The 51,046-nt window shown below is 50.3% G+C and carries 49 protein-coding genes and 1 tRNA gene; 12 read left to right on the top strand and 38 right to left on the bottom strand.

The annotated features are described in order from the left end of the window. Nucleotides 1-94: 94 nt before the first annotated feature. The 7 genes from LQZ19_RS13075 to LQZ19_RS13045 form a co-directional block, all read right to left on the bottom strand. Entirely contained in the window at nucleotides 95-1,444 is a 1,350-nt protein-coding gene (locus LQZ19_RS13075; RefSeq protein WP_411048116.1) for a tetratricopeptide repeat protein, read from the bottom strand. An 87-nt stretch (nucleotides 1,445-1,531) separates the two neighbouring features. Continuing rightward, nucleotides 1,532-3,034: a DHH family phosphoesterase gene (locus tag LQZ19_RS13070; RefSeq protein WP_411048115.1), complete on the bottom strand. Its 1,503-nt coding sequence runs from the start codon at nucleotides 3,032-3,034 to the stop codon at nucleotides 1,532-1,534. 30 nt (nucleotides 3,035-3,064) lie between these two features. Then, nucleotides 3,065-4,384, bottom strand: a complete 1,320-nt coding sequence (locus LQZ19_RS13065; protein ID WP_411048114.1) for a TIR domain-containing protein — start codon at nucleotides 4,382-4,384, stop codon at nucleotides 3,065-3,067. Between the two features lie 94 nt (nucleotides 4,385-4,478). Next, nucleotides 4,479-4,551, bottom strand: a tRNA-Lys gene (locus LQZ19_RS13060). 36 nt (nucleotides 4,552-4,587) lie between these two features. Beyond that, a complete protein-coding gene (gene mtaB / locus LQZ19_RS13055) occupies nucleotides 4,588-5,946 on the bottom strand; it encodes a tRNA (N(6)-L-threonylcarbamoyladenosine(37)-C(2))-methylthiotransferase MtaB (RefSeq protein ID WP_411048113.1) in 1,359 nt (452 codons plus the stop codon). 5 nt (nucleotides 5,947-5,951) lie between these two features. After that, nucleotides 5,952-6,614 carry a tetratricopeptide repeat protein gene (locus LQZ19_RS13050; protein ID WP_411048112.1) on the bottom strand — a complete coding sequence of 221 codons (663 nt, stop codon included), beginning with the start codon at nucleotides 6,612-6,614 and terminating at the stop codon, nucleotides 5,952-5,954. 2 nt (nucleotides 6,615-6,616) lie between these two features. Then, nucleotides 6,617-6,982: a bactofilin family protein gene (locus LQZ19_RS13045; RefSeq protein ID WP_411048111.1), complete on the bottom strand. Its 366-nt coding sequence runs from the start codon at nucleotides 6,980-6,982 to the stop codon at nucleotides 6,617-6,619. A gap of 153 nt (nucleotides 6,983-7,135) precedes the next feature. Between LQZ19_RS13045 and pta the strand changes: the two genes are divergently transcribed. Beyond that, nucleotides 7,136-8,134, top strand: a complete 999-nt coding sequence (gene pta, locus LQZ19_RS13040; RefSeq protein WP_411048110.1) for a phosphate acetyltransferase — start codon at nucleotides 7,136-7,138, stop codon at nucleotides 8,132-8,134. 463 nt (nucleotides 8,135-8,597) lie between these two features. Then, on the top strand, nucleotides 8,598-9,062 hold the full coding sequence (locus LQZ19_RS13035) for a hypothetical protein (RefSeq protein ID WP_411048109.1): 465 nt from the start codon (nucleotides 8,598-8,600) through the stop codon (nucleotides 9,060-9,062). Between the two features lie 13 nt (nucleotides 9,063-9,075). Here the strand turns inward: LQZ19_RS13035 and LQZ19_RS13030 are convergent, their stop codons facing one another. From LQZ19_RS13030 to LQZ19_RS13020, 3 genes are read right to left on the bottom strand one after another with little or no spacing between them, the layout of a single operon-like run. Beyond that, complete coding sequence (locus LQZ19_RS13030; protein WP_411048108.1) at nucleotides 9,076-9,435, bottom strand: FMN-binding protein; 360 nt, start codon at nucleotides 9,433-9,435, stop codon at nucleotides 9,076-9,078. 11 nt (nucleotides 9,436-9,446) lie between these two features. Then, the gene (locus tag LQZ19_RS13025; RefSeq protein WP_411048107.1) at nucleotides 9,447-11,150 is read right to left on the bottom strand and encodes a putative PEP-binding protein; all 1,704 of its coding nucleotides are present in this window, start codon (nucleotides 11,148-11,150) and stop codon (nucleotides 9,447-9,449) included. Between the two features lie 14 nt (nucleotides 11,151-11,164). Further along, nucleotides 11,165-12,076, bottom strand: coding sequence for a hypothetical protein (locus LQZ19_RS13020; protein ID WP_411048106.1), 912 nt, complete (start codon nucleotides 12,074-12,076; stop codon nucleotides 11,165-11,167). Between the two features lie 113 nt (nucleotides 12,077-12,189). Between LQZ19_RS13020 and LQZ19_RS13015 the strand changes: the two genes are divergently transcribed. The 3 genes from LQZ19_RS13015 (at nucleotide 12,190) to LQZ19_RS13005 (ending at nucleotide 14,990) form a co-directional block, all read left to right on the top strand. Further along, the gene (locus tag LQZ19_RS13015; protein ID WP_411048105.1) at nucleotides 12,190-13,197 is read left to right on the top strand and encodes a DHH family phosphoesterase; all 1,008 of its coding nucleotides are present in this window, start codon (nucleotides 12,190-12,192) and stop codon (nucleotides 13,195-13,197) included. Further along, nucleotides 13,194-14,702 (top strand): pallilysin-related adhesin, encoded by a 1,509-nt coding sequence (locus LQZ19_RS13010; protein WP_411048104.1) that lies wholly within the window; start codon nucleotides 13,194-13,196, stop codon nucleotides 14,700-14,702. The genes LQZ19_RS13015 and LQZ19_RS13010 overlap by 4 nt, the downstream gene beginning before the upstream one ends. A 126-nt stretch (nucleotides 14,703-14,828) precedes the next feature. Beyond that, nucleotides 14,829-14,990 (top strand): hypothetical protein, encoded by a 162-nt coding sequence (locus LQZ19_RS13005; protein WP_411048103.1) that lies wholly within the window; start codon nucleotides 14,829-14,831, stop codon nucleotides 14,988-14,990. Between the two features lie 177 nt (nucleotides 14,991-15,167). Here the strand turns inward: LQZ19_RS13005 and LQZ19_RS13000 are convergent, their stop codons facing one another. The 15 genes from LQZ19_RS13000 to LQZ19_RS12930 form a co-directional block, all read right to left on the bottom strand. Next, the gene (locus LQZ19_RS13000; RefSeq protein WP_411048102.1) at nucleotides 15,168-15,698 is read right to left on the bottom strand and encodes a hypothetical protein; all 531 of its coding nucleotides are present in this window, start codon (nucleotides 15,696-15,698) and stop codon (nucleotides 15,168-15,170) included. Between the two features lie 311 nt (nucleotides 15,699-16,009). Beyond that, nucleotides 16,010-17,113, bottom strand: a complete 1,104-nt coding sequence (locus LQZ19_RS12995) for an InlB B-repeat-containing protein (protein WP_411048101.1) — start codon at nucleotides 17,111-17,113, stop codon at nucleotides 16,010-16,012. Between the two features lie 465 nt (nucleotides 17,114-17,578). Then, nucleotides 17,579-18,232 (bottom strand): hypothetical protein, encoded by a 654-nt coding sequence (locus LQZ19_RS12990; RefSeq protein WP_411048100.1) that lies wholly within the window; start codon nucleotides 18,230-18,232, stop codon nucleotides 17,579-17,581. Nucleotides 18,233-18,554: 322 nt separating this feature from the next. Then, a complete protein-coding gene (locus LQZ19_RS12985) occupies nucleotides 18,555-20,459 on the bottom strand; it encodes an alpha-amylase/4-alpha-glucanotransferase domain-containing protein (protein WP_411048099.1) in 1,905 nt (634 codons plus the stop codon). Nucleotides 20,460-20,504: 45 nt separating this feature from the next. After that, entirely contained in the window at nucleotides 20,505-21,191 is a 687-nt protein-coding gene (locus LQZ19_RS12980) for a hypothetical protein (protein ID WP_411048098.1), read from the bottom strand. After that, nucleotides 21,188-21,823 carry a hypothetical protein gene (locus LQZ19_RS12975; RefSeq protein WP_411048097.1) on the bottom strand — a complete coding sequence of 212 codons (636 nt, stop codon included), beginning with the start codon at nucleotides 21,821-21,823 and terminating at the stop codon, nucleotides 21,188-21,190. Before LQZ19_RS12975 ends, LQZ19_RS12980 begins: the two co-directional genes overlap by 4 nt. After that, the gene (locus tag LQZ19_RS12970) at nucleotides 21,820-22,302 is read right to left on the bottom strand and encodes a hypothetical protein (protein WP_411048096.1); all 483 of its coding nucleotides are present in this window, start codon (nucleotides 22,300-22,302) and stop codon (nucleotides 21,820-21,822) included. The genes LQZ19_RS12975 and LQZ19_RS12970 overlap by 4 nt, the downstream gene beginning before the upstream one ends. After that, entirely contained in the window at nucleotides 22,289-23,419 is a 1,131-nt protein-coding gene (locus tag LQZ19_RS12965; protein ID WP_411048118.1) for an RnfABCDGE type electron transport complex subunit D, read from the bottom strand. The genes LQZ19_RS12970 and LQZ19_RS12965 overlap by 14 nt, the downstream gene beginning before the upstream one ends. A gap of 7 nt (nucleotides 23,420-23,426) precedes the next feature. After that, entirely contained in the window at nucleotides 23,427-24,770 is a 1,344-nt protein-coding gene (locus tag LQZ19_RS12960; protein ID WP_411048095.1) for a 4Fe-4S dicluster domain-containing protein, read from the bottom strand. A gap of 21 nt (nucleotides 24,771-24,791) precedes the next feature. Continuing rightward, nucleotides 24,792-26,234: a hypothetical protein gene (locus LQZ19_RS12955; RefSeq protein ID WP_411048094.1), complete on the bottom strand. Its 1,443-nt coding sequence runs from the start codon at nucleotides 26,232-26,234 to the stop codon at nucleotides 24,792-24,794. Between the two features lie 13 nt (nucleotides 26,235-26,247). Then, nucleotides 26,248-26,724, bottom strand: coding sequence for a divergent PAP2 family protein (locus tag LQZ19_RS12950; protein ID WP_411048093.1), 477 nt, complete (start codon nucleotides 26,722-26,724; stop codon nucleotides 26,248-26,250). A gap of 83 nt (nucleotides 26,725-26,807) precedes the next feature. Beyond that, entirely contained in the window at nucleotides 26,808-27,989 is a 1,182-nt protein-coding gene (gene mmsB, locus LQZ19_RS12945; protein WP_411048092.1) for a multiple monosaccharide ABC transporter permease, read from the bottom strand. 17 nt (nucleotides 27,990-28,006) lie between these two features. Further along, entirely contained in the window at nucleotides 28,007-29,569 is a 1,563-nt protein-coding gene (locus LQZ19_RS12940; RefSeq protein ID WP_411048091.1) for an ATP-binding cassette domain-containing protein, read from the bottom strand. A gap of 120 nt (nucleotides 29,570-29,689) precedes the next feature. Then, a complete protein-coding gene (locus LQZ19_RS12935) occupies nucleotides 29,690-30,793 on the bottom strand; it encodes a substrate-binding domain-containing protein (RefSeq protein ID WP_411048090.1) in 1,104 nt (367 codons plus the stop codon). Nucleotides 30,794-30,900: 107 nt separating this feature from the next. Further along, the gene (locus LQZ19_RS12930; RefSeq protein WP_411048089.1) at nucleotides 30,901-31,926 is read right to left on the bottom strand and encodes a LacI family DNA-binding transcriptional regulator; all 1,026 of its coding nucleotides are present in this window, start codon (nucleotides 31,924-31,926) and stop codon (nucleotides 30,901-30,903) included. A 290-nt stretch (nucleotides 31,927-32,216) separates the two neighbouring features. Here LQZ19_RS12930 and LQZ19_RS12925 point away from each other — a divergent pair, with 290 nt between their 5' ends. From LQZ19_RS12925 to LQZ19_RS12915, 3 genes are all read left to right on the top strand, one after another. Further along, on the top strand, nucleotides 32,217-33,236 hold the full coding sequence (locus LQZ19_RS12925) for an RluA family pseudouridine synthase (protein ID WP_411048088.1): 1,020 nt from the start codon (nucleotides 32,217-32,219) through the stop codon (nucleotides 33,234-33,236). Between the two features lie 238 nt (nucleotides 33,237-33,474). Continuing rightward, complete coding sequence (locus tag LQZ19_RS12920; protein ID WP_411048087.1) at nucleotides 33,475-33,870, top strand: hypothetical protein; 396 nt, start codon at nucleotides 33,475-33,477, stop codon at nucleotides 33,868-33,870. Continuing rightward, on the top strand, nucleotides 33,863-35,425 hold the full coding sequence (locus LQZ19_RS12915; RefSeq protein WP_411048086.1) for a LeuA family protein: 1,563 nt from the start codon (nucleotides 33,863-33,865) through the stop codon (nucleotides 35,423-35,425). The genes LQZ19_RS12920 and LQZ19_RS12915 overlap by 8 nt, the downstream gene beginning before the upstream one ends. 22 nt (nucleotides 35,426-35,447) lie before the next feature. On the opposite strand, the gene LQZ19_RS12910 is transcribed toward LQZ19_RS12915, so the two are convergent. Genes LQZ19_RS12910 through nifH form a run of 9 tightly spaced genes read right to left on the bottom strand, consistent with a single transcriptional unit; the run spans nucleotide 35,448 to nucleotide 44,544 of the window. Continuing rightward, nucleotides 35,448-35,756: a (2Fe-2S) ferredoxin domain-containing protein gene (locus LQZ19_RS12910; RefSeq protein WP_411048085.1), complete on the bottom strand. Its 309-nt coding sequence runs from the start codon at nucleotides 35,754-35,756 to the stop codon at nucleotides 35,448-35,450. A gap of 22 nt (nucleotides 35,757-35,778) precedes the next feature. Next, the gene (locus tag LQZ19_RS12905) at nucleotides 35,779-37,062 is read right to left on the bottom strand and encodes a radical SAM protein (protein ID WP_411048084.1); all 1,284 of its coding nucleotides are present in this window, start codon (nucleotides 37,060-37,062) and stop codon (nucleotides 35,779-35,781) included. Next, the gene (locus LQZ19_RS12900; protein WP_411048083.1) at nucleotides 37,059-38,495 is read right to left on the bottom strand and encodes a nitrogenase component 1; all 1,437 of its coding nucleotides are present in this window, start codon (nucleotides 38,493-38,495) and stop codon (nucleotides 37,059-37,061) included. Before LQZ19_RS12900 ends, LQZ19_RS12905 begins: the two co-directional genes overlap by 4 nt. Then, nucleotides 38,492-39,877: a nitrogenase iron-molybdenum cofactor biosynthesis protein NifE gene (nifE, locus tag LQZ19_RS12895; protein ID WP_411048082.1), complete on the bottom strand. Its 1,386-nt coding sequence runs from the start codon at nucleotides 39,875-39,877 to the stop codon at nucleotides 38,492-38,494. The genes LQZ19_RS12900 and nifE overlap by 4 nt, the downstream gene beginning before the upstream one ends. Nucleotides 39,878-39,898: 21 nt before the next feature. Further along, the gene (nifK, locus tag LQZ19_RS12890) at nucleotides 39,899-41,275 is read right to left on the bottom strand and encodes a nitrogenase molybdenum-iron protein subunit beta (protein WP_411048081.1); all 1,377 of its coding nucleotides are present in this window, start codon (nucleotides 41,273-41,275) and stop codon (nucleotides 39,899-39,901) included. A 12-nt stretch (nucleotides 41,276-41,287) separates the two neighbouring features. Then, nucleotides 41,288-42,928 carry a nitrogenase component I subunit alpha gene (locus LQZ19_RS12885; protein WP_411048080.1) on the bottom strand — a complete coding sequence of 547 codons (1,641 nt, stop codon included), beginning with the start codon at nucleotides 42,926-42,928 and terminating at the stop codon, nucleotides 41,288-41,290. Between the two features lie 14 nt (nucleotides 42,929-42,942). Beyond that, complete coding sequence (locus tag LQZ19_RS12880; RefSeq protein ID WP_411048079.1) at nucleotides 42,943-43,323, bottom strand: P-II family nitrogen regulator; 381 nt, start codon at nucleotides 43,321-43,323, stop codon at nucleotides 42,943-42,945. After that, complete coding sequence (locus LQZ19_RS12875) at nucleotides 43,320-43,694, bottom strand: P-II family nitrogen regulator (RefSeq protein WP_411048078.1); 375 nt, start codon at nucleotides 43,692-43,694, stop codon at nucleotides 43,320-43,322. Before LQZ19_RS12875 ends, LQZ19_RS12880 begins: the two co-directional genes overlap by 4 nt. A 25-nt stretch (nucleotides 43,695-43,719) precedes the next feature. After that, complete coding sequence (nifH, locus tag LQZ19_RS12870) at nucleotides 43,720-44,544, bottom strand: nitrogenase iron protein (protein ID WP_411048117.1); 825 nt, start codon at nucleotides 44,542-44,544, stop codon at nucleotides 43,720-43,722. A 345-nt stretch (nucleotides 44,545-44,889) separates the two neighbouring features. On the opposite strand from nifH, the gene LQZ19_RS12865 reads away from it, so the two are divergent. The 3 genes from LQZ19_RS12865 (at nucleotide 44,890) to LQZ19_RS12855 (ending at nucleotide 47,816) form a co-directional block, all read left to right on the top strand. Continuing rightward, on the top strand, nucleotides 44,890-46,461 hold the full coding sequence (locus LQZ19_RS12865) for a sigma 54-interacting transcriptional regulator (RefSeq protein ID WP_411048077.1): 1,572 nt from the start codon (nucleotides 44,890-44,892) through the stop codon (nucleotides 46,459-46,461). Beyond that, complete coding sequence (locus LQZ19_RS12860) at nucleotides 46,448-46,702, top strand: Nif11-like leader peptide family natural product precursor (RefSeq protein ID WP_411048076.1); 255 nt, start codon at nucleotides 46,448-46,450, stop codon at nucleotides 46,700-46,702. The genes LQZ19_RS12865 and LQZ19_RS12860 overlap by 14 nt, the downstream gene beginning before the upstream one ends. Before the next feature lie 115 nt (nucleotides 46,703-46,817). After that, nucleotides 46,818-47,816: a substrate-binding domain-containing protein gene (locus LQZ19_RS12855; protein WP_411048075.1), complete on the top strand. Its 999-nt coding sequence runs from the start codon at nucleotides 46,818-46,820 to the stop codon at nucleotides 47,814-47,816. Nucleotides 47,817-47,917: 101 nt separating this feature from the next. Here LQZ19_RS12855 and LQZ19_RS12850 read toward each other — a convergent pair whose 3' ends face one another. Genes LQZ19_RS12850 through LQZ19_RS12835 form a run of 4 tightly spaced genes read right to left on the bottom strand, consistent with a single transcriptional unit; the run spans nucleotide 47,918 to nucleotide 50,083 of the window. Beyond that, nucleotides 47,918-49,300, bottom strand: a complete 1,383-nt coding sequence (locus LQZ19_RS12850; protein WP_411048074.1) for an RNA-binding domain-containing protein — start codon at nucleotides 49,298-49,300, stop codon at nucleotides 47,918-47,920. After that, nucleotides 49,293-49,625: a nucleotidyltransferase domain-containing protein gene (locus LQZ19_RS12845; protein ID WP_411048073.1), complete on the bottom strand. Its 333-nt coding sequence runs from the start codon at nucleotides 49,623-49,625 to the stop codon at nucleotides 49,293-49,295. The genes LQZ19_RS12850 and LQZ19_RS12845 overlap by 8 nt, the downstream gene beginning before the upstream one ends. Continuing rightward, nucleotides 49,618-49,755 (bottom strand): hypothetical protein, encoded by a 138-nt coding sequence (locus tag LQZ19_RS12840; RefSeq protein WP_411048072.1) that lies wholly within the window; start codon nucleotides 49,753-49,755, stop codon nucleotides 49,618-49,620. The genes LQZ19_RS12845 and LQZ19_RS12840 overlap by 8 nt, the downstream gene beginning before the upstream one ends. Continuing rightward, nucleotides 49,748-50,083, bottom strand: a complete 336-nt coding sequence (locus LQZ19_RS12835; RefSeq protein ID WP_411048071.1) for a nucleotidyltransferase family protein — start codon at nucleotides 50,081-50,083, stop codon at nucleotides 49,748-49,750. Before LQZ19_RS12835 ends, LQZ19_RS12840 begins: the two co-directional genes overlap by 8 nt. A gap of 245 nt (nucleotides 50,084-50,328) precedes the next feature. Between LQZ19_RS12835 and LQZ19_RS12830 the strand changes: the two genes are divergently transcribed. Then, on the top strand, nucleotides 50,329-50,928 hold the full coding sequence (locus LQZ19_RS12830; RefSeq protein ID WP_411048070.1) for a master DNA invertase Mpi family serine-type recombinase: 600 nt from the start codon (nucleotides 50,329-50,331) through the stop codon (nucleotides 50,926-50,928). Nucleotides 50,929-51,046 lie beyond the last annotated feature (118 nt).

The raw sequence follows: 51,046 nt of genomic DNA, 5'->3' as shown, positions 1-51,046 counted from the left end.
TGAATACGCGGATTTGGCGTTCTTCAATTGGGTCTGGTTTTTGTTTATCGCTCATCGGCTTAATCTCCTTTCGCAGGCAGGGTTTCTGTATGCATTACTTTCCTTCCACATTGACATTCCTGAAATGCCAGGCGGATTTGCTTGTGTCCTTGCCTTCGATAAGGTCGAAGCTGCGGCTTTTAAGGGGTTCAAAAACAAGATCCACCCCGGAGGCATCATCGTAGTCCTGTAAGCGCATTTCCTTAAGCGGCCAGGTTTCCCCGCTCTCCTTATCCTGTACATAAAAACTGTTGGCCTCGCCCGGAGATGCGATGGATACGGCTTTGTGGGAACCTGTGGTGCGGATAAGGCGTATTACGGTTTCGTCTTTCCCAAAGATCACGTTGAAAATTTTCGCCGCGCCGTTTTCACTTTGCACGTCCAGGGTATATACTATTTCAACCGGTTCTTTGGGCTTGCTTGCACCAAAAAATTGTTTACGTACGGCTTCAAAGGGATTCTGTAACACAATTGAAACAGGATTTCCGGCCTTACGGCCTTTTACGTAGTGAACGCTCGTTCCTATGCCGATCGGAATGAGGATAATAAAGAGTATCCAAAAAATTATACCGAAGATCACTAAGCGTTTAGGTTTGATGACTGCCATAATACCGGATAAAATTCCAAGGGGGATACATAAAAGCGAAAAGATGTTATAAATAATTGCGAAGGAACGCAGCCAGCCTATGTTAAGACCCGTGGTAATGTAACTCACCGCAGCCATAAGAATGATGGAATATAGGATCTGGTGCTTTCCCGCCGTTCTTTTAATCGCATTGATGGGCACTACGGTGTCAAAATTCTCAGCCCCGGTTTGAATGAGTAATTCCACCTGGGGAAGCACCTGTTTCGCATCCGCATGGCCTTGGTCGGCGGCCTTCTGAAACCAGAAAACAGCCTGCTTACCATCGACCTCCGTTCCATAGCCCCTTAAATAGGCGAAACCCAAACTGTACTGGAATTTTGCGTCCCCCCTTTGTGCCCCGTCAAAAAGTTCCTTAAAATTCCGGGAAGGCAGCAGGACTTCTGCAAGTATTAGCGCGCCTTTAGCCTGGAATTTAGCCGCGGCGTTGCCCCGGGCAGCAGCCTTCTTGAACCAAGCCACTGCCTGCTGATAATCAACCTCGGTTCCAATGCCCTGTAAATAGGCGGCGCCCACGGCATTCAGTAAGTCGATGTTGCCGTTCTCCGCCTCAGAAAGCCATATCCTGAACATCTCTGCCAGTGACTCTTTCGCCTCCACACTCCCGGCGGCCGCAGCTTTCCTCAGCCATAGCAACATCTGTTCCCCGTCTACAGCCGTGCCTGTACCCTGACCGTAGGCCATTCCCACTGCGGCCATTGCCTCGGCATTGCCGTTCTCTGCCTCCGCGAGCAGATTTTTAAATTCCTCCGCGTCACTCATATCTTACTCCTTTATGTGTTTATCCCAAAAGGGGACATAATGGCAACGGGATGTGGCCTGCTCTTATCAGTCCGGTCGGATGATAGTTCAGGCCTCTTCTGTGTAGCTTTTGCGAAAAATGTCTTTGGTGATCACATAGCAGTCGTTGAAATCATTTTCGGTCACTACAAAAAAATCTCCGGCGCGTCCTAAAAAGTATTTTTCGTTATCCCAGGAACTAAAAACTTTCGTGTCCTTCCGCAGTTCGCGGGCGCGAACAAATTTTTCCTCGCGGGGCAGACAATTTTCGGCAAACGGGATCAGGGGTAATTTTTTGCCGGTTCGTTGATCGGTTACGGTGGGCGAATATTCCAGCGTCGTCTCGCATTTGGTATTTAAACGGATATAACTCTGCTCGAATCTTTCGCGCCGAATCGGATAAACTTCTCCCTGAATGCCGATCATAAGGTAAATATCCTCAGCGACCGTAATATCAATATCGCCTTCCAAAGTACGGATCGTTATTTTCGCAGCTTTCCTGTTCGCAGTCAGCGGGAAAATATCCGTTGAACGCGCAAATCCGGCGCGGATCGGAAGTTTGCGATACCGGCGCATGGTCGAAAAATCATCACAATTATTCTCAGCATAAATCAATTCAAAATTCGTTAAATACGCTTTTATGCGGTTGGTCAAAAAAGCCGCCGGGCCCGCAAGACATTCCTTTGCGTTGATGGCTCCGCCTGCCTTTTCGAGATTGCCGCCACCGCTCCCAACACCGGCGCACAAAAATGCGGCAAACTCATTTGCCATAATTTCCCGGGTGCAACACCGAATCGAGAGTTTGATACTCGATGGTTGGACGCAATAAGCGACACAGCAGTCCAGCCCATCAATTTGTTGGGCAATGCTGCTGGTAAAACCGAGCAGATTTTGGTCACACGGACTTGCCTGAAACAGCCCGACACGATTAAATACCTGATAATTTTTTAGTGCGTTACTCACGATGGTCAGTTCATCTAAGGTGATCGCCGAGTTTTTTAGTTTACGTACCAAGGCTGCGTCGTAGGGCAAGTCGGAGAGGTCGCGGTCCAGGGGATGACGCATTTCTGACAGCTCGTTAGTGTCGGTAAACAGCCCGTAATAAAGGGCGTTGCAGACGCTATAATTTTTATCAATTTCAAAATTTTCGTTCCGCAGTAAATCCCAAACCAGGGTGGCGCAGCTTGCCAAGGAAGGGCGGATCAGTACGTTGTCACCATCGGCGATTTCGGCGCGATGATGGTCGATGACCGCTACCGCAGGCGCAGCAAATTTTTGGACATTGCTTGCACCGTATTGACAATCAACAGTAAGCAGTAAGTCGGTTTCAGCAGGCAAGGCGGAAACTTTTAGGAGGTCAATTTTTAACGCACTGATCAGCATCCGTAGGTTGGGCTTGGATATTTCATTCTGTCCGCCGTAAATCAATTTGGCCGAAACCCCGAGAGATTTCAAGTAACACTGCAAGGCGTATCCGGAGCCGATGGCATCCGCATCCGGCGCATCGTGGCACTGTATCACGACATTTTTGTAGGTTGCGATTTTATTTAGATAATTTTCTTTTTCAAGCATAAATTATTCCTTTAAATCTCCCTACGGGGGTCATTTATTATTTATCTCGTCGCATTTTTTCCTTAATTGTTCCAGTACCGTATATTGTTTTACCGATTCTTTTTCCAGCCGCTGTAAAAACGAGTTTATCGTTCTTTTTATCTCAATAGCCTCAATTTTATCTTCTGAAAAATTCACCTGATCTATCAGTGCCAAATAATATTCCTGTGCAAAGCTTTTAATTAAGACAGCGTCCTGGGGATAAGTTTGTTTATAAGCCAGATAAAAGCTTTTTCGGGCTTCTACGGCTTTTTTCAAATATTCTTTTGCGGCATTACGATCATCGGCCTCTAGTTTTACAATATATATGTCTCTGTAAAGATAACCTTCATATAATTTTACATACGAAGCGTCGTGTGGAAATTTAATCCGAATAAGGTTAAGGCTCTCAAGCGCCTTTTCGCAATATGCCAGGGATTTTTCAAGATAAAGTTGTTTTTCATCTTCCAGTAATTCAGGATTTATCGCTATTGTTCGATAAACTAATGAAAGCCTGATTGCGCAAAAATATTTGAACCAATCATTCAAATTATCATCCTGCACAGAAAAATCAAATTGGCTTTCAAAAATTGATTTTAAATCGTCAAATTTGTCAAAGGATAATGGAGTTAGCAGATTGTTCGTTTCTGTAAATAGGGCAAAGTTACCTTTCATAATTTGAATTGCAAATCCTAAAATCGGTGAAGATGGATTTAGCTTTTGTAATAATGATTCTGTATATTCTTCTTCCATGTTATAATAACAAGGCTCTATACTATGAAGCAAATAATTTGCCATATCACATTCTGAACATTCGGGAGTACCGCGAATATGCGCATCAAGCATCCGTTTTATATTTTCCCAGGAATGAAAAATTTCAAGTTTGTTCATTTGTGAGGGCTTTGAAGCATTTATATTAAATATTCCTGCGATTTCTACCGCCAGTTCTTCTTTTGATATGCTTTTTCCATCCACCTCAGTTGCCCAGGAACCGGAAAGATCACTGGGTAGATTCCGCACAGACATATTAATTAAAAATACATGTATTTTATTTGGCTGTAATTTTGCAGTGAGATACCCCCACTCAAACATTAAATTATCGTTGAATTTGAAGGACCCTCCATCCCCGGCGCCGGAGCCTTCTACTAAAATTATTGCCTGAGTACATTGTTTGATCTGGGAGAAAACTTGTGTACCGATAAACGTATCGGTTGGGGCGCCGCCGCCAACAACACTGATATATCCATGCTTTTGTACCTCTTGGCCCACTAATTTTGCAAGAGGTTGATTACCGCCCCATGCGATAAAAATGTTTTCTTTTACCACATTCACGTCTTCCTACTCCTATTGTTTACGGCGGCGGTTATCTGTAACCAAACTCCTCAAAAAAGGCGGAATCCAATCTTACCTTATAATACATCAATTTTGAGCCGCGCCTGATTCGAACAGGCGACCCACGCCTTAAAAGGGCGTTGCTCTACCTACTGAGCTAGCGGCCCGGGTCAAATTATTTTATCCGATTACACAAGTAAAAGTCAAGACTTGAACTCCGCAATTGCATCAAAATGGGGTTCCGCCGGTTTCGGGAGCCCCAGGACCCTGCATTGGAGGACGGTTCCCGGCGGCGGAAGGGGTTGTCCCGGCTGCGGGGAGAGGCACAGCTTGAGGTAATTTTCCGATAGGGCGATCATCGCGGCGCCTTGCCTGCCATCTTCGGCTATGGCCTCCACGGTTTTCCCAGACCAGCGGCCGATATAGGCGGCCCTCCCCTGCCGGGCCAGGTTTATGAGGGATTCCACCCGGCTCACCGCTTCCCGTTCTGGAACGCTTTCCGTAAAGTTCCAGGCCTCGGTCCCGGGGCGCCGGGAATAGGGGAAGGCGTGGATCCAGGCGAAACCGGCCTGGCGGCAGAGTTCGTGGGTCTTGGCAAACTCGCCGGGGGTTTCGCCGGGGAAACCGGTGATGATATCACAGGCCAGGAACGGGTCTTCCCGCAGGGTCCGCAGGCGGCGGACGGCGTTTTCCACCGTCGCCGGACCATAACTGCGGCGCATCCGCTCCAGGATTTGCGGGCTGCCGGACTGAATCGACAGGTGAAAATGGGGGCGGATACGCCGGTTGGACAGGATCCGGAGAAAAGGCTCGGTCATACCGTCCGGTTCAAGGGAAGAGAGCCGCAGGGCTATGGTTTGGGTATTTGCCAGGAGATATTCAAGGATGCCTCCCAGATCCAGGCCGGCGGAACAGTACTGGTTGAGATTTACCCCGGTGAGTACCGCTTCCCCGTGGCCGGCGTCCTCCAGCGCCCGCAGCCGGGATAGGAGGGTTTCCGCATCCAAACTTACGCTGGGGCCGCGTGCCAGGCTTACCCGGCAGTAGGAGCAGGCATGGTTACAGCCATCCTGAATTTTCATGAAGGGCCGGGAGTGGAAGGAAAAGTCCGTTACGTTAAACCGAAAGGGATCCAACGGATCCCTGGGAGCTTCCGCCCTACCCTGCTCCAGAAACCGTTCCAGGGCTTGGGACAGGCCAGTGTCAAGCGTATCCCGTAAATACCGTGGTAAGTCCAGGAGGAAGGTCTTATGGTCACCGGTAAGCACAAAGAGACGCCGGGGCTCCCCTTCCGCCAAAGCGGCGATACCATCGGCTTCCAGCTGGGCATAACAGCCGGTGACGATAATACAGGAACCGGGGTTATCCTTTAAAGCTTTGCGGATGAGCCGCCGGGCCTTTTGCTCCGACTTGGAGGTAACCGTACAGGTATTGATCACCAGTATGTCCGCGAAATCCCCGGCGCTTACGGAAAAACCCTCGCGGCTAAAGGCTTCGGCTATGGATTCACCTTCGATCTGATTTAATTTACAGCCCAGGGTCCGGATAGAGGCGGATACCATGGCTTCTAGCGGATCGTTATGGCTGCCAAGGCCTGCCGGGTACGTTCCAACCCCCGGCGGGCATCGGAATACTGGGCATTCAGTAAAAGGGCCCGCTCATAGGCGCGGATCGCTTCCTGCAGTTCCCGGGCATTTTCCCGGCCGGCGTTTTCCCGGGCATAGGCCAAACGGGTCCACCAGGCGGCGTTTCCCGGCATATAGTGCACCGCCGTTGACAGGGCAATATCCGCATGCCGAAAACGGCCCATGCGGATGAAGATCTCCCCGATAAAATAGTAGACCATATCAATACGGCCTCCCTCGGGGGCAAGGTTAACATACTCCTGGAAATACTCAAGGGCATCCCTGTTGCTGCCCTGGTAATAGCTGATTTCCCCCAGAATTTCGATGATCCTTGGGTCGTAACGGCTAAGATTCCGGCCCTGTCGGGCATAATTCAGGGCTTCCTCGTACCGGCCAAGGCTGATAAGGCTCCAGCAGAGCACCACATGAGACTCTAGATTGTTAGGATTCACCCGTAATTCGCTTTTGCAGATAGTAACGGCGGATTCATACTTGCGATCCCGATATTCAGCCAAAGCATCGAGCTGATTTTGAGCAAAACCGTGCCACAAGGGGAACATGAGAAACAGAACCATCCCCCCTGAGAAAAGAAAACCCTTCTTCATTCCTATTCCGTATTATCCTGTTTTTCCATGGTACACCGACCATTAAACACACAACCGGTATCCATAAAAATATCCGGGGCAGTAACATTGCCGTTCAGTCTGCCGGTTACCGAGACTTCCACCTTTTCCGAAGCGGTGATATCCCCGGTTACAGACCCGCGGATTACCACCCTGGGGGCGTTGATATTCGCCTCCACCACCGCGCCCTCATCAACCACCAAAAGGCCCTGGGCTTCTATATTTCCGGAAAGTTTCCCCCGGATCAGAAAGGGTTTTTCAAAGTTGAGGGTACCGGAAAAATCGATATCCTCGGATAAAATCGTATCAAAATCCTCATCTTCCAGCACATCGTTGTGAACATCGGTCATTAATAAGCTCCAATGTTAATAATTACCGTTGATCGCCTTCCCGTCAATAGGCTTGGAAAGGAATCAGAGGGAACCGTCCCCTTGCGTGTTCCCCGTATTCAAGCTATGCTAAATGCAGCGTTTTTAAATTAATGTAACCTAAAGGAGAAAAATATGGATTTTGTAAACGACATGCGGCAGAAGGCAAAGGCCCTGCAAAAACGGCTGGTATTGGCCGAAGGAACCGAACCCCGGACAATCCGGGCGGCCCGGGTCATCCTGGATGAAAAGCTGGCCGCTTCGGTAACCCTGGTGGGTAAGGAATCGGAGATTCAGACCGTGGCCGAAAAGGAAGGGGTCAATTTAGGGGGTATTAACATCATCAATCCCCAGGTTTCACCCCTGGCGGGAAAATACGCCCATGAATATTACGAACTGCGGAAGCACAAGGGCATGACCGAAGAGCAGGCTAAGAAGGATATGATCCACTTCCTGCGCTGGGGGGCCATGATGGTTCACCTGGGGGATGCGGACGCCATGGTTGCGGGCGCCGAAAGCGCTACCGCGGATGTGCTCCGGGCGGGGCTTGCCATTATCGGTACCATTCCCGGTTCAAAGACCGCCTCTTCCTGCTTTGTGGTACAAACCACGGACAAGGTCTGGGGGGTTGACGGTACCCTGATCTTCTCGGATTGCGCCGTGGTCCCTGATCCCACTGCAGACCAGTTGTCGGATATCGCCATCAGCGCATCCCAATCCTGTAAGGAATTCCTCGGGGTTGACGCGGTGATAGCCCTGTTATCCTTCTCCACCAAGGGCTCCGGGGGGGATCACCCCAACGTACTCAAGGTGCGGGAAGCCCTGGAAAAGGTAAAAGCCAAGGCCCCGGGCCTGATAATCGACGGCGAGATCCAGGCCGATGCAGCCCTGGTCCCATCGGTAACCGATAAAAAGGCCCCGGGCAGCCCCATCAAGGGCAAGGTCAACACCCTGGTATTCCCCGATCTGGGGTCGGGCAACATCGGCTACAAACTGGTACAGCGCCTGGGTAAGGGCGAAGCCTTCGGCCCCTTCCTCCAGGGTTTCGCCAAACCGATCAGCGACCTTTCACGGGGCGCCTCGGTGGAGGACATTGTGGTAACATCGGCGGTTACATTGGCACGTGCGAAGTAATTAGAATGGGTACGAAGAGGAATAAAAACCGCAAAGGCACAGAAGGCGAATAAAGGAAGAGAAATTTAAGAAGAGCCGGCTTGGACTGATGTCCGGGTCGGCTTTTTTTCGGAGACCGGGCTATATTAAGAGGAATGTGATGAAGAACCAATTAGCATTTTTTCTTTTTTTATTTTTGCCTTTTATGGTGTGCGCACAGGTAGACTTTGATTCGGTAATAAAATCAGAAGAATATATTCCGGATTATATAAAAGAATATGTAGAAAAAAATTATCCTAAGACAAAGGCTATTTACAATTTTTATTATAATAGGAATGGCGATGCAGTTTTATCATGGGGATTTGGAAATACCATGACCTGGGATGGGGGCAATAGAACCTTATCGCGGAATTTTTCCGGCGACCGGTTTTATTGGCCCACTAAACGGCAGCAAACTTTAAATCAACTAGCCTGGAGAGAGCGGATGAAGGACCCGGCATTCGCCGCCATTGAAGCAGTTATTTATCAAATAGGATTGGACTTCGATTATGATTGGAATAATTATTCCGGAAATCCTTATGGAAGAGTAAGTTATGAAAATCCCAATACGACAAAAGGCGTCTGTTCCGATTTTGCCGCCGAGACCGTAAAACGACTGGAAGGTAATGAATATATTTCATCCATTGAAAGTTGGTCCGGCAAAAGCCACGCCTGGAATGTCTTCGTGTTGAAAGACGGAAGAAGATTGTACTGCGATACCACATGGTACGAAGGCAATAATGTCAAAAACAGAAAAGTCCCCTATGGCTGTCAACAGGATCCTTCCCAGTTAACCTTTGATGAAGAAGAATTTAATTCACATGGCTTTTGCACCGTTCCCGGCGGCGGATACTTAAAAATTCACAATAACTGGCCGGCCGCAAACCTTAATTCAGTAACCACATGGTAGCTCCGTTTGCTGCTTATTCCAGGGCGTTCTCTATGGCTTTGAGAATAGCTTTGCTGCTCCCCGTGGCGCCGCTTATGGCGTCTACCGTCAGGCTTTGTTTTGCCAGAACCGTTTCGGTGATTTTTTCAGCTTTTTTCCCAAGGCCGTTAAAATGTTTAATAATGGTTATGTTCGTTAAGGTTTTATCCTTTACTTCCACGTCCAGGACAACCGATACCGGGCGTATTTTATACTGCCCTCGGTATATACCATCCTCTTTCCACTGCAAATCCGGCATAACGGCCTGTATTTTATCAAACCTGCTGGCACATCCGCTTAGGGACACAACTAACAACACAAAAATCACGCCCACGGTTCCTGTCAATTTCTTCATAATATTCCTCCTTATTTCTTTTCCGCCAGAATTTGTGCCGCCGCCACTATAGCTGCGGGTACTGCGTATGGCGAGCATGACACATAGTTTATCCCCGTGTCTATACAAAACCGGATCGCCGCCGGGTCGGCGCCCTGCTCGCCGCAGAGTCCGCAGACCAGGTCCGGCCGGGTAAGACGGCCCCGGTCCACCGCCAGGGCGATAAGCTCCTTAACCCTTTCGTCCAACACACTAAAGGGATTACCCTCCAGAAGATCGTAGTGGGAATAGGCGGGCAAAAATCCGGCGGCATCGTCCCGGGAAAGGCCCAGGGTGGTTTGGGTCAGGTCGTTGGTACCAAAGCTGAAAAACTGCGCGTACCTGGCTATGTCTCCGGCCCCCAGCGCGGCGGCAGGCAGCTCGATCATGGCGCCGATAGGACAGTTCAGGAATTCTTCAACACCGGCAATTCCCGCATAGCTTGCCCCCTCCGCCCGCTTGCCGTAGGCGATGAGCTTTAGCTCCGCTGCGTTCATCACCAGGGGGACCATGATCTCCGGCTGGACATCCAGCTTTTCATCATGCATTTTATGGACCGCCTCAACGATGGCCCGGACCTGCATGGCGTAGATTTCCGGATAGCTTACGGCGATACGGCAGCCCCGACGACCAAGCATGGGGTTATATTCCCGCAGCGTTTCTATCCGCGCCAGGACTTCATCCCCGGATAGCGCTGTTTCTTTGGAAGCTGAGATGTGGTCCATATACGATGCCAGATCAGCATCACTGCGGGGCATAAATTCGTGGAGGGGGGCATCCAGGAGCCGGATGGTGACATGCTTCCCCGCCATGATCTTGAAGATGCGGTAAAAATCATCACACTGCATTTCCCGGAGTTTTTCCAGGGCTTTATTACGCGCCTCGCCGGATTCGGAGAGGATTAGCTCACGGAAGGGGTTGATCCGTTCGGGTTTGAAAAACATATGTTCCGTACGGCAGAGGCCGATACCCTCGGCGCCAAGGGACAGCGCCTTTTCCGCGTCTTCGGGGGTTTCCGCGTTTACCCGGATTTGGAAATTCTTTATCAGCCCCTTAGCCAGGGTGATAAAATCAAGGAGGGCAGATCCGGTGATATCCGGTTCGGAAATTTCCGCAATCCCCTGGTACACCGATGGAATTCCGAAACCGGGGACGTCCAGGGTGATGGGATCGCCTTCGCTGAAACTCAGGCCGCCCAGAACCGCGGTTTTATCAGTAATACTAAGCTCCGGCGCCACCAGGGACACCGTACCGTACTGGCGGGCCACCACCGATGCGTGGGCTGCATAACCGCCCTGAGCGGTGAGAACACCGGCGGCGGCCTTGATGGCCTTTACATCCCCCGCAAAGGCGGCCGGCAGGACCAGGATACACCGGGTATCCTCACCCCGCTGCCGGGCGAGCGCTTTGGCTTCCAGGAGGGCATCGGCGCTGAAATAGACCCTGCCCGCCGCCGCACCGGGCGCGCCGGAAATACCGCCGGTCCATTTCGGCAGCCCTTCTGCGCGGGAAACTTCGTTGCAAGTTGCGCCGGGGGCGTTGATACGCGGGTGGAGAATTTCGTTTAACCGCGAAAGGTCCAGGGCTTTAACCGCGCCGGCCGCATCCAAGGTTCCCCGTTTCACCTCATCCAGCAGGAACTTTATTTCATCCTCCGCTGTTTGCGGCGCCGACTTTAGTCGGAGAGTTTCCCGCATAGATTTTCTGCTATTTAGAATAATTTTAAGGCCCCCTTCTCCGGACTTTCCAGAAAGGGCTCAAATTTGCTGCTCGACCCCTGGGCTAAATAGCGCTGCAGCTTTGCCACATCCCGGATATCACTTCCGGATACGGCAAATTGGATTGAACCGCCATGCTTAACCTTACCCCAGGTAAACAGGGAATTGATATCCAGGATAGCTTCGTCCCCATAATAGACATGCACCTTGAGCATGGGGTATTTGGCGTTGTAACTCTGTATAATTCTCTTCCAGGCCTCCACATTGCCGTTGTGGAAAAGCTCATTGGTAACCGTCACGGAATAGAGGGGGGTCGTCTTTACCGGAGGTGATCCCCGGCTTGCGGGCTTGGCGGTTGCAACCTTTTTTGCAAGGCTCCCGCCGGCTATATACAATTCCGGGGCTATATCCGGCCGGCCGCCGCTGAAAAGGGCAATAGCCGTCTCTGCCGCCACCCGGCAAATCTCTTGGGGGACATCCCGGATAGCATTGCCCACGTAGACCGTAAGAAGTTCTCTGGGGCGGACCTTTCCCAGAGAGGCAAGCTGCTCAGCGTTTTTGGGATTGGCTGTCAGAAGAAAAGGGGGATCGTGGAAGGCGGCCACCAAATCCACGGCCTCCCATTGGGCGAATTCAACGGCCAGGGCCGGGAAATCCGCAGCTATGGAAGCGGGGTTTTCAGAAAGGGCTTGGTATCCCAGTTTATCAATAAGAAGGGAACGAAAAAGCGGCAGGGCATTGACGCCGGAAAAATCTCTATGCTCCGGCCTCCGGAGTATATCGGAGAGGTTTTCTCCGGTTTCCAGGGTTTCCAAAATCCCGACTGTCTTTTTGATATGCCGTACCGCAGAATTAAACCCGGATCTGGTGGATAAAAGTCCCAGGCCGGTTTTTTCGTATACCATCCCTAAAAGTTCCTACGAATGAGCAAAAAAGTAAAGCCTTTTTCAACTTTTCCTCTTCCTTTACTGCATATAATTTTGTAGTATGATAAAATGACGGCAAGGGAGGATTTTTCGTGCTGGATTCCCGGCAAAAAATAATAGATTTTATTACCCAAAACACTCATTTTGTTCTTACCACCCATGATCCGGCGGATGCGGACGGTATTGGGGCGGAGATTGCCATGATCCATATCTTGCAAAAACTCCGGAAGGAAGTACAGGCGCTTAATGCATCGGCTGTTCCGGAGCGGTTCAGCTTTATGGATATCCGGAACCTTGTCGGGGTCTGGAAAAGCGAGAAACACCAGGACCTGCCGGGAAAATCGGCGCTGATCATCCTGGATACCTCCGATGAATTCCATACCGGGGCAATGAAGGAAATTATTCCCCAATTTCAAGCGGTCATGGCCATTGATCACCATGAGTTAAACCCCCACTCTACCCTGGACGGGTACATCGACCCTACCGCCGCCGCCACCTGCGAAATGATCATGCAAATCGCCGGGGATCTGAATATAAGCTTGGACAGGGAAACCGCCAGGGCGGTCTATGCCGGGCTCAATTTTGATTCAGGGTCCTTTGCCTATTCAAAAACCACCGCCAGGACCTTTAAGGCGGCCCAGTTACTGGTTGAAGCCGGCGCCATGCCCTATGAGATATACGGCGAGTTGAACGAAAGCGCCTCCACTGCTTCCCTGCTTTTGCAGAGTCAGGTATTGGCCAGCCTGACTCTTTATTGCGGAGGCCGGGTGGCGGTACAAATACTTCGGCAGGGAGACCTTGCTTCCACCGGCGCCGCATTTGAGGATGCCGAATCCTTTATTAATATCCCTTTGAAAAGTAAGGAAATCCTGGTATCAATATTGGTTAAGGAAACCAGCGAAGGCAAGATCCGCTGTTCCCTGCGTTCCAAGGGACTGGTTAATGTTTCTCAAATAGCCCAGCAGTTTTCCGGGGGAGGCCATGCTTTGGCAGCAGGGTTCCGCAGCGATCTTACCCTGGAAGAAACCCTGTCCCGGGTTTTAGAAAAGGTAAAAGCCGCCTTAGAACTTCCATCAAAGTTGAACACAGATAAACTATGACCAGCAAAATTATAAAAATTCTAACCCCCCTGATTTTTTTGCTTACCGCCGCGGGTATCGGTTTCCTGTATTTTATGCCCATACAGCGATCCAACGTACCGGGAAAGAAACAGCTGCAGACCAGGGTTGTAATTCCCCAGAATCCGGACACCGCCGACTATGGAGGAAGCAGTGATGTGGAACGGATGGTCTATGAGGATACCATGAACGCCAAGGTTACCCTGGATGCGGGTGAATCTATTGTGGCAGTCTTCACCCAGGATCTGAACGGGGATATGGTGGATGATCAGATCCTGGCATACCGTAATCTTTTGGAAATGGACGGCCCTATTTTTATCACCTATATTATTTTTGATGATGCGGTGGGAGGATACCGGCGGCTGTGGAGCGCCTCAACCGGAGTTACCCGTCCGGGGACCGTCTCGATTTATACCCAGGACCTTATCGGAGACCGCAGTCTTTGTATTCTGATAAGCGGCATGAATAATACCGGGGAACATACCCTGACCGTTTTTCGTGAAAGGACGGAGGAAAAACGGGAGCCCAATGAAATACATTTCGGAAAAATAGCGGATCTGCGTATAGATGGTTCAATTCAAGTTCAGGAAGCGGAACGTACCCAGGCCTATCAGATGGGTCTTGCCAAAGGGCAGAGTTTTACCCTTGCCGCTTATGGCCGGGACTTTGACTCGACAAACATTCTGGATCAGGTGGAGCTTATCTATACCTACAACACCCGTAACGGACTCTACGAGCAGAGCCGGATTACCCGGATTCCGGGTTCCCAGATTGAACAACGCCGGGTACGGGAATTGCTGAACGGGGGTCGGGAGGAATTTGAAAAATTCATCACCGGCCTTTGGTACTATGTGAGCCCCCAGGGGACCCTGGATAACCGGCAGTATATCTATTTTGATCCCCCCAATAGGGAGATCATCTTTTACGGCGAAGAGATCCAGCAGGTTTTTACCTGGCAGAATTCCAGCGCCACCCGACACGGCCTCTATGTCTCCAGCCAGAATATTTCGGTAACCACCCTCAGACGTTTCATTGATATAGAACTGGAATCCATGGACAGCATACGAATGAAGGTCTTTGAGGATGTCCGTCTTAAGATCTATGTTTCCGCCCCCTGGGATGGGTCCTACCGGAAAGCCGGCGCAACGGGCGCCGCCAACGGGATTAACTCTAAACCTGCGGTACTCCCCTATATAGACGCATCCTATGATGGTTCCATCGGAAGACTGGTTTTATCCGCCGACGGAAATTACGAACTCTATTCCGCCGGTACCCTGCAAGCCTGGGGAAAATACGCCTTTTTCATGCTGGACAACCAGGAACTGCTCGAATTGCGTCCCAGAAATAATGCCGACCCTCCCCACGAAACCTACCGTGTAGAACGTACAAATCCTGATATCCTTATCCTGGTGCGCATCCGCCTGGGAACCCGGGGTGTACAGGAGCTGCACGAGACCGCCATTACTTTGGCGCGTATCCCCCGATGAGGCTGCGGAACATTGATTGACAGGGTCTTGCTGCTAATCTCCCTATGGACCCGATTAGGTTAGAGGGAACGCACTAAAACTAGGTATGGGGTCCTGCCAGAAGGAAACTTGACCTACAAATCAATTATGATTACATATCATGAAGAAATTTCTAACCGCGAAGGCGCAGAAGGCGAAAAAGAAGAAGAAGAAGGGGGGGATGGGTTTTCTTGGATTCCCGGTAGTTTTCTTCGCCTTCTGCGACTTTGCGGTTTTTCTTCTTTTTTCTTATTTGTGGGTCAAGAATAACCTAAAGGGTCCCCCTGATATTTATTTCATTTTCACCCACGGTAACATTAGTGTGAGTGCGTTCCCGGGCCGCTTAGGGGGTCTATAGGGGGCCTTTGTGGGAAGGTCTGTCATCGTGTTCTTTTTCGCAGGGACGGTTCCCTATGGAGGAAGGTCTTTGCGGACCTTCACTTTCTATTATTCCAATAAGTATTTTTCGCCGGTAAAACAAAAGTCAAAGGATGCTTCGCGTAACTGATACTGATCACTTTCACACGAACTTTTCAGCCAAGAAAAAAATATTTCTTTTTCCGACCATAATTCTTTTCTAAGAGGTTCTTTGAAGTAATCTCTTTTGTTTTCGTAATATGGGATCGGCTGTGACATCAAAAGCTCTTTTAACTTACCGTATCCGGGAAACATGCACAAAAAATAAAATCCCCATTTGGAAAAACCGCAAGTTTGTGAGACGATATCGGTCCTATTTTTTAAATCCGGATTTTCTACCGGGGCGCAAATATCTAATAGCTGTTCAAGCGTTTTATGTTTTTCATGCCTATAATTGGATAGTACATTATTGTAGTCCGGATGGATTTCTGTGCCGCTATCTAAAATTATTGCAAATTCAAAAAGACTTCTATCTTTGTCGAGATTGTTCATCTCTTCTTTCAACCCATGGTACCTTCGTAAAAGTCCCTGATATTCGATGTTGTTCGTGATCTTTTCCATATTGTTATTCTACTATATTTCCTTAAAAATCCATGACATACCTATGGGAACACGAATTCCTCCACCGAACCTTGACCAAGTATCTTCGCTTGCACCGTTTTCCTTTTTAATAGATTATTGTATATTTATTTTATTGTCAATGGATTCTACTCCGCTGCAGCCAAAACCGGCTCAAGGAAACTTGACCCACAAATCAATCATGATTACCTATCACGAAGAAATTTCTAACCGCGAGGGCGCAGAAGGCAAAAAAAGAAGGGGGAAAGTGAACATTTTCCCCAAATACTTATTTGCCTTCCGCTCCTTTGTGGTTAAAAAGCCCGTAAGGCCCAGACAATTTTACCACTGAGATAATTGATTTTGCTGTTGCTGGAAACTTCGCCAGTGATGAATACCAGACCCCGGGCGCTTTCACTATGGCCTTCCCAGGACCACTTCTGGCACGAAGACCAGAAAAATCCATCATCCGCGATACCGAGACTGCTCCTTTGATTGTACAGTTCCTTAAGCTCATCCAGGCTTGGAAGGAACCAGTCGGTTTTACCACCGCCGCTGTAATTTTTACAGGCTAAGGCGGCAGGAGCGGCAGCATCCGTAGCTAAAATAAGCGCTGTATTTTGCCTACCCTTTCCTATTTCTGCTTCCGCTCCTATTTCTCCATCTGCTCCTGTTCCTGGTATATCTGTTTCTACGTAAGCCGCTGAGGCCCATGCAAGTTCTGTTCCTTGATTAACAGGAGCGGCCTCAAGGTAGTGGGCCGGTAAACCAGTATCGGCCATGATAAAGCCTGCCGGATCAATATAGATGATCTTTCCTCCGCCAGGACCGGTATCTCCTAATGAATACGTGACAATAAAGTTCCATTTGGCGTAAAGAGTGGTATCTGCGCTAATAGTAAATGTCGCTCCTGCCGCATAACTTGTTCCTGAACCGTTCGCCGCTGTGTCCCAGCCTGCAAATGAATAATCAGTTTTGGCCAGAGTTCCTGTATTATCCAAAACTGTTACAGTCCCGCCGCTTTGGTAAGGCGAATTTGAATCAACAGGCACTGTTCCGCTGTCACTGGTATTAGCGTTGTACGTTACGTTGTAGGCGCTGTCTGTTACGGTAACGGTAGCCGCGCCGGATTTACTGGTGTCAACCGTGGAGGTTGCGGTAACGGTAAGGCTTGCGGCGGTTTCACTGGCGGCTACGGTAAGGGTTGCCCCGCTAAAACCAGTGCCATCCACACCGCCGGTAACCGACCACGTAACGGTTTGGGCAGGATCGTTGGTCCCGGTAACTGTTGCGATAAAGGCTTTAGTTTCGCCCTTGGTAACATTTACGGTTGCGGGATCGACGCTTACACTGGTAACCGTGGGATCTTTGCCGCCGCCGGCGCCATCACCGCACCCGATTAGGGTGAATGCCAGCATGAGACCGAGAAGCAGGGGGAAAAGGGTTAGATCAAAGGGGAAATTGCGGGGGGGGGGGTAAACAATACGGTATTATTCTTTAACTTTTCAAGACACGTCTTCATAGACTTTGTACTCCTTGCCAGTAAATTTTCCAGCGTTAGACCGCCATACAGCAGTCTTTGGGTAGGCTTTTTGACTTACCATTCCTATAATACCATACTTATATCCCTTGTCAAGCGTATCCCCGAAGACATCAAAATTATTGGTTATGACGGTGAAGAATAACGAACCGCAAAGGAGCGGAAGGCAAAAAAGGAAGGAGAGAGAAGGCTCATTCGCTTCCCCTCCTTATGCGTCTTATGGGTGGGACATGGGCTCAATGCTTTTATGGGAGACTACGTGGACTTTGCGGCGAACTGGAGGTTCGATACAAAGTCCACGCTTTACAAAAACAGTGTCTGTCCCCTGCGTTCACCCTTCCACTCAGGGTAAATTTACGCCGGATATTGCTGTGTAACTGCTGCCGTCCCATGTTACGGTGATATTGTCACCTACTCCGGCGTTGGTATCCCGGTATCCAACAGTGCCGTCTAAGTCCTCATTAACGAGAACAAAAACCGCCGCCGTAGGACTCGCTGCGGTATTCCCGGTAATAGCGCCGCCGGTTTTGCTAAAGCTGCCTTTTAGAATACCGACGCCGCCGCCGTATGCTGCTTCATTGCCGGAAATGGCGGTGCTTGCGGCGCCCGACATAGTGAATGTGCTGGCGCCTGCATTATCGCTCTGGACAAACACACCGCCGCCTATTAATTCGGCGGTATTGCCGGATACTGTCCCGCCGACAAATTTGCTATGTCTAACCGCATAAGCGGATAACGCCTTTGTTATGGGACCAACACCAATACCGACCACGGGAGCATTGCCAATAGCTGAGATTTGAAGGATTTTACCCGCAAAACAGGAGGTACAGGAAAAGAGGACCTGTTCCCTTAAATACTTCTTTGCGGTCTGATTTTTCTTTAAAAGTGGAAATTTATGTGTGGGATACTTGACATGTCGTCTATTTGCTAAAGTATAATATGAGCCGTGAGCCGTGAGCCGTGAGCCGTTTTCTGCTATTTTGGCCGTCTGAAGCATGAAAATATTATAATCCTTATGAAAAATTTGTCAATAACTTCTTCAAATAATGACAGCTATTGCCCTTACTTTTTAATCACCCGATTTTCCTTAAAAATGGCGCCATCTTTGAAGAAAAATTCGACCGCGAAGGCACACAAAGGAAAAAAAGAAAGAAAAAAATAAAACCCGTACTAATGCTATGCAAGCGAATACGCATACTCCCCTTGTTAGAAATACTGCGCTTTATAAACATCGTTTGGCGCCTTCTCGTACTGTGACACCGGCGGGCGGGGGGATGCCCCTCCCCCCGCCCGTCTTTGCCGACAGATCCGAAAAAGTATCAATGCGATATATTCAACTTAAACTCAGTTTCCCAACGTTCATCGGGACCAAGGTTTAATACCAGAACCGGCATGAAACACGTTGACTGATACTGATTTGTCTCAACGCCTCGTATTTCCATCCGGGTACGAATGGGAAGGATCCAGCCGTCGAAGTCCCGGTCCGCCGTAAGACTCAGGGTAAGCTCGTTTTTTATGTCCCGAAATTCAATGCCCCGGATATTATTTATCTCCGCACCTTCGTGAATCGCCGGCTCGGGATCCTGGGCATGGGAACGAAAAACCTTGAGCAGTTCCTCCCCATCACCGGAAAAAGAAAGATCTATCCGGGGGATAAATTTAAAGGCCGCCGGGGATTTTCCGCAGTTGATCAGGGTGTAGTGCACACTGAGGGTATCCTGCTTGAGGAGATACAGCTTTTCTATTTCAATCGAATCCAGATAGAGTCCGCCTTGGGCGGAATGTTTCCTGGTGGGGAGGTGGAAACAGGCCCTTCCGTGGGATCGATCCATATCAACAAGTTCGTAGCTTTCCTTTCCGCAGAAACGGGTCCCGGAAAACCGATCCTCCTCGGACCGAAGATCTGCTACTTGCAGCGAAGCATCCTTGAAGGAATACTCCGGGAGAGTCAGGTGATCCGCAAAGGCGGTCCTCCGGTAGGGAGCCCCGGAAAAGGTATCCAGGTAGTTCCAGGTTTTGGGAAGATAATCAAGCTCAAAGATACTGGCCCCGACGCTTTTAACATAACAGTTGATATTCCGATCCTGGAAGAGATATTCGGGGCAGCCGTCAAGGTCAAAGTCAAAGGCTAAAAGAGAGGGGGTAAATTTGCCCTGGTTCCGGCAGATCTTCTCTGCACCCAAAAGGGCTTTGTAAACCGCTTTCCGTAAGAAAGCCCGGTGGATACCGCCGGTTTCGGTGTCGCAGAAAAGTGCATAACCCTGGGTCTTCCAAAGCTCCTCCCTGGCGTTCTGCTTCCGGGATTTGTCCCCCCGCAGTTGGTTGATAAGGGTATGGGTAAACATCATCTTCGCGTAAATACCGTTGGATTCGGGGTAGTTAATCAAAAATTTTCGTTCCTGATCCCCGGGAAAATACGCTTTTTTAAGCTGCCCCTGGGTTTTATAAAATTTTCCCGGGGTGGTGAATGCAAAGTCGGAGGAAAAACGGGAGATGGCTTCAAAAAAACGATTGTAACTGGCCTCCGGAGATTCCCCGGGATCCTCCGTGTAAAGCTGTTCCGGAAAAACCGTAAGCAGAGCCCCGGGCGACGTTTCCGGTAAAGCCGACGGCGAAAATTCCTTCAGAAGGTTTTCCAGTACCGATACTGCATCGTGGGCGGCAAAGGCCGTACACAGACGGGCCGATAGGGGAAAGACGGTGGTGATCTTCCCCTGGTTCTCGCTGATACAGGGGGCGTAGAGGGCAAGACCGGAAAGCCCTGCGGAAATAAAGTGTTCCTCTTCCAGGAAGGTATAGTTCATGCCGCAGGTGTTGAGGATACCCACCAGTTGCTGCTCCCAGGCCGCTTCGGGAATCCAGCAACCCTGAGGTCGTTTGCCGAATTTCTTCCGGAGATAGGCGGTGAGCATTTCAATCTGCCCAATCTTATCTGTTTGGGGAAGCAGGGGCATCATGGGCTCATAAAAACCGCCCCCAAGGATCTCGACCTGCTTACGGGAAATTAAATCCCCCAGGACCATGAGTAATTCGGGATGGTTACCCTCCAACCAGTTAAGAAGAATCCCGGAATAATGAAGAACCACGGGAATTCCGGGATACTGGTTCAGGGTCTGAATAAAGGGTTTTAGCCGGGTAGTATAAAGATACTCACCCTCATCATCACCGGCGCCATAGGGGATATGATTATGGGAACCTAAAACAATACTCAGCCTGTCTTTCATTTACCGCTTATAGTAAACTACTTTTCCCGTCATGAAAAGCGTACTTTAAAAAAATCCCAGGGCTCTCAGAAATATAGCCGAGACGGAGGAAAAAATCAGAGAAAGCAGCCCCATGGAGATAAGCATTAACGGGGAGCCCCGGAAAGTCCCGGGCACCGCTTCCAGGGAAGAACGCTTACTGATTTCCCGAAGGATCAGCGTCGATGCAAGGCAGCCTAAGGAAAAGCCCAGGGAAAGCACCAGGGCTTCCACCAGGGAAACCGCAAGACGAAGGGTCAGAAACAAGGATGCCAGGACCAGGCCGTTGTAGGAAGACAGGGGGAGTTCTCCACGGTTTAAGCCGGTACTTTCGGCGAGCTCCCAGGGGCTAAAGGGTCCCCGCTTTGTCCTGCCGGACTTATCCTGGGTAAACTTTCCGTCAGGGAAGAGATAAACAAAAACCAGTTTCAGGATCATGGAGATCAATACCGCAGCGGGAAAAAGCAGGAAGGACTCTAAAAAACCAAAGGCCGGAGGGCTTAGTACATAGGTAAAAAAAAGCCAAAGGATCAGGACCGATATAAAATGTATAGTCCAAAAGGGGACAGAAAACTTTCCCCACTCCTTTTCGGACTCCAAAACAGGGGGGGCCGCAGCTTCGGATTCGATGATTCTACAAACACCAAGGCCGAACTGAAGCAACAGGTTCAAGGTCAGGCCGGAAAGAACAGCTAAAGCGCCGAGGGTTGTCATTGTTCCTCCCCGGCGCTGGTATACCGGTTTCTGAACCGGCGAAACAGGGTCAAACCATAGCCCAGGATCAGAAGCCCCCCGGAGGAACCGGCGATAATCTGCACGGGAAAATAAAGGGAGGAACCAAAAGAGACAAGCGTCACTATACCCTGGGGTCCACCGGGAAGGGAAAAGGAACCAAAACCCAGTGGTTCCCGGATTAATGCCAGAGCGATAAGTATCCCAGCCAAAACCAGGGCTTCCAGGAGGACCTTCAGGATAAAATCGTTGGGATCAGACCCTTCCAGACGGCTGCATACCCCGGAACCGATACAGGACAGGGGGGCAAGGAGTATCAAAAAGGTGGTCTCCATAGCCAAAAAGGGGCTGACAAAATAAATGAGCAGGAGATACAGGCTTCCCAGAAAGCTGGACAGGAAGACCCAGATTATTTCCCGCCCCTTTTGGGGAAGTATGGGCTTTGCAAAACCCAGTATCAGTACCGTCAACCCGTAGGTCCAGATAAGCGCCCCCCCAACGATGAGGGCAAAGGCCAGGCGGCTTGTGGCCATGATCATAAGCCCTGCGCAGATCAGGGTGGAAAGGGGCGCATTGGTTCCCCAGAACAGGTGGGATTGGGTACGATTAATCATTTTCTCCCCCTCAGTATGGCTTCCCCCGCTGTCAGGCGATTGATATAGGCTTGAAGAATTCCCTGAGGCAGCCGGTCCAGGATCTGGGCGGAATGGGCGCCAAGGGGTATGGGCTGTCCCATCTCGCCCTGGGGGGAAACAAAAATCACATAGGGGGCCAGAAGTCCCTCCGCCATAATTGAAAAGACCACCGCCTTCTCGTCAGTGTTGTACAGGGAATACCAGCTTCCCAATTGGGCAGCCTTTCCCGCTTTCCACCGGGGTACCGATTTATCCGCCGTAAAGGGCGCCTCTAACTGCCGAACTTCCTCCATATTACGGAGGGTGATATTGATATTCCGAATAATAATCCTTGTCCGTACCGGGCGGGTAAGGAACCAGGTAAGGCCGGCGATAAGAAACAACCCGGCAATCCACCCCAGAAAGATCCCCAGTCCCTTAAGCCTTCCGGAGACTAGCTTGGAATCAAGGCCGAACATGGACACCTCCGCGGGAAGAAGAACCCTCGGTTCGGGAGAAGAGGCTGGAAGTACCGGCATAAAAAAACTGGGTTTCAAAGTAACGGAATAGGGGCACCAGGGCATTGAGCAGAACAATCGCAAAGAAAGCTCCATAAGGTTCAAAGCCCCAGTAACGGAATACAAAACTTAGGACGCCGCTCAGGACAGTGACGATTAACACCCCGATACGGGACTTGGGCCCCGTTGCAGGATCCGCAGCCAGGATGAAAGCCGCCACCAGGGTACCCCCGGAAAGAAGACCGAAGAGCATATCCCCACCACCCAAAACTCCCCCAAGGGGAAAGGCTCCAAAAGCCCTGATGAGGAGGCAATAGACTCCAAGATAGGAGAAGGAAATCCAGGAACGGTTTACCTGGCAGGCGGTAATGATAATCGTGCCCACAAGGAGGCCTAAAAGTCCCCGTTCCGCGATAATCCCCGGCCCGGAATAAACCAGGAGATCCGTATATCCTCCGGGCAGCTCAGAAGAGGTGAGAGAAAAAATTGTTTTGTTAAGTAAGGGGGTCCAAAATGTATCCAGTGTTTCTTGCTCGAAAATAGCAGACGCCAAGGTTCCGGGGACAGCAAGGGAAGAATCCTTCAGGGCATCGGCGAAAGCCCCCGGCCAGCCGATTCGGATAAAGAGCCATGCCCCTAATGCGGGATTAACCCAGTTGCATCCAAGGCCGCCGAAACTATGCTTAACCACCGCCATGGCGAACATGGAACCGATGAAAGCCAAAAGGGGATTAATCTGATTGGGCAGAAGCAGGGTCAAAATTAAGGCTGAAGCAACGGCGCTGCCGTCCCGGTACACCCCAGCCAGGCCTTTTTCCGGGCCGCCGCCGCTACGGAGAAAACGCCTCAGGGATATGTCATCGATTAGTAATTCGGTAAGCAATGCCCCGGCCACCGCCGAAAGGGCAATGAACAGGGAAGCAAAGGAATCGGTCATTGAGGATTGCAGAATTGCCAGCCCCGCACAAACACTCATCATCCACATCCGGGTCGAACTGGAACAGGCCAGATTTACCTGAGGTTTTTGAAAAAGCACCCGCTGGGGAGATGGCCCATGGGATCTGATAGTATTGTTCACCGGCAAATTAGGACTCCCCTTGCAAAGAAATTTCCCGCGCATAGTTGGTAATAACCGTACTGAGCGGCAGCCGGGAAGGACAAAACACATCGCAGCAACCGCATCCATGGCAGCGGCCCGCCATGACTGGGCCGTAGCTCCCCATGACCGCATCGGGAGCAGTATTTTCTGCGGCCTTAAAGAGCTCCTCCGGATCCAACCCCACGGGGCATACGGCACGGCATTCCCCGCAGCTGATACAGTTCCGGACCTTGCCGTCCCCGGTCCGATCCTCCAGAAGGGCAAAAACCGCATAGGTAGTTTTTATAACCGGTTCATCCAGATCCTGCACCACACGGCCCAGGATGGGAGAACCGGTGGCTATCCGTTTTGGCGTACCGATAAATCCGCCGCATTCCTCAAAAAGATCCCCTATCCGGGCGCCGATCCGTACCTTCATTATCTGGGGTTTTTTTACTGCGGAACCGCCGATCGCCACATACCGGTCCAGAATTGGCCGTCTCATCTTTACCGCATCGTGGATTGCCGCCAGGGTGGCAGGCCCCAGCAGCAGGATGTTTCCCAAATCAAAGCTTTCCCTTTTGGCGTAGATCCGCAGCACCAGTTCCAGTTCCCGCCGGTTCCGCTGGGGATAGCGGGAACCTACTATTGCAACCGAGGCAGGGATATCAAAAGCCGAAGCTTCCGCGAGAAAAAGATCCCCCAGTTTTTGCTCTTTTTCAGAAACCGCATAAACAATCCGTTCAGCCAGAGCGGCGCGGGCGGCAATAACACTCCCCTCCACCACCGCTTTAAGCCGTTCCCGGCAAAGTACGTAATCCGCCGCAAGCCAGGGGTCGTCAAAAACACAACGGACCACCATGGTACGGGGCCCTCCCTGGGCCTGAAAGGAGGCAATCAGTTCCGATGCCGGAAGACCGGAACTTTCCATGGCAACTATCCCGTATTCCGAAATAAGCGATTGAAGCGCCGCGGGGGTAAGTCCTAACCAGGGGAAAATCTCCTCCCGGCGGCCTAACTTATCAAAGGTTCCCTCCAGGCGTATCACCAGAGCTTCGTTGGTATGCCCTTCGATCATCTTCCAGGAAACGGTACGTATCACTTTCCCGGGCACTGCGGCGTGGATATTCGCCGAACCCGGATCCCGGGCCTGCCCTATGAGCATCCCCTCTTTTACCGAATCCCCAACGGAAACCACCGGCAAGGCCCTGCTCCCCGTATGGTGGACCAGGGGAAAAATCGAAAGGGCCGGTAAAAAGGCGGTAACACAGGTATCCCGGGAAGGCGCCGAAGGGTCCTCAAAATGTATCCCCCCACGGGGAAATGTATATACCTTGGTTCTTGTTATCATCTATCCCTTTCAAACCGCAGATTACGCAGCGATTTGTTTATTTATATACATAGCAAGCATCCCACTCATTCTATGTCCCCGTTTATCCTGATAGATTAGGGGAATACACAGACCTAAGGCAATTAATAGGCAAATAAGCCCCCCTGAATGGGACGGAACGAAATCTGAACCAGTATAAGAGTAATTGTTAAGAAAATCTATCAGCCCTTCCAGGGGGAAGGGGGGGATTTCCATAGGATCTTCGCTTACAATTTCCCTGGAATTATTGCCGTCAATGAGCCCATCTTCATCCAGGGAGTACCGCAGGTACGCTTGTGATCCTTCCGAACCAAGGGGCATAAGTGAAAATACCCGCTGAAATCCGATATGTTCCCGGTACATTTCTGCGGTTGGAGCCTCCGGACCTTTCCACCCGGTCCATACCCGGGACGCCGCCGGAGCGGAATTACCGGTGAAATTCCCGGGAAAAAGCATTGGCAGGAACAGGAGGACCAGGGCAGCCAGGGTAAAGGGAAACATAATTCGGGAATACCCGGAAGGCCGCCGGGTAATACCGCTTATCTGTACCGGCAGAAAACGGATATGTCCCTGACGGACCCCACGATAGGTTTCGGTCCGGATGGAGAAGCAGAGAATAACCAGGAAAAAAAACAATCCCATGATGACGCTTAGCAGGGGAAGGGCCCCAAAAACTGCGATAAACCCCAGGGCAAGAAGAAACAGAGCGGAGAGTATCCAGGTTTCCTTGGAGGCCAGGGTTCCAAGGGCGGGTTTCCCATAACGCCGGGAAATAAAATATTCCCGTACCGGTTCGCTGAGAAGCCGGAAAAGGCCGGCAAGAACCGCCGTCATTGCAAAACCCGGGACACCCAGCCCCGCCAGAACCGCCCAGAGGGGGAGAAAAAGGAAGGTAAAAAGAAGATCTCCGGAAAACAGGAGGGTAAAAACTGATGCGACAATAAAAAGTATACCGGGCAGCAAAACAGACTTGGGAGGCGTCAGGACCGATAGTGAAAAGGGGATATCTCCCAGGGCAGCCTTGATCCGCCCTTCAAGATCCCCAAAATTTCCCCTGAGGGAGATAAAAAGCCGCCGATCCCCCCGGAAAACAAAGAAGGAACGAAGATGTTCCGCGTAACCGTCGTTCCGGGGATCAAAGGACTCGACTCTGTCCGAATAGGTATCCAGGGGAATCCTTTTCAATTCCCCAAAATCATCCAGAAATACCCATTGGGTGGACTCTCCGATAAGATTTTTAACCCCGCCTTTGGTCAAAAGCCCTTGAATAAACCGGTCAGAATAGGAATCGTCCAGGGTCAGCACGGCATATCCGTCCCTCCGGACACCACCCTTTAGACTGGAAGAAGAATTCCGGGCCAGGGGTCCGTAGCAGAGGAGGAATAGCAGGACACCGGATACCAGGGAAACGATTATTGAAATAAATAGGGATTTCAAAAAGGGCATGGACTAAAAAAACCTACAGATATGCATACGCCGCTGCTATAAATATGCCCAGGAGGGCCCCAATTATCACTTCCAGGGGGGCATGTCCCTGCACTTCCTTTACCGGATGATACTCAAAGCCCATCCGTTCTTCCATATTCCGCCCCAGGGAGTTGAGGGATTTAGCCTGTAACCCCGAGGAACGGCGAACCCCCATGGCATCCCTCATAATAATGAGGGATATGAAAAAAGCAACCGCAAACAAATTAGATTGCAAGCCCTGGTTCAGACCAACCGATGTCGTCATAGCCGAAACCAGGGCCGCATGGCTTGAGGGCATCCCGCCGGTACGCCATGCAATGGTTGCGAGAATCTCCCTGCCGCTTTTCCGGTTCGTCTTAAGCAGCATTATCGCCGCCTTAACCACCTGGGCAAGAAACCAACTGGTAACCGTCGACAAAACTATGGGGTTTTCGATAAAAGCCTTGACTGATTCTGATCGAATCGACATTGCCACGGACATTATTTGTTAACCATTGCCCAGGTTTTGATAAAAGTCAAGGGCATTCCGCGCAGGGTACAAGGGACGGAACCTCACTTGGTACTTCTCGCTTTGGAGGAAAGATCAAAGGCAACTGCGGCCAGGAGTACAAGACCCTTAATCGCCTGCTGCCAATCGGTACTGACACCGAGTATGGACATACCGTTATTCAAAACGCCGATAAAAAGTCCGCCCACCACTGCTCCGATAATCGTACCGATACCCCCGGATACGGCCGAGCCGCCTACATAACAAGCCGCAATGGCATCCATCTCAAAGTTTTGCCCCGCCTTCGGGGTTGCCGCATTAAGGCGGGCGACAAAAACTATGGCGGCCACAGAAGCAAGAATCGCCATGTTGGTGTATATCCAAAACATCACCCAATTAGTTTTAACACCAGAAAGCTTTGCCGCCTTTGCATTACCGCCCAGGGCATAAATATGACGGCCCTGTACCGTTTTTGATGTAACAAACTGATACCCGATGATAAGAACGCCTAAAACAATCAAAATATTCGGAAACCCCCGGTAGAGTGCAAAAACAACGGTAAATACCATAAGCACGAGGGCTATGGCCGTTACTTTAGCTATCCAAATACCGCCGGGCAGCACATCAAAATTATACTCCTTCTGCTTTTTGCGTTTTTTGATCTCACTTACAATGATAAACGCGATAATCAGCAATCCTATAACAATGGAAAGAAAATGAAATGTTGTACTGCCCAGAGTAAGGCCCCCCAGGGGATCGTTTATATAACCGGAAGCTATCACCTGGAACTCTTTTGGAAAAGGCGCCTTGGTCTGCCCCTGCATAATAACCTGCCCCAATCCGCGGAATACCAACATTCCTGCCAGGGTTGCGATGAAAGGGGGGACATGCACAAAGGCAATCCAGAAACCCTGCCACATACCGATGACCGCCCCGATGAGCAGGGCGAGGAACATGACCAGATACGGATTCATTTGCAAATCCACTATCATCACCCCGCACACCGCTCCAACGAAACAGACAACGGACCCCACGGAAAGGTCAACATTACCGGTAAGGGTACAGAGCAGCATACCTACCGCGAGGATAAGCACGTAACTATTCTGCAGCACAAGGTTAGTCAGGTTCACGGGCCGGAAGAAAATACCGTTTGTCAGGATGCCGAACAGTATCATTGCTACCGCCAACGCAATAATCATGCCGTATTGCCGGGCATTTTTTTTCAAAATCGCAAATAAAGTATTCATTATGTCCCCCAAAATGGTCAGTTAGATAAAATATGGCGCATGATTTCTTCCTGGGTCGCAGTCCTGCCGGGAAGTTCGCCCGTGATCCGTCCTTCGCTCATCACATAGATACGATCGCTCATGCCGATAATCTCCGGCATTTCGCTGGATATAAGCACACAGGCTATGCCCTGGGCGGCCAAATTATTTATAATCATATAGATTTCATGCTTGGCGCCCACATCAATACCCCTGGTCGGCTCGTCCAAAATGAGGACCGCAGGGTCCGAGAAGAGCCACTTTGCCAATACCACCTTTTGCTGGTTGCCCCCGGAAAGGTTCCCCGCAAGCTGTAATATTGACGGTGTTTTTGTATTGAGCTTTTTACGGTACTCCTCCGCCGCCACAATCTCCTCATGTTCGTCAATAATATTGCCCTTGGCAATTTTTTTCAGTTTTGCCAGGGTAGTATTTTCTTTAATGCTCGCCATCATCACCAGGCCGAATTCCTTCCGGTCTTCGGTCACGTACGCAAGGCCGCTTTCAATCGCCTTGGGAATTGAATTCAGGTTCACTTCTTTGCCGTTAATCAGGGTTTTGCCGCTGATATTATCCCCGTAATATTTACCGAAAATACTGGTAGCCAATTCGGTACGCCCCGCTCCCACAAGGCCGGCCAGGCCCACTACTTCTCCGGCGCGTACGGTAAGGTTTACATTGTCCAGCTTCTTTTGATCGGGGTTGTCGGGATTATAGACCGTCCAATCCTTCACTTCAAACACAACATCGCCGATTGGATTGTTCCGCCCGGGGAAGCGGTCGGTAATTTCCCTGCCCACCATGCCCTTAATAATCCGGTCTTCACTAATGGAGGCTTTTCCGGCTGCATCCCGTTCCACCTGCAGGGTTTCGATGGTTTTACCGTCCCGCAGAATAGTTATGGTATCGGCTACCGCCGCAACTTCATTCAGTTTATGGGTGATCAGCACCGAGGAAATATTATGCAGGTCCCGAAGTTCCCGTAGAATCTGTAATAAATGTTCGCTGTCCTTTTCGTTGAGCGCTGCGGTTGGTTCATCCAGAATGAGAATTTTTGCATCCTTGGCCAGAGCTTTAGCAATTTCCACGAGCTGCTGTTTGCCCACCCCCAGCTTGTTCACCGGCATATTGGGGTTTTCATCCAGACCCAATTTCCGCATATATATGAGCGCATTATCGCGTGTTTTGTCCCAGTTTATAATATTGAATTTCGCCCACTCATCCCCCAAAAAAATATTCTCCGCTATGGAAAGGTATGGGCTAAGGGCCAGTTCCTGATGGATAATTACGATACCGGCTTTTTCACTTTGTTTAATATTGGTATAGGCGCAAGTCTTGCCCTCAAATATAATGTCACCATCATAGGAACCGTAGGGATACACCCCGGACAGAATATTCATCAAGGTGGATTTTCCCGCGCCGTTTTCTCCCACAAGAGCATGTATCTCGCACTGCCTAACCCGGAGATTTACGTTATCCAGAGCTTTTACTCCGGGAAAAGCTTTTGTGATGTTTTTCATTTCAAGCAGACATTCTGTTTGCAAAACAGCTTGCTCTGACATAAATCACTCCTTAGAACAGTTCCAAAACATAAAAATTTTGACCACAAAGGCGGATAAGTAAAGATATGGTCATAAATTCGTATCTTTCTTTTTCGACTTCGTGGTCAATTACTAATGCAACTACAGGCCAAGCTCCGAAGCGGAGATATAACCGGTATCAATGACGGCGGTTTTAAGATTGTCCTTGGTAACAATAACGGAATCAAGCAGGAGCGAAGGAACTATTTTTGATCCGTTGTTGTAGCTTGAGGTATCAAGACCTGTGGGGGTCTTTCCCTGCAAAAGGGTATCTACCAGTTCAACCGTGGCGGCGCCCAGAGAACGGGTGTCCTTCAGTACGGTCGCGTATTGCTCCCCGGCAAGGATGGACTTACAGGAAGCGACTATGCAGTCCTGACCGCCCACCACCGGAAGGGGCTTGCCGGGGGTACTGCCATAACCAACAGCTTTACAGGCTTCGAGGCAGGACAGGCTGATGGGATCATAGGGGGACAAAATGCCGTTAAGTACCTCATTACCCGAATAGTATGCGGAGAGCAGATTCTCCATGCGTTTTTGAGCTTCCGCAGCATCCCAGCGCAGAGTACCAACTACCGTTCGTTCGATCTGGCCGGAAGGTACTTTAAGCACCGCCTTATCAAAGTAGGGCTTCAGATTATCCATTGCACCCTGATAAAATCCGACAGAGTTATTGTCGTCCGGTGATCCTGCGAACAATTCAATAATAACCGGTTTTGCAGTGGTCGCCTGATCCAGTTTGAGACCCCGTATCAGAATATCTCCCATCTGTCCGCCGACTTTATAATTGTCGAAGGACACATAGTAGTCCACATTGGGGGATTTCATTAAAAGCCGGTCATACGCGATAACAGGAATCTTGTTAGCTGCGGCATTGGCAAGCTGATTGGAAAGCGCCGACCCATCAATGGATGCGATAACCAGAACTTTTACACCCCTGGTAATCAGGTCGTCAATCTGGCGGGTTTGCGTGGGGATATCATCATCCGAGAACTGCAAGTTTACCGTATAGCCGAGTTTTTCCAACCCTTCCTTAACGGCGTTGCCGTCTTTAATCCAGCGTTCCTCCGATCGGGTGGGCATAATCACACCGACAAGGCCCTTGCCTGCAGCGGCGTCACTCTTCTTGCTGCAACTGACCAATAAAGCCCCGGCCACAGCTGCCAGGACCAAACCGAAAAACAACACTTTCTTTGAAAATCTCATTCGTTTCCTCCATAATAATTTGTAGAATATAATTTGCGTGTACGTTCACATTATATTCTAAGAACTTCTATTCTGTCAACAAATTTCGTACAAAATGTGTTTTTTGTCTATAAAGGGATGTTTTCTTTTATGTACATATCCAGGGGGATTTCGACCTTTTGGGGTATCTGTTGTTCCAATACGATATGCCGGTACAGGTTCAGCAACGCCTCCCGGCCCTGATATTCGGGGTGTTGGGAGATGATGGCGTCGATCCAGCCTTCACGCAGGGACAAATGGTTATTGGGAACAAGATCATATCCGATGAGCAAAAAATCCCTCGGTTTTTTACGTTCCTTTGCGGCCTGGGCAACCCGGTGGGCCATACTATTGGTTATAAAGATACCCGTCAGTTCCGAGTTTTCCCGAAGAAAACGGCTGATTTCCTCCACCGAAATTTCGGTCCCCATATAACCGGAATATTCCTTCACCAGGGTGGGAAACCCGTGTTCCCCGGCGTATCGTAAAAAACCATCCGTCCGCTGGATAATATGATAATCCTCTCCATGGAGATCCAGAACCGCCACAGGCTTAGTGATCTTCCCGGCAAAAAGATGCATCAGCCTGCCCGCAAGATAGCCCCCGCGCAGGGAGTCCTGTCCGATAGTACAGAGAGGGTCCGTACCGGGCAGCTTTGCGTCAACGAATATACAGGGTATACCTGCCTGCTGCATTTCCTTGACAAACGGACCGGCCCGGTCGGGCATGATGGGCGAAAAGATGAACCCATCGGGCTTCTTTTCCAGAATGGCGGCGGCGGCGGCCTGAAATTTTTCCTGACTATATCGGTCAAACTCGATGATTTCCATTTCCACCCCCAGGGGGGCAATCTCAATGGCGGCTTCCTCAATTCCTGACAGGATCTGGCTCCAATAGCCCGCATCCTGGTCCCGCTGCGGCAAAAGTGCACAAAAATGGTAAGCCCGGTTTCGCTTGAGCCGCCTTGCTATGGGGTTAGGGGTAAACTGGTACCGCTCTATAATTGTCTCAATCTTGGCCTTTGTTTCCGCCGACACCCGGCCCCGCTTGTAAAGCACCCGGTCAACGGTCCCGATTGAGACCCCTGCAAGTTCGGCAATTTCCTTGACGGTCATGATTTTCCTTTGCGTGTACGATATCCTATTTTGTATTAAAAGGGTTCCCTTTGTCAAATAGGGAAGTACGAACCGGGATTTGAAGATTTTTAACCGCAAAGGCGCGCAAAGGCGAAGAGGGAAGGAGAAAAGAGGTTTTTTCCTTTTTCGACTTTTTCGACTTTGCGGTAGAAATTCCTTCAAAAATAGCATTTTTAAAGGAATTTGGGTTATCAAAAAGTAAATGTAGGAAAACTGACCGGGATCCTGGGGCTCCTGGATATTATCACCGGAAGACGGTATGCTTCTTCATGACCCAGTTCTTGACCCTTACCGCTGCCGCCGACGATGATGGCCGCCGTTTAGACCGGATACTGCGTAAAGCCCTGCCGGATATACCCCTCTCCGCCATCCACAGCCTTTTACGGAAGCGCCGTATTCTGGTAGACGGCGTCCCGGGTAAGCCCGCCGACCGGGTACGGACCGGCGCGGCGATACGGGTCCCGATTATCCCGCCCGATACCGGCGCTAATACCGCCCCGGTCAAGGCTGAGACCACTACCCCGGCGAAAAAACCGCCGGACCTGGAGGTACTCCGGGAAGCTGCGGGGCTCCTGGTCCTGAACAAGCCGGCGGGACTGACGGTTCACGGTCCGGATAGCCTGGAGGAAGCGGTACAGGCCTATCTTGCGGGAAAAATCTCCCCTTCCCTTTCCTTTACGCCCGGCCCCCTTCACCGCCTGGACAGACCCACCAGCGGGATCATTGTCTTTTCCACAAGTATTGAGGGCGCGCGGAATTTCAGCGCCCTGCTGCGGGAACGGCGTATCAGTAAAACCTACTTAGCCCTGCTTGACGGTCTACTGGACCGGGATGAAACCTGGGAGGATACCCTGATACGGGACCGTGAACTGGGAAAGAGTTTTACTGCGCGGGAAACTTCGTTGCAAAATGCGCAGAAAACTCCGTTGCAAAATGCGTCCGCCGGTCATAGGGACGCCGAAACCGGGGAAGACGGATTCAAAGACGCCCGGACACGGGTATATCCCCTGACCCAATCGACAATGGCCAAGACCACCCTGGCAAGACTGGAAATAGATACCGGACGGACCCACCAGATCCGCGCCCAAGCCGCAGCCCACGGCCACCCCCTGGCGGGGGATCGCAAGTACGGAGGCAGCGGCCAACAAGCTGGGTTTCTTCTCCACGCCTGGACCCTGGACCTCCCCGAACAAAGTTTTCCTGAAATGCCCCCGCATCTGGAAGCGCCTTTGCCGAAAAATTTCCAAAGGCGGATACAGGAGCTATTCGGAGATCTTAAACTGATGTAGAAAATGAAAATTCGCGGAGCAAGCTCCAATATCCCCCGATTGAAAAAAATATGTAATGATTCTATTTTTGTTTTTTAGCTTATTAGATATTTCAAGTACATTTCTTGGATTATCTTCTGCGATATATGAAATGATTTTATCAAAATCGTTTTCAGCAGTTTTAGTTATATTAACAAAATATTCCTACGATGACTGAGCATGAATTGACAAAATAGGATAGAATCGGTAGAATCATTTTATGAAAGAACAAAAACAGGACTGGAAACAATTTTTTGAGGACGGGCAGGGGTTTCACCGGACGGTACTGAGCGGTTTAAAGCGGCCGGAGGTCTTTACTCCCGTGTTGATACAGAACATAGCCGCCATGGGAATTGAGAAGTACTTTATGGCCATCTTTACCCACCGGGGGTTGCTGCCGCAGAACCATACTATGCTCGATTTTGTGGAAGAATCGCGGGCCTTTATAATCTTGCCGCCCGATCTGGAAAAATCCCTTCTATACTTTGATTCCCTTCAGTCAATATGTTCAATATACGATTTTACTATTATTAAACCTGAGCTGGATGATGTGCCCCGGTTTGTGGACGCCATCGACCGGGTTGCACAGATGGCGGGACAGGAACTTGGTGAATAGTCCCGCCAAACCATTCCGGCGGATCACCGTTTTCGATACCACCCTGCGGGAGGGGGATCAGGCGGCGGGCTTTGCCTTTACACCGGCACATAAACTGAACATGGCCCGGGCTTTGGCGGCGGCCGGCGTTGATATCATCGAAACCGGGTTTCCCCTTTCAAACCAGTCAGATTTTGCGGTATGCCGCCAAGCCGCCTGTGAGCTGGCGGGCCGTACCGCAGTAATGTGCCGCTGTATTCCGGAGGAGATCCGAAGGAGTGCAGAGGTTTTTGCGGGAGGCGTCCCCGGAGTATTGCACCTTTCCCTGCCGGTCAGTAATATTCATATCACCGCAAAACTACAAAAAACGGAAACAGAAATTCTCGCCATGGTCCGGGAAACGGTATCCTTCGCGGCCGGCCTGGTTTCCCGGGTGGAGATGGGCGCCGAAGACGCAAGCCGCGCCGACCGGACTTTCCTGCGGGAATACTGCGAAACTGCCCTGGATGCGGGTGCGCATATCATCAACATTGCCGACACCCTTGGCCTTTTCGCCCCCGAAGAAATCCGGGACTTGATACTTTTTCTGCACAAAAAAATCCCCCGGCTGAACTCCGACGCTACTGGCAGCGGGCCAATCCTCAGTGTCCACTGCCACAACGACCTTGGCCTTGCCTGTGCCAATACCCTGGCGGCCCTTGAAGCGGGCTGCGGTCAGGCAGAGGTATCGGTTATGGGTTTGGGGGAACGTGCGGGAAACGCCGCCCTGGAAGAACTGGCTGCCAACCTGGCCGCCAGACCGGAACTGCATCGAACTACCACAGGAATACTGCCTGAAAAACTGGGCGCACTGATACGGCTTAGTTCGGAAGCAATGGGGTCAGGTCTTTCCCCCATGAAGCCCCTGTGCGGCTGGAATACCCGTGCCCACGGTTCCGGCATACATCAGCAGGGCCTTATGAAAAACGCCGAAACCTATTCCCCTGCGCTTTTGGAACGCTGGAGCGCCGTGCCGGAACGGATCGTATTATCCCGTCATTCAGGTCAGTCCGGGGTGGCGCTTTTAGCGCGGCGATTCTGCGCTTTGGAGCTTGATGACACAGTCCTGGCCCGGATCTGTGCCCATCTCAAGGATGAAGCCTTTAGCGGGACCCTGGGCATTACAGAATTTTTATGCCTGATCTCCGATATGAAACTACTGCCGCCGGATGTACCGAAGCCTTTGGTATGCCGGGCTTTTTCAGAAACCCTTACCGATGACGGTACGGCGTCACGGGTACGGATCAACGCGGCTGTGGCGGCCTATGGCAGCCGCGAACCGGAGCAGGAACTTACCGGAGAAGGAGCAACCGCGGCGGAGGCAACGTTGGCAACGCTGCGTAGTATCCATGCGGACAGCCTCGGTTTTCGGCAAACCGTCCTGAACGGATACGGGGACCGGGTACATCTTTATACGGAGATCACCACTACCGGGACTGCCGGAGAAGAAAAACTCTATGCAATAGAGCGGACCGGAACCTCACCCGCCCTGCTGTTGATCCGGTGCTGCCTTGACGTAATTAACGCAAATCGATAGGTGTATGCCCCCCGCCCGTATATCAGGCGATCACATGCTCCGCTGAAGGTTTTCCGCTTTCGATGGAGTCGATCACCGCGTCGATAGCCTCCTCGCTGTCAATGTGGCCGAACCACCAGTTTTCAGGATAAACTATCAGGGCGGGCCCCCGATCGCAGACCTTGAGGCAGCCGGTGCTGGAGACACTGACATCCGCCATGCCCCGGTCGGCCAATTCTTCCTCCAGGTACTGCATGAGCTGCATGGAACCACCTTTGTTACAAACCCCCTGGGGGGTCCCGTTGGCCCGGAAGGACCCGCACACAAAAACATGATGCTTAGGTTTCGTCATTTTTCTTCCTCCATATTCTAATCTACGCGCCGCAACCCTGGCCTTTGTTGCCGCAGGAAGTTCCTGCGCCGCAAAGTCCTGGGCTTAGGGTAAATATTTTCGGTATCTCTTTTCCTTCAAGCAGGGGCCGCGCAATATCGGCAATAAGCCCTTCACCGGCGATAACGGCAAGACCATTTTTTTCCAATATCCGTTTTGGGTTTTCACCGCAATTGCTCACCAGTATCGCTGCGCAGTCTTCAAGGCTAGCAGCCAATGCCTCCCAACGCTTGTCTCCACCGCCGGGCGCCGGGGTGGGACGCTGCCCCTTGAGGACCAGGCAGTTGTTTTCCAGGGCGAAGATAAACAGATGGGTTGCCTCCCCCAGATGGCGGTTCACAAAGAGGCCTTCCATGGAACCCACCGCTACGTAGGGTCGTTCCGCCGTAGGACGTAGTATCTTCGCATCCTTTAACAATTTTTCTATTTCCACTGAATTGCTATCCCCCAGGCAACCTGCGGCATCGGCCCGGCAGCGGGCGCAGTGGGACATCTGCTCGATATATTTCCCCGCTTCAAGCCGGACAGCGGCCATTGATTCCGCCGTAGGAACGGGAAGATTTTCAAAGGCCGTTTCTTCAACGTGCATCATGGGGATACAGTTCTGCACATCCGCACCCAGAGCGGCCGTATAGGCGGCCACTTCGGCAGCATGTTTATCGTTGATGCCGGGGATTATCACGGTGTTGATCTTTACGATGATGCCAAGGGACTTAAGAACCTTGATAGCCGCGCTCTGCTGCTGGAACAGGAGATCCGCGCCGGTAATGCCGCGGTAGACATGGGGGCCGAAACGGACCCAGGGATAGATCTTCGCGCCGATGGCGGGATCGACGGCGTTCATGGTGATAGTTACATGGGAGATATTGAGAGTAGCCAGGCGATCCCCGTAATCGGCAAGGGCCAGTCCGTTTGTGGCAAGGCAGAGAATCTTATCCGGATAGTTTTTCTGTACCAGTTCCATGGTAGCCAGGGTTTCCCCGGGATTGGCGAATGGGTCCCCCGGACCTGCTATACCGATGACAGAAATATTGTCTACGATCTTCAGTACCGATTTGAGATAGTCAAGAGCCTGAAACGGAGAGAGGATAGCGCTGGTCACACCGGGCCGGCTTTCGTTAACGCAGTTGTACTTGCGGTTACAAAAGTTGCATTGGATATTACACTTTGCCGCCACCGGTAAATGAATCCGTCCGGTACTGTGCCGCGCTTCACTGCTGAAGCAGGGATGCTGCATCAGCTTACGATGGTTTTGGTTGTCTGTCATAGGTATGTATACCCCTTGTCAAATTGATTCTGCTTAGCCTCCATCAGGGAGTTGCAGATAAGGTCAAAGAGGTTCAGGGTTCCCCGGTAACCCAGGTGGAGGATACGCTGTCCGCCGATCCGGTCGTGGATCGGGAAACCGCAGCGCACCAGGGGTATCCCCAGTTCACGGGAAAGGTAGAGCCCCTTGCTGTGACCCATAATAAAATCCGGTTCCAAATCCTTTGCTTTTTCCAGCATGGTTACAAAATCCGCATCGTCCATTATTTCAATTTTCTGCCGTGTGTTTCGCAGACTGTTATTGATCCGCTCCCGGAGATTCGCGCTGCCCGCCGGTTTACCCTTAGGGGTAGTTGATTCGGCGCCGGTTGCGGCAATCACCGGGATGACCCCGATCTCATCAAGGAACGAGACAAGCCCCACAACAAAATCTTCTTCACCATAGATAAGCGCCCGCTTGCCGTTCACGTACTTGTGACCGTCGATGTAGGCGTCGATTAATCGCTGCCGCTGTTTAGTCCAGTTATCGGGAATCTCCTCTCCGGTAATTTCCGATAGGACAGCAAAAAAAGCATCACTGTTTTCGATACCGATGGGCAATTCCACCTGATGCAGGGGCACGGCGCAGAAATCCTCCAGCCACTTTCCCGCATCATTTTTGCCCGGGGCTATGCCCAGGTACACCGTTCCTGCGGCCTCCCCCATCGATCTTATGTCTTTCAATGTGGTTCCGCCCGCGGGAAGCTTCTGATACGTTTCCCAGGAGCCGCCGTCCAGACTTTCCGAATAATCGGGAATCAGCGTATAAGGAATTCGGAATGATTGGAGGATACTATGAAGTTCCCTGATGTCTTCCGCAGAGACAAAGCCTGAAATCAGATTTATTCTCCCTTCTTCATCTTTTTCAATTTCCTTCCCCGGCTTAACCAGCGTGGAAACCGCCGCATAAATAGCCTCGTGGAAGCCATCCATATGGGTACCCCGGTAGCTTGGGGTAGATGCGTAAAAAATAACCGGATTCAAGCCGGCGTTGTTCCGCAGCCCCTTTGCCCGTTCCGCCTCGTACTGCTTAAGGTACATCGGGACATTCTCCCCGATGGTTTCCGAAAGACAGGTGGAGGTAATGCCTATAGCGGCGGGCTTGTATGAACGGCTTACATTGTCCAGCGCAGTAAAGAGGTTCTCCCTGCCGCCGAAGATTGCCGTGGCTTCTACAAAATTTGATGAAGCAATATCAATGGGCTCCCGGAAGTGGCTGATCCCGTAACGGCGTATGTAGGTAGAACATCCCTGGGATCCATGGATCAGGGGAATACAGTCTTCAATGCCGCGCATAACCAGACAGGCGCCCAAGGGGGAACAGAGCTTACAGGCATTTCGGGTTGAAGTAAATGAGGAAGAAGTGAGGGGTGAGGAATGAGGAGTTGTGGTCATGAGGGGAATTCCTGTGCGGCTTTAGCCGCCGTGTCTTTAACCGCCTTGATTCGGGCGGGTGAGTATTTCCACACCGGGCTCGTTACTGTGGAGTGTACTTCTTTGGCGAAGTTTAGCATCCCTGCGTAACCTGCAAGGGCTTCCTTCCGTTCGTGGTTGTGGTCGCAAAAACCGATACCCATCTTGTACGCGATAGGCCGTTCCTTGACACCGCCGATTAGGAGGTCCGCGCCTTTCTCAAGAATAAATCCCGAAAGTTCCAGGGGATTGGTATCATCCAGGATGATGGTTCCCTCATTGGTAATTTCCTTGAGGTATTCGTAATCCTCCGGTGAGCCGGTCTGAGAGCCTACAACTACGGTTTCCATTCCCAGATGGCGCAGGGCTTTTACCATGGAGAAGGCCTTAAATGATCCGCCCACATAGATACCGGCTTTTTTACCCTCAAGATCCTTACGGTATTGGGTAAGATTGGGGAGTAAAGCGGATACCTCTTCCTTTACCAGTTCTTCGGTGTTTCGTTGGATTTTTTCATTTTTGAAAAAATCAGAAACATCATAAAGAGCCTTGGTCATATCTTCAATACCAAAATAGGACACCCGAATAAAGGGTATGCCATATTTTTCCTGCATCATCTTGGCGAGATACGTCATGGAACCTGAACACTGGACCACGTTGAGTTTTGCCCGGTGGGCCTTGGCAAGTTCCCCTACCCGTCCGTCACCGGTTAAACAGGCGGTCACTTCTACTCCCATGCGCCGGTAGTAATCCTTTATGATCCATGTTTCCCCAGCGAGGTTGAATTCACCAAGAATATTAATACTGTATTCAGAAACGGGTGTAATATCGTCCTTGCCGATCAATTTATAGGCCGCTTCGCAGGCCGCCTTATAACCATCCTTCTTTGTTCCCCTGAACCCTTCGGAGTGGACCGGAATAACCTGAATACCCTGTTCCTTCTGCACCTTAACGCACACCGCTTCCACATCGTCACCGATAAGACCGATGATGCAGGTACAGTACACAAAAGCTGCTTTGGGCTGATAGGTTTGAATCAGCTCCGTAAGAGCGGCGTAGAGTTTTTTCTCTCCGCCATAGATCACATCGTTTTCCCGCAGGTCCGTAGAAAAACTTAAACGGTGAAGTTCCGGACCGCTGGAAAGACTGCCCCGTAATTCCCAGGTATAGGCGGCGCAGCCGATGGGGCCGTGGATAAGGTGCAGGGCGTCCGCAATGGGATAGAGTACCACCCGCGAACCGCAGAAGACGCAGGCCCGTTGGCTCACCGAGCCTGCGGTACTGGCCTTCTCGCACTCCAGGGCGTAGGCGTCCTTACCCTTTTCGAGAACCTGTTGTTTTCGTGCATCCAGAACTTCTACCATAACAATTAACCTTTTAAAGTCTCACATTACCAGTTCAAACTTTTCTTCCGGCGCGTCCCGGTCCTGACGATCCATGATGATATCCAGTACCTTGAGGAGCAGGTGCATACCGCCCCGGTAACCGGTGATGGGTATGTATGAATGGCCAATACGGTCGTATATGGGAAAGGCTGTCCTAATCAGGGGGATATCCATGTCCCGGGCGATGTACTTGCAGTAGGTGTTCCCAAAGAGCAGGTCCGGCTTATTGTTCTGCAACAACTGGTGCAGATAGAAAAGATCTGCCTGGGCGCCTGCTTTAACGGTAGTCCCCTCGCCTGCCAGCTCCCGTACCCGCCGTTCCCACTTGGCTCCTGCGGGAGTTCCGGTAACCACATGGAGTACCTGCATTCCCGCGTCTTTGCAGAACTGGACCAAGCCGTAGAGGGTGTCCGGGTCGCCCATGAGGGAAACTTTTTTTCCGTACACGTACTGGGCTTTATCACAAAGCACATCCACCAGCTGCCCCCGTTCGGTTTGGAGGCTTTCAGGAACCGTCACCCCGGAACTCCTCCGCAGAAGATCTACAAAGGTATCGGTGGCGCTGATGCCGATGGGCAGATCAATGCTATCGGTCTTGACCTTGCACTTGGTGTCCAGAAGCTGCGCCGCCTGGAGAGTTCCTACCCGGCCCAGGGCCAGAGCGTACCTGGAATCCCCGGATTGCTGGATCTTTTCCTTGGGGGTTCCTCCCTTAGGATACATGTGGAACTTGCCGTCCATGGGAGCGTTCACCACACCGCTGGTATCGGGGTACATGATGTACTCTATTCCCATTTCCTCGGCGATGTGCTTAATCTCCGTCATGTCGCTTGGTTCGATAAATGAAGGCAGCAGGGTGATGGCGTTGTTTTTCTTCCCCGTGTTCTTGGCAAAGTTTTGTACCATGGCGCTGAGCATATTAGCGTAGCCCGTCACATGGGAACCCTTGAAGCTGGGGGTGCTGGCATAAATCACCGTCTTTCCGTGGGGAATCTTGTTATCCGCAAGCGCCCGGTTGATGATCTGGGTAAGATCATCGCCGATAACCTCCGAAAGGCAGGTAGTGTTCACCGCAATAATGTCGGGGTTGTACAGGGCAAATATGTTGGTGATTGATTCCATCAAATTCGACTGACCGCCAAACACCGAAGCTCCTTCGGTAAAGGATGAGGTACTTCCCATGATAGGCTCGGTGTAGTGCCGGGTTAGGGCGCTGCGGTGATAGGCGCAGCATCCCTGCGATCCATGGCTGTGGGGCAGACACTTATGAATCCCCAGAGCGGCGTACATGGCCCCCACGGGCTGGCAGGTCTTCGCCGGATTTATGGTGAGCGCGTGACGCTCGGCAACTTCTTTTGGCGTATGCCTCAGTAACATGTTTTCTCTCCCTTATTCATTAACGCTGTAGGTGGCGGAAAGCTCAGGGCTCTCGTCCCAGGGGGCTTTCGTAAATTTGAAGGCATTGCAGTTGAGGAGCCGGTCTATTTCCTTATAGAAATTGATCGCCCCCTTATAACCCGCAAAGGGTCCCATATAATCGTAACTGTGGAGCTGCTTCATGGGGATGCCCCGCTTCTGGACCACATATTTTTCCTTGACACCGGCGCAAACCAGATCAGGATGATACCTGTCCAGCAGTTCTTCAAGCTCGTAGTGGTTACAGTCGTCGATGATCAGGGTTGAAGCGGGCATATCCGGCATCATGCCGTTATAGTCGCTAAAGGCAAATCCTTCCGCTTCACGCTTTGCCTTTTCTTCGGGACTGATCCGGGGCTTGAATCGCTTCTCGTCGGCTTCAACGTGGAGTTCCTCAATGTTCCGGGAATCGGCGTCCACGACAATCGACGGCATAACCTTCCGGCCTTCATAGTCGTCCCGGTGAGCGAACTCGTAACCGGCGCTGATGATGTCTATCCCAATCTCCTTGAGCAGTTCCTGGTAGTGATGAGCCCTTGATCCGCCGACATAGAGTACCGCCGTCTTTCCTTCGCACCGGGACTTTACGTCCAACCGTATTTTTTCCACTTCTTCCACTTCGCGGGCGATCACTTCTTCCGTCTGCTTGAGTAAGGCCTCATCCTGGTAGAACTGTGCGATCTTCCGCAGTGATTTTGAAGTCGCTTCCACTCCCACAAAGTTTACCTTAAACCAGGGGATACCGTATTTTACATCCATCATTTCCGCAAGGTAGTTGATGGACCTATGGCACATAACCACGTTGAGGTCCACATTGTGGGCGGAGGAGAATTCCTGGTAGGTGGAATTCCCGCTGAAAGTTGAATGAAGGGTAAGACCGCAGTCCTTAACGATCCGTTCAATCTCAAATGCGTCACCGCCGATGTTGTATTCCCCCAGAATGTTGAACTTAAATTTCCCCGGCTTAGAAAAACTATCATCCAGGCCTACCACATCCGTAAAGACCTTGTTGTTCGCCACATGGTGACCGGCAGACTGGCTGACCCCCTTGTAGCCTTCGCAGGAAAACCCGAAGATATTGATGTCCGGGTACTTTTCCTCCATAGCCCGTGCCACGGCGTGTACATCGTCACCGATAAGTCCCACCGGGCAGGTGGCAAAAATACCGATTGCCTTTGGATGGAACAACGCCACCGCTTCATCAATGGCGGCCTTTAATTTTTTTTCACCACCAAAGATGACCTCATCTTCCTGCAGGTCTGTAGACATGGCGTAGGTCATGTAGTTCACGTCCGCATCAGTTTCAGGCTTGGTTTGGTTCCGCCGGGTAAGCCAGCTATAAAATCCGCAGCCGATGGGACCGTGGGTGATTTGGAGGATGTCCCGGGTGGGTCCCAACACCACACCCTTACAGCCCGCATAGGCGCAGCCCCGCATGGTGATGATCCCCGGAATTGTCCGGGTGTTCGCCATAATCTGGGGTACTTCATCTTCATTTTCTATCTTATTGATAATTATCTGCTTTGCCCGCTTCTTCGCAATCTTTGGAGGATAGACTTCAAGGACTTCATTCTTGAATTCCTCCGCGGTGGGCAGCTCTCTTGCTGTTGACATATACGCTCCTTAACCTATAGGTCCAAAATATCGTCACCGGATTCTCCGGTGCGGACCCGCCAGGTTTCCTCCACGGGCATGACGAAAATTTTTCCATCCCCGCTCCTGCCGGTCTTGTTGATACCAATGATCGTATTAACCACGGTCTTCACCAGTTTGTCAGGTACGATAACATTTATCATCCGTTTGGGAATAATCCGGCCCACAATACCCAGTTCATCAATCATACTTTCGTACTGTTCTTCACCGCCCCCCAGGTAGTGAGGAAGTTCCACCGTACCCTTACCCCGGCCCAGGCATTCCTTGGCGTAAAAGGAACTTATCCCCGCATCCACCAAAGCAAGTTTGGTTTTGTTCATCATGTTCATCCTGATGATAGCCATTACTTCCTTCACGGTGTTTCCTCCACGGGAATCTTCGCCGCCGGCCCTACCCCACTATCCCCAGCATCCTTAAGACCGGAACTTACGGTATATACTTCATCTACGGGGGAAACGAAAATTTTCCCGTCACCAAAGGAACCTTTGCCCGTTTTCGCAACCTCAATTATTTTTTTGACCACAAATTCCTTGTCACTTTCTTTTACCACCATAAGCAAAAGCTCTTTTGGAATTTCATCGTAGGTGACATCCCCAATTTTAATTCCCCGCTGTTTACCCCGGCCCACAACATTCATCCGGGTTACCGCCGGAAAACCATCCGCCATCAGGGCGGCCATCACCGCATCCGCTTTCTCAGGACGCACAATCGCTCTCACCATTACCATTTATTTCCTCCTGAATTATTTTTTTTCAATCGGCGATGCCGAACTCCATAAGCAATTTTTCTAAATCCGTAATGTCCAGAGGCTTGGGAATAACAAACCTTTTGTTTTCTTCAATAGATTTTGCCAATTTCCGGTATTCATCGGCCTGACCCACCGTAGGATCAAAGTCGATAACCGTCTTTTTGTTGATCTCCGCCCGTTGGACCATATTGTCCCGGGGTACGAAGTGGATCATATGGGTGCCCAGTTTTTCCGCCAAAGCTATGATCAGTTCGTCTTCCCGGTCGGTCTTGCGGCTGTTACAGATAAGGCCGCCTAAGCGTACTGCTCCTGCTTCGGCAAATTTCATAATACCCTTGCAGATGTTATTAGCTGCGTACATGGCCATCATCTCGCCGGAGCAGACGATGTAGATTTCCTCGGCCTTGCCGTCCCGGATGGGCATGGCAAATCCGCCGCATACAACGTCCCCCAGAACATCGTAAAAAGTATAGTCCAGCTTATAGTCTTCGTGAAAAGCGCCAAGCTGTTCCAGCAGGTTGATCGAAGTGATGATACCCCGGCCCGCGCAGCCTACCCCCGGTTCCGGCCCGCCGGATTCCACGCAGCGGGTTCCCTTAAAGCCCACCTTAACCACATCGTCCAGATCCAGATCTTCGCCCTCGGTCCGCAGGGTGTCCAATACCGTTTTCTGGGCCAGCCCATTCAACAACAGCCGGGTCGAATCGGCCTTAGGATCGCAGCCAACCACCATCATATTCTTTCCCATTTCCGCCAGCGCCGCCACAGTATTCTGGGTGGTTGTAGACTTCCCAATACCGCCTTTCCCGTAGATTGCAATTTTTCTCATTTTTGCCATGCTTCTCTCCCCATTTCAAACTAGCCCGTCCCAATTAGGATATGCTTGCGTATTATCTAGCAAATATCATGCCAAGTATATCGATTAATTAGAAAAATAGTAAAATGATGAAATATTTGATGTAAATAACGCTAAGACAACGTAAAGTTTGCAAAGAAATGTCAAATAACGCATTTTCCGATATTTAAAAAATTATATAACGCTAACAATACTGACAAAATTGTTTACGGATATACGAAAAATGTAGGAAATTCCCCTCTTTTACGGTATGCATAATAATGAATTATTATACAATATATACTTGAATAATTGCATAAATATTGATATTTTACGAATATGTCTACATATACGGAAAATCGGCGCGAACGGGACGGGCTCCTGTTACTCTTTGATATCAGCAAGCTCCTCTCCGAATCGGAGAACGTGGAAACCATCCTGAAGCCCATCCTGGACCGTATCGCCTCAAGCCTCGGCATCATCCGGGGGATGATCACCATACTCAACCGGAATCAGCGCGAAATCGCCACAGCCGAGGCCTGGGGCCTGGAGCTGTCCCAGAAGAACCGAGGCCGCTATGGGCTGGGCGAGGGCATCACCGGAAAGGTTATTGAGACCGGCAACCCGGTGGTGATAAAGCGTATCGCCGATGAGCCCCGGTTCCTGAACCGTACCGGGGCGCGGAACCATGCGGACACGAAAGATATTTCCTATGTATGCGTACCCATTCATAGCGGCGCCGAAGTGATTGGCGCTATCGGGGTGGATCTGCCCCATACACAGGAGAGCCTGGACTATGAAGTTAGTATCCTTACCATCGTGGCGGCCTCCATCAGCCAAATTGTGCGGATACATCAGATGAAGTACGAGGAAATGGAGGCCCTCAAGACGGAGAATACCCGGCTCCACGAAGAGCTGCGTACCCGCTACGACAGGCCAAAGTACGTTATCGGCAATGCAAAAATCATGCGCCTCCTGTACCAGCAGATGGAACAGGTCTGTAATACTAACGCAACAGTATTACTGCTCGGTGAAAGCGGGGTCGGAAAGGAGCGGATTGCACACGCGCTCCACTACGGATCGGGCCGTGCAAACAAGCCCTTTATCAAAGTGAACTGCGCCGCCATTCCGGAAAGCCTGATAGAAAGCAGCCTCTTCGGCCATGAGAAGGGATCTTTTACCGGTGCGGTTGCCCAGCGCAAAGGCTGTTTTGAGCAGGCCGACTGCGGTACTATTTTCCTGGACGAAATCGGCGAACTGCCCCTGCAGGCGCAGACCAAATTCCTCCGGGTTCTTCAGGAACGGGAATTTGAGCGAATTGGCGGCAACCAAACCATCAAGGTAGATATCAGGGTGATAGCCGCCACCAACCGTGATCTATCCCATCTCATTCAGAAAGGAACATTTCGGGAGGATCTCTACTACCGCCTCAGTATATTTCCCCTGGTTGTCCCGCCCTTGAGAGAACGGAAAACAGACATCATGCTCCTTGCGGATCACTTCGTAGAAAAATTCACCGCCGAACACAACAAAAAGATTCACAATATATCATCATCGGCAATCAGTTTGATGTCCGACTATTCCTGGCCGGGCAATGTCAGGGAACTGGAAAACTGCATCGAACGAGCGGTTATCCTTACCACGGATGAAACTATCCACAGTTACCATCTCCCCCCCAGTTTGCAGCAGAAACAAAATGCCCGCACGCCGGATCGGCGTACCCTGAAGGAAGTTATTGAGACGGTGGAGAAAGAACTTGTTGAGGAAGAACTGCGCTACACCAGGGGAAACATTGCCCGTGCCGCAAGTAACCTGGGAATTTCCGAGCGAATCATGGGACTGCGGGCGGTTAAGTACGGGCTTAAGGTGAATCGGAAAACTGCGAAGGATGATGACAATGGCGATGCATAGTGCGATTGAATTTATAGACCGGATCAGGCGGGACAGGTCATTCCGGATAGCGGGCTACTCTGTGAATACGCCGGAACAGTTTTCTGCGTGGATAAAAGCGGCAGGGTATAATTTTACTGCGGGAGAAATAGACGACGCTTTTCGGGTGATACTGCTCAAAGCCGCGGACGAGGAAGCGGCGGAGGAGATTAAGGAAATTCGACAGTGGTATACCCTGCAGGCCCAGGGGATGCGGAGCTAAACCGCATCATAAAGGGATTTTTCCCGCCCGGACCATCAATTCCTCCCCCGTCACCCGGCTGCCGGTCCATTCCGAAAGCGTTGTATTTTTTGCACCGACCATGTATACTCTTTTTATGCAATCTACCCTATTAACCGCCGAAGATGTGGCCCTTCAGCTGCGAATAAAAAAATATACCGTCTACGAACTTATCAAACGGGGAGAACTACCTTCCTCAAAGGTAGGGAAGCAGGTACGGGTCTCCCAAGCGGATTTAAATTCCTATCTGGAGGCCGGCAGGACAGGTCCGCGGACAAAAACGAATGCCGCCGAAGCGGATGATGAAAATTGCCCATGGGATAGGCCCGGTTCGGCGGCCAACGCCGCTGTTTTACGCGGAATGTCAACTGACGGGATGGCAGATGAATCCACTTCCCGCGCATCTATCATCATTTCAGGCCAGGATGCCTGCATCGATCTCCTTTTGGCAAAACTGGCCGGAACCGGGGAAGCCGCCCTCCGCTCCTATATGGGCTGTTACAATAGCCTCTATGCCCTCTACAACGGAAGGATCACCATGGCGGCCGCTCACCTCTGGGATGCTAAAACCGATACCTACAACTACCCTTTTATACACCATCTGCTCCCGGGCTTACCGGTCGGGGTGCTGCGTCTTGTGGGACGTATGCAGGGATTCTATGTAAAGGAAGAAAATCCCCTCAATATAAAAAGCTGGAAGGATCTTGCCAGGCCCGGGATCACCATGATCAACCGCGAGAAGGGCTGCGGCACCCGGATACTGCTGGATCAGAAACTCTCAAGCCTTGGCATTGATCCCCGGAGTATACCGGGTTACACCAGGGAATCAAGCTCTCACCTGGGTTGCGTAGGAATAGTGGCAAAAGGCGGGGCGGATCTGGGCTGCGGCTGCGCAAGGGGCGCAGAGGGCATACACGGCATTGAGTTCATACCCCTTCAGCTGGAATGGTACGATTTTGTATTCCGCCTCTCCGATAAAAACAGTTTTGCGGTAAAAAGCATATTGGACTATGTTAATTCACCGGAATTCAAACAGGATCTTGAAATACTCGGAGGCTACGATACTTCACAAACAGGCGTATACAAAGAATTCTAAGAATGTTGCACGATGCAAAAATCCGGTAGATGGGGAAATTCGATTAATTTAAACAGACCATGACGGAGGGTACCGGGGTAGTTTTTTTGGATGGCATAAAATCATTTCCTCAATACGCCTTTTCTTATACCTTCGTATTCAATTAAAGTTACCCACTGTCCTGTTTTGTCAGAACCCTCGCGCTTGATAATGTTTTTTTCGGTCAATATTTTTATATTGCGTAGAATCGTTCGTCGGCTCACTGCCATTTCAGCTACCATTTTATCAATTGTGATGCCCTTATTTGCGTTTATCAGCAAGAGGATTGATTTTTGGGTTTCGCTTAAATCGGCCTTTACAGTGCCATTTACAGTGCCATTTACAGTGCCATTTGCAGTGCCATCACCCTCATTTCGCTCAAAATCACTTGCATAGGGGAATGTCACCACGATAAAGCTTGGGGTAATTTCGAACACGGAACGGTCATAGGCTTCCAAAATGCGGCGCATTCCCGAGCCCAAGCCTTCGACGAGTTCCACGTCTTTGAACACGCGCATAAGTTCACGGTTGCGGAGCATGGAACGACCGGCAAAAAAGTCCTCCTGCGATAAGCCTTCCACCAGCCCGCCGGTAGAAGTGATGGTCACTCTGTCGGAAAAGAACTCAACGACAGGCCAACCTAAATTGTAGTCGTTATGAACTACGGCGTTTATAAATGCCTCTCTCAGAGCAACCTGATTGATAAGTTTCCGCTCCAATCGATTGCGTGGAGTGATTTTTGCGAAGGTCTTATTCTCGACTGCCAACTTATCAAGGACACGATATATCGATGTTATCAAACAGCGATAGCCGTATTCCTCGTTTTCAATCAGGTCAATTTTATCAGTTCCCGCATATTTCGCGACTTTAATTGACGCGCCGTTGCTGTCTGCCAACAGGTACGCGAGAAGATTATACGAGCTGTCGCCGGTACGCAAGTCAAGATTTTCTTCAAACTGGTCATTCAGCGTTAAACCGAGTTCGTTGTAGTAGATATGAAGCTGCTCAAAGGTCAGCTTTTGCCGCGATACCGGTGTGGTGGCGAGGGAGTTTACCTGCCTGTGCTGGAGCTGCCGCTCAATCATCGCTTCGGTCATCGGCTGGGCAGAGGCGCCTACCCGGATGAAGCAGCCGTCCTCAGTCATTCCGTTCTTGCGGATATAGTAGGGTTTCTGCATTCCGCTGGAAACAACTATGCGGATTATATTTTTGCCGTCCATTTCTTCGGCAACTACATCAAATAATCCCAAAATCTTTGGACGGATATTATTACCGAGCCTATCGGTAATCTTGCGTTGTTCAGCATCTGAATTGGCAAGACCGACAACCGAACCATCATCGTCAACGCCAATGAGTATTTCACCGCCGCCATTGTAATTAAGAAAGGCCACCACGGCCTTTTCGAGCTTATCACCTTTGTCGGCTTCGCGCTTGTATTCAAGGCGGTTGGATTCCAAGTTAGCCATAAATTTTTATCCCTTCGGTCGATACTACCCTTTCGATTGTTGTAATACCAGTGGAGCGATCTAAAAACTTACTCTTTTTACGTACCAGCAAATCTATAGCATGATTTTGTTTCTCGTATATTGCAAGACCTACGGCATCCATAGCTTCCATTTCCCGTATTGGGGTCTCATCTTTTAGGACTACATATAAATCAAGGTCGGAATCCTTATGCGGTATTCCATAGGCATAGGATCCAAAGAGATATATCTGCTCAACCGGGACGGTTTCTGCGATGATTTTGGTGAGAATATCAAGTTCATTTCTAATGGAGTCTATGTTATTCATTTTCCTTTTCGGCCGTCTCAATTTCACCAATAGATACCTTCATTAGGCAAAAGTCGTATACTTGCTTTGCTTTGTCTAAAACCGATTTTGTAATTGGAAACCATTCATTAACAAGTTTAATATCAGCCATACAATAATATACCTTCTTTATTAATTTTTTGTTCAATCGTCGGCTGTGAGCTGTGATATTCAAACCGGTTTTTGTAATTTGCCAGTACATCTATCGGCATTCGCGTGTTAAAATTCATCAAACTTCGATTTATCATTTCCATAGCAATAATCGGTTTCTCAGGAAAATCATCTTTTAGCACTACATAAAAGTCATAATCGCTGTCGGCAGTTGGTGTACCGTAGGCATAGGAACCAAAAAGAAATATTTTCTCACAGTCAACGCTACTGAGGATTATGTCTTTGATTTCAAGTATTTCTTCATTTATTGGCATATCTATTTTTCTCAAGACTTTATCCTTTATGGCGGGCACCAAGTTCTTGCTAAACTTTTACCACTGAAGAGTTATAAAAATTGAGTCCCGCGAATATACTTGCATCCTTAAGATGCGATAATACCATTTTAGTATATTGTGTATAACCACAATATATCATTTCCTTTCCCAGACTAAATATTATTTTATTTCTTAAATATTGTCAACCCACTATGTATCTGTCAACCGAAAATTAGACATATATTTCATTGGAGGTCTTTATGACTTATGGTTATATCCGTGTCAGCACGGACAAGCAAACTGTTGAAAATCAGCGGTTTGAAATTGAACGGTTTTGCTCAAAAAACAAACTGAAAATTGAGCAATGGATCGAGGAGACAATAAGCGGGACAAAAAGTCCTGAAAAGCGGCTTTTAGGACCACTCTTGGCAGAAGTTCAGAAAGACGATCTTATCATTTGTTCCGAGCTCTCCCGGCTTGGACGTAGTCTCTTTATGATTATGTCCATACTTAACCATCTAATGAACATTGGCGTAAGGGTATGGACCATCAAAGATAATTATCGGCTTGGCGATAATATTCAATCAAAAGTTCTGGCCTTTGCCTTTGCTCTTTCTGCGGAAATAGAGCGAGATTTAATATCTCAAAGAACCAAAGAAGCACTTGCCCGAAAAAAAGCAGAAGGGGTTATTTTAGGACGCCCTATCGGCAGTAAATCGCAAATTGTAAAACTCTCCGGACATGAAAAGGATATAGAAGACCTGCTTGATAAGCATATCTCTAAAAGTGCCATTGGAAGAATACTTGGTGTACACCGTATGACTGTTGATGCTTTTATGAAAGAACGGATGGTGAAATAAATTTTTATACCATAGTAACCGAATAATCCCGGTACTTTCAAAAATACCGGGATTATATTAATAGACCGATTATGTTAGACAATCCGGAACATATATTTCATTTCCAGGCGATGGGAAA

This window comes from Treponema primitia (assembly GCF_046533075.1).
GTDB classification, from domain to species: Bacteria; Spirochaetota; Spirochaetia; order Treponematales; family Breznakiellaceae; genus Termitinema; species Termitinema primitia_B.
This window is presented reverse-complemented; position numbering and strand designations above follow the sequence as displayed.

What these genes read in the sequence shown, in the direction of transcription:
- nifE (WP_411048082.1), bottom strand. Translation starts at nt 39,877, where the DNA reads ATGGTAGAAGTTCTGGATGCACGAAAACAACAGGTTCTCGAAAAGGGT.
- LQZ19_RS12905 (WP_411048084.1), bottom strand. Translation starts at nt 37,062, where the DNA reads ATGACAGACAACCAAAACCATCGTAAGCTGATGCAGCATCCCTGCTTC.
- LQZ19_RS12995 (WP_411048101.1), bottom strand. Translation starts at nt 17,113, where the DNA reads ATGCTGGCATTCACCCTAATCGGGTGCGGTGATGGCGCCGGCGGCGGC.
- pta (WP_411048110.1), top strand. Translation starts at nt 7,136, where the DNA reads ATGGATTTTGTAAACGACATGCGGCAGAAGGCAAAGGCCCTGCAAAAA.
- LQZ19_RS12975 (WP_411048097.1), bottom strand. Translation starts at nt 21,823, where the DNA reads ATGATTAATCGTACCCAATCCCACCTGTTCTGGGGAACCAATGCGCCC.
- LQZ19_RS12920 (WP_411048087.1), top strand. Translation starts at nt 33,475, where the DNA reads ATGAAAGAACAAAAACAGGACTGGAAACAATTTTTTGAGGACGGGCAG.
- LQZ19_RS12950 (WP_411048093.1), bottom strand. Translation starts at nt 26,724, where the DNA reads ATGTCGATTCGATCAGAATCAGTCAAGGCTTTTATCGAAAACCCCATA.
- LQZ19_RS12830 (WP_411048070.1), top strand. Translation starts at nt 50,329, where the DNA reads ATGACTTATGGTTATATCCGTGTCAGCACGGACAAGCAAACTGTTGAA.
- LQZ19_RS12930 (WP_411048089.1), bottom strand. Translation starts at nt 31,926, where the DNA reads ATGACCGTCAAGGAAATTGCCGAACTTGCAGGGGTCTCAATCGGGACC.
- LQZ19_RS13050 (WP_411048112.1), bottom strand. Translation starts at nt 6,614, where the DNA reads ATGAAGAAGGGTTTTCTTTTCTCAGGGGGGATGGTTCTGTTTCTCATG.
- LQZ19_RS12860 (WP_411048076.1), top strand. Translation starts at nt 46,448, where the DNA reads ATGGCGATGCATAGTGCGATTGAATTTATAGACCGGATCAGGCGGGAC.
- LQZ19_RS13070 (WP_411048115.1), bottom strand. Translation starts at nt 3,034, where the DNA reads ATGCTTGAAAAAGAAAATTATCTAAATAAAATCGCAACCTACAAAAAT.
- LQZ19_RS12865 (WP_411048077.1), top strand. Translation starts at nt 44,890, where the DNA reads ATGTCTACATATACGGAAAATCGGCGCGAACGGGACGGGCTCCTGTTA.
- LQZ19_RS13045 (WP_411048111.1), bottom strand. Translation starts at nt 6,982, where the DNA reads ATGACCGATGTTCACAACGATGTGCTGGAAGATGAGGATTTTGATACG.
- LQZ19_RS12855 (WP_411048075.1), top strand. Translation starts at nt 46,818, where the DNA reads ATGCAATCTACCCTATTAACCGCCGAAGATGTGGCCCTTCAGCTGCGA.
- LQZ19_RS12840 (WP_411048072.1), bottom strand. Translation starts at nt 49,755, where the DNA reads ATGGCTGATATTAAACTTGTTAATGAATGGTTTCCAATTACAAAATCG.
- LQZ19_RS12900 (WP_411048083.1), bottom strand. Translation starts at nt 38,495, where the DNA reads ATGACCACAACTCCTCATTCCTCACCCCTCACTTCTTCCTCATTTACT.
- LQZ19_RS12875 (WP_411048078.1), bottom strand. Translation starts at nt 43,694, where the DNA reads ATGGTAATGGTGAGAGCGATTGTGCGTCCTGAGAAAGCGGATGCGGTG.
- LQZ19_RS12960 (WP_411048095.1), bottom strand. Translation starts at nt 24,770, where the DNA reads ATGATAACAAGAACCAAGGTATATACATTTCCCCGTGGGGGGATACAT.
- LQZ19_RS12935 (WP_411048090.1), bottom strand. Translation starts at nt 30,793, where the DNA reads ATGAGATTTTCAAAGAAAGTGTTGTTTTTCGGTTTGGTCCTGGCAGCT.
- LQZ19_RS12980 (WP_411048098.1), bottom strand. Translation starts at nt 21,191, where the DNA reads ATGACAACCCTCGGCGCTTTAGCTGTTCTTTCCGGCCTGACCTTGAAC.
- LQZ19_RS12910 (WP_411048085.1), bottom strand. Translation starts at nt 35,756, where the DNA reads ATGACGAAACCTAAGCATCATGTTTTTGTGTGCGGGTCCTTCCGGGCC.
- LQZ19_RS12955 (WP_411048094.1), bottom strand. Translation starts at nt 26,234, where the DNA reads ATGCCCTTTTTGAAATCCCTATTTATTTCAATAATCGTTTCCCTGGTA.
- mtaB (WP_411048113.1), bottom strand. Translation starts at nt 5,946, where the DNA reads ATGGTATCCGCCTCTATCCGGACCCTGGGCTGTAAATTAAATCAGATC.
- LQZ19_RS13000 (WP_411048102.1), bottom strand. Translation starts at nt 15,698, where the DNA reads ATGGAAAAGATCACGAACAACATCGAATATCAGGGACTTTTACGAAGG.
- LQZ19_RS12990 (WP_411048100.1), bottom strand. Translation starts at nt 18,232, where the DNA reads ATGCTTCAGACGGCCAAAATAGCAGAAAACGGCTCACGGCTCACGGCT.
- LQZ19_RS13030 (WP_411048108.1), bottom strand. Translation starts at nt 9,435, where the DNA reads ATGAAGAAATTGACAGGAACCGTGGGCGTGATTTTTGTGTTGTTAGTT.
- LQZ19_RS12940 (WP_411048091.1), bottom strand. Translation starts at nt 29,569, where the DNA reads ATGTCAGAGCAAGCTGTTTTGCAAACAGAATGTCTGCTTGAAATGAAA.
- nifK (WP_411048081.1), bottom strand. Translation starts at nt 41,275, where the DNA reads ATGTTACTGAGGCATACGCCAAAAGAAGTTGCCGAGCGTCACGCGCTC.
- LQZ19_RS12850 (WP_411048074.1), bottom strand. Translation starts at nt 49,300, where the DNA reads ATGGCTAACTTGGAATCCAACCGCCTTGAATACAAGCGCGAAGCCGAC.
- LQZ19_RS13020 (WP_411048106.1), bottom strand. Translation starts at nt 12,076, where the DNA reads ATGGTATACGAAAAAACCGGCCTGGGACTTTTATCCACCAGATCCGGG.
- LQZ19_RS12885 (WP_411048080.1), bottom strand. Translation starts at nt 42,928, where the DNA reads ATGTCAACAGCAAGAGAGCTGCCCACCGCGGAGGAATTCAAGAATGAA.
- LQZ19_RS13025 (WP_411048107.1), bottom strand. Translation starts at nt 11,150, where the DNA reads ATGCGGGAAACTCTCCGACTAAAGTCGGCGCCGCAAACAGCGGAGGAT.
- LQZ19_RS13075 (WP_411048116.1), bottom strand. Translation starts at nt 1,444, where the DNA reads ATGAGTGACGCGGAGGAATTTAAAAATCTGCTCGCGGAGGCAGAGAAC.
- LQZ19_RS12845 (WP_411048073.1), bottom strand. Translation starts at nt 49,625, where the DNA reads ATGAATAACATAGACTCCATTAGAAATGAACTTGATATTCTCACCAAA.
- LQZ19_RS13035 (WP_411048109.1), top strand. Translation starts at nt 8,598, where the DNA reads ATGAAGGACCCGGCATTCGCCGCCATTGAAGCAGTTATTTATCAAATA.
- mmsB (WP_411048092.1), bottom strand. Translation starts at nt 27,989, where the DNA reads ATGAATACTTTATTTGCGATTTTGAAAAAAAATGCCCGGCAATACGGC.
- LQZ19_RS12985 (WP_411048099.1), bottom strand. Translation starts at nt 20,459, where the DNA reads ATGAAAGACAGGCTGAGTATTGTTTTAGGTTCCCATAATCATATCCCC.
- nifH (WP_411048117.1), bottom strand. Translation starts at nt 44,544, where the DNA reads ATGAGAAAAATTGCAATCTACGGGAAAGGCGGTATTGGGAAGTCTACA.
- LQZ19_RS13010 (WP_411048104.1), top strand. Translation starts at nt 13,194, where the DNA reads ATGACCAGCAAAATTATAAAAATTCTAACCCCCCTGATTTTTTTGCTT.
- LQZ19_RS13005 (WP_411048103.1), top strand. Translation starts at nt 14,829, where the DNA reads ATGATTACATATCATGAAGAAATTTCTAACCGCGAAGGCGCAGAAGGC.
- LQZ19_RS12970 (WP_411048096.1), bottom strand. Translation starts at nt 22,302, where the DNA reads ATGTTCGGCCTTGATTCCAAGCTAGTCTCCGGAAGGCTTAAGGGACTG.
- LQZ19_RS12925 (WP_411048088.1), top strand. Translation starts at nt 32,217, where the DNA reads ATGACCCAGTTCTTGACCCTTACCGCTGCCGCCGACGATGATGGCCGC.